Annotated in this window: 57 protein-coding genes and 2 tRNA genes (2 of these 59 cut by a window edge); 26 read left to right on the forward strand and 33 right to left on the reverse strand. The window is 34.0% G+C overall.

Going from position 1 to position 57,671, the window contains the following annotated elements; translation table 11 throughout:
• Window positions 1-2,433: the 3' portion of a DUF5686 family protein gene (locus AC1RRQ_RS16990; RefSeq protein ID WP_493024219.1), read on the forward strand. It extends 63 nt beyond the left edge of the window; the window shows 2,433 of its 2,496 coding nt (coding positions 64-2,496); its start codon lies off the left edge, out of view; the stop codon is at window positions 2,431-2,433.
• A gap of 278 nt (window positions 2,434-2,711) precedes the next feature.
• On the opposite strand, the gene AC1RRQ_RS16995 is transcribed toward AC1RRQ_RS16990, so the two are convergent.
• From AC1RRQ_RS16995 to AC1RRQ_RS17005, 3 genes are all read right to left on the reverse strand, one after another.
• Complete coding sequence (locus tag AC1RRQ_RS16995) at window positions 2,712-4,982, reverse strand: cation:proton antiporter (RefSeq protein ID WP_493024220.1); 2,271 nt, start codon at window positions 4,980-4,982, stop codon at window positions 2,712-2,714.
• A gap of 113 nt (window positions 4,983-5,095) precedes the next feature.
• Window positions 5,096-5,815 carry a LytR/AlgR family response regulator transcription factor gene (locus tag AC1RRQ_RS17000; protein WP_493024221.1) on the reverse strand — a complete coding sequence of 240 codons (720 nt, stop codon included), beginning with the start codon at window positions 5,813-5,815 and terminating at the stop codon, window positions 5,096-5,098.
• On the reverse strand, window positions 5,778-6,539 hold the full coding sequence (locus tag AC1RRQ_RS17005; RefSeq protein WP_493024222.1) for a sensor histidine kinase: 762 nt from the start codon (window positions 6,537-6,539) through the stop codon (window positions 5,778-5,780). The genes AC1RRQ_RS17000 and AC1RRQ_RS17005 overlap by 38 nt, the downstream gene beginning before the upstream one ends.
• A 279-nt stretch (window positions 6,540-6,818) precedes the next feature.
• Between AC1RRQ_RS17005 and AC1RRQ_RS17010 the strand changes: the two genes are divergently transcribed.
• From AC1RRQ_RS17010 to rpoN, 3 genes are all read left to right on the forward strand, one after another.
• Window positions 6,819-9,185 carry an efflux RND transporter permease subunit gene (locus tag AC1RRQ_RS17010; protein ID WP_493024223.1) on the forward strand — a complete coding sequence of 789 codons (2,367 nt, stop codon included), beginning with the start codon at window positions 6,819-6,821 and terminating at the stop codon, window positions 9,183-9,185.
• Window positions 9,186-9,553: 368 nt separating this feature from the next.
• The gene (asnS, locus tag AC1RRQ_RS17015; RefSeq protein ID WP_493024224.1) at window positions 9,554-10,999 is read left to right on the forward strand and encodes an asparagine--tRNA ligase; all 1,446 of its coding nucleotides are present in this window, start codon (window positions 9,554-9,556) and stop codon (window positions 10,997-10,999) included.
• Between the two features lie 128 nt (window positions 11,000-11,127).
• Window positions 11,128-12,588: an RNA polymerase factor sigma-54 gene (rpoN, locus tag AC1RRQ_RS17020; RefSeq protein ID WP_493024225.1), complete on the forward strand. Its 1,461-nt coding sequence runs from the start codon at window positions 11,128-11,130 to the stop codon at window positions 12,586-12,588.
• A 256-nt stretch (window positions 12,589-12,844) separates the two neighbouring features.
• Here rpoN and AC1RRQ_RS17025 read toward each other — a convergent pair whose 3' ends face one another.
• Together AC1RRQ_RS17025 and AC1RRQ_RS17030 are read right to left on the reverse strand one after the other, a co-directional pair.
• On the reverse strand, window positions 12,845-13,282 hold the full coding sequence (locus AC1RRQ_RS17025; protein ID WP_493024226.1) for a DUF8479 domain-containing protein: 438 nt from the start codon (window positions 13,280-13,282) through the stop codon (window positions 12,845-12,847).
• Window positions 13,283-13,311: 29 nt separating this feature from the next.
• A complete protein-coding gene (locus tag AC1RRQ_RS17030; protein ID WP_493024227.1) occupies window positions 13,312-13,902 on the reverse strand; it encodes a thymidine kinase in 591 nt (196 codons plus the stop codon).
• Window positions 13,903-14,137: 235 nt separating this feature from the next.
• Between AC1RRQ_RS17030 and AC1RRQ_RS17035 the strand changes: the two genes are divergently transcribed.
• From AC1RRQ_RS17035 to AC1RRQ_RS17080, 10 genes are all read left to right on the forward strand, one after another.
• Complete coding sequence (locus tag AC1RRQ_RS17035; protein WP_493024228.1) at window positions 14,138-15,166, forward strand: DUF8457 domain-containing protein; 1,029 nt, start codon at window positions 14,138-14,140, stop codon at window positions 15,164-15,166.
• A 134-nt stretch (window positions 15,167-15,300) separates the two neighbouring features.
• Complete coding sequence (gene rsmI / locus AC1RRQ_RS17040) at window positions 15,301-16,017, forward strand: 16S rRNA (cytidine(1402)-2'-O)-methyltransferase (RefSeq protein WP_012022679.1); 717 nt, start codon at window positions 15,301-15,303, stop codon at window positions 16,015-16,017.
• An 87-nt stretch (window positions 16,018-16,104) separates the two neighbouring features.
• Entirely contained in the window at window positions 16,105-16,449 is a 345-nt protein-coding gene (locus AC1RRQ_RS17045) for a HopJ type III effector protein (protein WP_493024229.1), read from the forward strand.
• Window positions 16,450-16,692: 243 nt separating this feature from the next.
• Window positions 16,693-18,393, forward strand: a complete 1,701-nt coding sequence (gene recJ / locus AC1RRQ_RS17050) for a single-stranded-DNA-specific exonuclease RecJ (protein ID WP_493024230.1) — start codon at window positions 16,693-16,695, stop codon at window positions 18,391-18,393.
• The gene (locus AC1RRQ_RS17055) at window positions 18,383-19,663 is read left to right on the forward strand and encodes an MFS transporter (RefSeq protein WP_493024231.1); all 1,281 of its coding nucleotides are present in this window, start codon (window positions 18,383-18,385) and stop codon (window positions 19,661-19,663) included. The genes recJ and AC1RRQ_RS17055 overlap by 11 nt, the downstream gene beginning before the upstream one ends.
• Window positions 19,664-20,245: a hypothetical protein gene (locus AC1RRQ_RS17060; protein WP_493024232.1), complete on the forward strand. Its 582-nt coding sequence runs from the start codon at window positions 19,664-19,666 to the stop codon at window positions 20,243-20,245.
• A 10-nt stretch (window positions 20,246-20,255) separates the two neighbouring features.
• Window positions 20,256-21,170 (forward strand): alpha/beta fold hydrolase, encoded by a 915-nt coding sequence (locus AC1RRQ_RS17065; protein ID WP_493024233.1) that lies wholly within the window; start codon window positions 20,256-20,258, stop codon window positions 21,168-21,170.
• 161 nt (window positions 21,171-21,331) lie between these two features.
• Window positions 21,332-21,688, forward strand: a complete 357-nt coding sequence (locus AC1RRQ_RS17070) for a hypothetical protein (RefSeq protein WP_493024234.1) — start codon at window positions 21,332-21,334, stop codon at window positions 21,686-21,688.
• Between the two features lie 150 nt (window positions 21,689-21,838).
• On the forward strand, window positions 21,839-22,195 hold the full coding sequence (locus tag AC1RRQ_RS17075; protein ID WP_493024235.1) for a hypothetical protein: 357 nt from the start codon (window positions 21,839-21,841) through the stop codon (window positions 22,193-22,195).
• An 83-nt stretch (window positions 22,196-22,278) separates the two neighbouring features.
• Window positions 22,279-23,490 (forward strand): cytochrome c3 family protein, encoded by a 1,212-nt coding sequence (locus tag AC1RRQ_RS17080; protein WP_493024236.1) that lies wholly within the window; start codon window positions 22,279-22,281, stop codon window positions 23,488-23,490.
• On the opposite strand, the gene AC1RRQ_RS17085 is transcribed toward AC1RRQ_RS17080, so the two are convergent.
• The 4 genes from AC1RRQ_RS17085 to AC1RRQ_RS17100 form a co-directional block, all read right to left on the reverse strand.
• Entirely contained in the window at window positions 23,491-24,234 is a 744-nt protein-coding gene (locus tag AC1RRQ_RS17085; RefSeq protein ID WP_493024237.1) for a UDP-2,3-diacylglucosamine diphosphatase, read from the reverse strand.
• Between the two features lie 97 nt (window positions 24,235-24,331).
• Window positions 24,332-24,784: a 6-pyruvoyl trahydropterin synthase family protein gene (locus tag AC1RRQ_RS17090; protein WP_253789347.1), complete on the reverse strand. Its 453-nt coding sequence runs from the start codon at window positions 24,782-24,784 to the stop codon at window positions 24,332-24,334.
• 32 nt (window positions 24,785-24,816) lie between these two features.
• On the reverse strand, window positions 24,817-24,993 hold the full coding sequence (locus AC1RRQ_RS17095; protein ID WP_493024238.1) for a hypothetical protein: 177 nt from the start codon (window positions 24,991-24,993) through the stop codon (window positions 24,817-24,819).
• A gap of 99 nt (window positions 24,994-25,092) precedes the next feature.
• Window positions 25,093-25,857: an enoyl-CoA hydratase/isomerase family protein gene (locus tag AC1RRQ_RS17100; RefSeq protein ID WP_493024239.1), complete on the reverse strand. Its 765-nt coding sequence runs from the start codon at window positions 25,855-25,857 to the stop codon at window positions 25,093-25,095.
• Between the two features lie 190 nt (window positions 25,858-26,047).
• On the opposite strand from AC1RRQ_RS17100, the gene AC1RRQ_RS17105 reads away from it, so the two are divergent.
• From AC1RRQ_RS17105 to AC1RRQ_RS17115, 3 genes are all read left to right on the forward strand, one after another.
• Window positions 26,048-26,121: transfer RNA gene (locus AC1RRQ_RS17105), tRNA-Ala, on the forward strand.
• A 66-nt stretch (window positions 26,122-26,187) separates the two neighbouring features.
• The gene (locus AC1RRQ_RS17110) at window positions 26,188-26,436 is read left to right on the forward strand and encodes a GIY-YIG nuclease family protein (RefSeq protein WP_493024240.1); all 249 of its coding nucleotides are present in this window, start codon (window positions 26,188-26,190) and stop codon (window positions 26,434-26,436) included.
• A 261-nt stretch (window positions 26,437-26,697) separates the two neighbouring features.
• Window positions 26,698-27,201 (forward strand): YfbM family protein, encoded by a 504-nt coding sequence (locus AC1RRQ_RS17115; protein ID WP_493024241.1) that lies wholly within the window; start codon window positions 26,698-26,700, stop codon window positions 27,199-27,201.
• Window positions 27,202-27,292: 91 nt separating this feature from the next.
• On the opposite strand, the gene AC1RRQ_RS17120 is transcribed toward AC1RRQ_RS17115, so the two are convergent.
• Entirely contained in the window at window positions 27,293-27,469 is a 177-nt protein-coding gene (locus AC1RRQ_RS17120) for a hypothetical protein (RefSeq protein WP_493024242.1), read from the reverse strand.
• Window positions 27,470-27,649: 180 nt separating this feature from the next.
• On the opposite strand from AC1RRQ_RS17120, the gene AC1RRQ_RS17125 reads away from it, so the two are divergent.
• From AC1RRQ_RS17125 to tnpA, 4 genes are all read left to right on the forward strand, one after another.
• Window positions 27,650-28,090 carry a hypothetical protein gene (locus AC1RRQ_RS17125; RefSeq protein WP_493024243.1) on the forward strand — a complete coding sequence of 147 codons (441 nt, stop codon included), beginning with the start codon at window positions 27,650-27,652 and terminating at the stop codon, window positions 28,088-28,090.
• A 57-nt stretch (window positions 28,091-28,147) separates the two neighbouring features.
• A complete protein-coding gene (locus AC1RRQ_RS17130) occupies window positions 28,148-29,170 on the forward strand; it encodes an oxidoreductase (RefSeq protein WP_493024244.1) in 1,023 nt (340 codons plus the stop codon).
• Between the two features lie 35 nt (window positions 29,171-29,205).
• Window positions 29,206-29,790: an SMI1/KNR4 family protein gene (locus AC1RRQ_RS17135; protein WP_493024245.1), complete on the forward strand. Its 585-nt coding sequence runs from the start codon at window positions 29,206-29,208 to the stop codon at window positions 29,788-29,790.
• Between the two features lie 117 nt (window positions 29,791-29,907).
• The gene (gene tnpA, locus AC1RRQ_RS17140) at window positions 29,908-30,450 is read left to right on the forward strand and encodes an IS200/IS605 family transposase (protein ID WP_493024246.1); all 543 of its coding nucleotides are present in this window, start codon (window positions 29,908-29,910) and stop codon (window positions 30,448-30,450) included.
• Between the two features lie 185 nt (window positions 30,451-30,635).
• On the opposite strand, the gene AC1RRQ_RS17145 is transcribed toward tnpA, so the two are convergent.
• The 3 genes from AC1RRQ_RS17145 to AC1RRQ_RS17155 are packed head-to-tail and all read right to left on the reverse strand — an operon-like array spanning window position 30,636 to window position 33,476.
• Window positions 30,636-31,592 carry a lipid A deacylase LpxR family protein gene (locus tag AC1RRQ_RS17145; protein ID WP_493024247.1) on the reverse strand — a complete coding sequence of 319 codons (957 nt, stop codon included), beginning with the start codon at window positions 31,590-31,592 and terminating at the stop codon, window positions 30,636-30,638.
• The gene (gene mtgA, locus AC1RRQ_RS17150; protein WP_493024248.1) at window positions 31,582-32,364 is read right to left on the reverse strand and encodes a monofunctional biosynthetic peptidoglycan transglycosylase; all 783 of its coding nucleotides are present in this window, start codon (window positions 32,362-32,364) and stop codon (window positions 31,582-31,584) included. Before mtgA ends, AC1RRQ_RS17145 begins: the two co-directional genes overlap by 11 nt.
• Entirely contained in the window at window positions 32,364-33,476 is a 1,113-nt protein-coding gene (locus tag AC1RRQ_RS17155) for an NAD(P)/FAD-dependent oxidoreductase (protein WP_493024249.1), read from the reverse strand. Before AC1RRQ_RS17155 ends, mtgA begins: the two co-directional genes overlap by 1 nt.
• 343 nt (window positions 33,477-33,819) lie before the next feature.
• Between AC1RRQ_RS17155 and AC1RRQ_RS17160 the strand changes: the two genes are divergently transcribed.
• Both AC1RRQ_RS17160 and AC1RRQ_RS17165 read left to right on the forward strand, forming a co-directional pair.
• Window positions 33,820-35,721 (forward strand): S9 family peptidase, encoded by a 1,902-nt coding sequence (locus tag AC1RRQ_RS17160; RefSeq protein WP_493024250.1) that lies wholly within the window; start codon window positions 33,820-33,822, stop codon window positions 35,719-35,721.
• A 181-nt stretch (window positions 35,722-35,902) separates the two neighbouring features.
• Window positions 35,903-38,344 (forward strand): ATP-binding response regulator, encoded by a 2,442-nt coding sequence (locus tag AC1RRQ_RS17165; protein WP_493024251.1) that lies wholly within the window; start codon window positions 35,903-35,905, stop codon window positions 38,342-38,344.
• On the opposite strand, the gene AC1RRQ_RS17170 is transcribed toward AC1RRQ_RS17165, so the two are convergent.
• The 12 genes from AC1RRQ_RS17170 to pdxA form a co-directional block, all read right to left on the reverse strand.
• A complete protein-coding gene (locus tag AC1RRQ_RS17170; protein ID WP_493024252.1) occupies window positions 38,341-39,696 on the reverse strand; it encodes a sigma-54-dependent transcriptional regulator in 1,356 nt (451 codons plus the stop codon). The two genes, AC1RRQ_RS17165 and AC1RRQ_RS17170, sit on opposite strands and share 4 nt — an antisense overlap.
• Window positions 39,697-39,826: 130 nt before the next feature.
• Window positions 39,827-40,123 carry a PepSY-like domain-containing protein gene (locus tag AC1RRQ_RS17175; RefSeq protein WP_493024253.1) on the reverse strand — a complete coding sequence of 99 codons (297 nt, stop codon included), beginning with the start codon at window positions 40,121-40,123 and terminating at the stop codon, window positions 39,827-39,829.
• A 16-nt stretch (window positions 40,124-40,139) separates the two neighbouring features.
• Entirely contained in the window at window positions 40,140-40,436 is a 297-nt protein-coding gene (locus tag AC1RRQ_RS17180) for a hypothetical protein (protein WP_493024254.1), read from the reverse strand.
• An 18-nt stretch (window positions 40,437-40,454) separates the two neighbouring features.
• Window positions 40,455-40,745 carry a hypothetical protein gene (locus AC1RRQ_RS17185; RefSeq protein WP_493024255.1) on the reverse strand — a complete coding sequence of 97 codons (291 nt, stop codon included), beginning with the start codon at window positions 40,743-40,745 and terminating at the stop codon, window positions 40,455-40,457.
• A gap of 28 nt (window positions 40,746-40,773) precedes the next feature.
• The gene (locus AC1RRQ_RS17190; protein WP_493024256.1) at window positions 40,774-41,070 is read right to left on the reverse strand and encodes a hypothetical protein; all 297 of its coding nucleotides are present in this window, start codon (window positions 41,068-41,070) and stop codon (window positions 40,774-40,776) included.
• A 120-nt stretch (window positions 41,071-41,190) separates the two neighbouring features.
• Window positions 41,191-41,487, reverse strand: coding sequence for a hypothetical protein (locus AC1RRQ_RS17195; RefSeq protein WP_493024257.1), 297 nt, complete (start codon window positions 41,485-41,487; stop codon window positions 41,191-41,193).
• Between the two features lie 317 nt (window positions 41,488-41,804).
• Window positions 41,805-43,154, reverse strand: a complete 1,350-nt coding sequence (gene accC / locus AC1RRQ_RS17200) for an acetyl-CoA carboxylase biotin carboxylase subunit (protein ID WP_493024258.1) — start codon at window positions 43,152-43,154, stop codon at window positions 41,805-41,807.
• A gap of 111 nt (window positions 43,155-43,265) precedes the next feature.
• Window positions 43,266-43,754, reverse strand: a complete 489-nt coding sequence (gene accB, locus AC1RRQ_RS17205) for an acetyl-CoA carboxylase biotin carboxyl carrier protein (protein ID WP_071635425.1) — start codon at window positions 43,752-43,754, stop codon at window positions 43,266-43,268.
• 23 nt (window positions 43,755-43,777) lie between these two features.
• The gene (locus tag AC1RRQ_RS17210; RefSeq protein ID WP_493024259.1) at window positions 43,778-44,776 is read right to left on the reverse strand and encodes a beta-ketoacyl-ACP synthase III; all 999 of its coding nucleotides are present in this window, start codon (window positions 44,774-44,776) and stop codon (window positions 43,778-43,780) included.
• A gap of 172 nt (window positions 44,777-44,948) precedes the next feature.
• Window positions 44,949-45,143: a 50S ribosomal protein L32 gene (gene rpmF, locus AC1RRQ_RS17215; RefSeq protein ID WP_008465217.1), complete on the reverse strand. Its 195-nt coding sequence runs from the start codon at window positions 45,141-45,143 to the stop codon at window positions 44,949-44,951.
• Window positions 45,144-45,152: 9 nt separating this feature from the next.
• Complete coding sequence (locus AC1RRQ_RS17220) at window positions 45,153-45,695, reverse strand: YceD family protein (protein ID WP_493024260.1); 543 nt, start codon at window positions 45,693-45,695, stop codon at window positions 45,153-45,155.
• A 105-nt stretch (window positions 45,696-45,800) separates the two neighbouring features.
• Window positions 45,801-46,850, reverse strand: a complete 1,050-nt coding sequence (gene pdxA / locus AC1RRQ_RS17225; protein WP_493024261.1) for a 4-hydroxythreonine-4-phosphate dehydrogenase PdxA — start codon at window positions 46,848-46,850, stop codon at window positions 45,801-45,803.
• 57 nt (window positions 46,851-46,907) lie between these two features.
• Here pdxA and AC1RRQ_RS17230 point away from each other — a divergent pair, with 57 nt between their 5' ends.
• Window positions 46,908-47,498: a riboflavin synthase gene (locus AC1RRQ_RS17230; protein WP_493024262.1), complete on the forward strand. Its 591-nt coding sequence runs from the start codon at window positions 46,908-46,910 to the stop codon at window positions 47,496-47,498.
• 763 nt (window positions 47,499-48,261) lie between these two features.
• On the forward strand, window positions 48,262-49,251 hold the full coding sequence (dcm, locus tag AC1RRQ_RS17235) for a DNA (cytosine-5-)-methyltransferase (RefSeq protein WP_493024263.1): 990 nt from the start codon (window positions 48,262-48,264) through the stop codon (window positions 49,249-49,251).
• Here dcm and AC1RRQ_RS17240 read toward each other — a convergent pair.
• The 7 genes from AC1RRQ_RS17240 to AC1RRQ_RS17270 form a co-directional block, all read right to left on the reverse strand.
• Window positions 49,235-50,461: a phospholipase D-like domain-containing protein gene (locus AC1RRQ_RS17240; protein WP_493024264.1), complete on the reverse strand. Its 1,227-nt coding sequence runs from the start codon at window positions 50,459-50,461 to the stop codon at window positions 49,235-49,237. The two genes, dcm and AC1RRQ_RS17240, sit on opposite strands and share 17 nt — an antisense overlap.
• Window positions 50,462-50,464: 3 nt before the next feature.
• Window positions 50,465-50,881, reverse strand: a complete 417-nt coding sequence (locus tag AC1RRQ_RS17245) for a very short patch repair endonuclease (protein ID WP_493024265.1) — start codon at window positions 50,879-50,881, stop codon at window positions 50,465-50,467.
• A 42-nt stretch (window positions 50,882-50,923) separates the two neighbouring features.
• Window positions 50,924-51,658, reverse strand: coding sequence for a hypothetical protein (locus AC1RRQ_RS17250; RefSeq protein ID WP_493024266.1), 735 nt, complete (start codon window positions 51,656-51,658; stop codon window positions 50,924-50,926).
• Window positions 51,659-51,781: 123 nt separating this feature from the next.
• Window positions 51,782-51,855, reverse strand: a tRNA-Ile gene (locus AC1RRQ_RS17255).
• A gap of 146 nt (window positions 51,856-52,001) precedes the next feature.
• A complete protein-coding gene (gene mce, locus AC1RRQ_RS17260; protein ID WP_493024267.1) occupies window positions 52,002-52,406 on the reverse strand; it encodes a methylmalonyl-CoA epimerase in 405 nt (134 codons plus the stop codon).
• Window positions 52,407-52,412: 6 nt separating this feature from the next.
• Window positions 52,413-54,776 carry a hypothetical protein gene (locus AC1RRQ_RS17265; RefSeq protein WP_493024268.1) on the reverse strand — a complete coding sequence of 788 codons (2,364 nt, stop codon included), beginning with the start codon at window positions 54,774-54,776 and terminating at the stop codon, window positions 52,413-52,415.
• Window positions 54,736-55,722, reverse strand: a complete 987-nt coding sequence (locus AC1RRQ_RS17270; RefSeq protein WP_493024269.1) for a hypothetical protein — start codon at window positions 55,720-55,722, stop codon at window positions 54,736-54,738. The genes AC1RRQ_RS17265 and AC1RRQ_RS17270 overlap by 41 nt, the downstream gene beginning before the upstream one ends.
• Before the next feature lie 188 nt (window positions 55,723-55,910).
• Here AC1RRQ_RS17270 and AC1RRQ_RS17275 point away from each other — a divergent pair, with 188 nt between their 5' ends.
• Window positions 55,911-57,599, forward strand: a complete 1,689-nt coding sequence (locus AC1RRQ_RS17275; protein WP_493024270.1) for an Ig-like domain-containing domain — start codon at window positions 55,911-55,913, stop codon at window positions 57,597-57,599.
• Here AC1RRQ_RS17275 and AC1RRQ_RS17280 read toward each other — a convergent pair.
• Window positions 57,596-57,671, reverse strand: the 3' portion of a protein-coding gene (locus tag AC1RRQ_RS17280; RefSeq protein WP_493024271.1) for a nitrilase family protein. The gene runs 692 nt beyond the window's last position; only the last 76 of its 768 coding nucleotides appear in the window; its start codon lies off the right edge, out of view; the stop codon is at window positions 57,596-57,598. The genes AC1RRQ_RS17275 and AC1RRQ_RS17280 overlap by 4 nt on opposite strands.

Consider the following 57,671-nt stretch of genomic DNA (forward strand, 5'->3'; position numbering starts at 1 on the left):
AGCGGAATTGTAACTGACTCAAACAACAAACCTCTCCCCTTTGCTACTATTACAACTACAGATAACAGCAATACGATTACCGACGTTGACGGGAAATTCATTTTTAAAACCCTTACTAAATTCGGAAATTTTACGGTTTCGTACATTGGTTTTCAAACTAAAATTATTGCTTTAGCTGAAAATAAAAAGTTTTACTCGGTTTCATTATCTCAAAAAACAGACGATTTAAAAGAAGTTATCGTTTCTAATGAAAATCCGGCTTTGACCATTATTAAAAAAGTCATTGCAAACAAAAACAATAACAATCCGCAGAAAAGGCTGAAAAGTTTTGATTACAAAAGCTACAATAAACTTATTGTTACTGCCAATCCGGATTCGATTGACGGAAGAATAGATTCATCTGCCGTTTATAAAGATTTCGATAAAAAGAAAATCAACATCGATTCCTCTGATTATAAATTCAAAGAAATCATAAGCAAGCAGCATTTGTTTCAAACCGAAAAAGTATCTCAATATCAGTTTGGCAACAATAAATTAAAAGAAACCGTTCTGGGCACCAAAATAGCTGGATTTAAAAACCCTATTTACGAAGTTATTGCTTTCAACTTACAGTCAATTTCTATTTACGACAACAAATACGAGCTTTTTGAAACCAAGTACGAAAACCCCATTTCGAATACTGCACCTTCGACTTATAATTATAAATTATTAGATACGGTAAACATAAAAGGACGTGAAACCTTTATGATTTACTTTAAGAACAAACAAAAAAGAAGAACTTCGGGCTTAGAAGGCGTTTTATATATTGACTCACAAAATTTTGCGATTGCCAAAGCTATAATGCGCATAAAAGGCGTTTTGGATATCAGCGGTATTCATGAATTTGATTACGTGCCAAATGAAAAAGTATGGTTTCAAAGCAATACTACTTTTAAAATCGTAAAAGGAAAAAATGACGATGACATTAAGATTTTAGGCGGCACGATTCAGTTTGACGGAGATGTTGCCGAAGATTATGAGCCGAGAAAAAAAGCGGCTTCGGATTTTACTTATCTGCTTTCTGAAAGCAACAATTTTGATATTCATTACAATACCGATACTCCTATAAAAAACCCATCTCTTTATATCGAAATTAAAGACGATGCAAGCAAAAAACCGGAAGAATTCTGGAATCAGTATCGAAAAGAAATTCTGGATCAAAAAAGCCAGAAAACTTATCAATTACTAGACAGCTTATCCGTAAGCCGAAGGATTGAAAAACGTTTGGGATTTGGACGTAAAATCATCAATGGTTACATTCCTATTGGCCCCATTGATTTAGATTTGAAAAAAATAATCAGTTACAACAATTACGAAGGTTTTCGCTTAGGTCTTGGAGGTATAACCAATGATAAATTTTCTAAAGATTTTAGACTTGAAGGATATACGGCATACGGAACAAAAGACGGTGTTGTTAAATACAATTTAGGCGCCGGCGTTTTATTAGACCAAGATACCAATACCTGGATAAACGGATCATATACAGATGATGTGCGAGAAATTGCAAGTACGCTTTTTGCGGTTGATAAACGTGTTTTTAAAATTTATGATCCAAGGCCAATCAACATTAGTACATTTTACCATTACAACAGCTGGAAAGCGAATGTACAAACGAAGATTATCCCAAAAACCGAAGCTGTTTTAGAATTAGCCAGAACCTATGTGGAGCCAAAATTTGATTATCTTTTTAATTACAACGGACAGTTGTATTCTAATTATATCATGACAACGGCCATGCTTTCGATTGTTTGGGCTCCTTTTAGCGATTTTATGCAAACGCCTACAGGAAGAAATGAGTCGGACAAAAGATTTCCGAGATTTACTTTTCAGTATACTCAGTCTTTGCCAAATGTTTTAGACAACGATTTTAATTTTGGAAAAATAGATTTTAAAACCGAATACGAAAAGAAATACCTAAACGGCCAAAAAACGAGTTTACTTTTACAAGGGGGTTACGCTTTTGGTGATGTTCCGCTTACGCATTTGTACAACACAATGCCTAACAACCTTACCAAAGAAACTGTTATTCAGCGTATTACTTTTGCCGGAAGAAACAGTTTCGAAACCATGTTTTTTAATGAGTTTTTCTCGAGTCAATATATCTTTTTCCAGGTCAAACATGGTTTTAACCGAATCAAAATCCTAAAAAAAGTTCGACCTACCATAGTTTTAGTAAGCAGAATGGCTTGGGGAAATATGGAAAAACCAGAGCAGCATGTTGGCCCATCATACAAAACGTTAGACAAAGGTTTCTTCGAATCGGGAATTGAATTAAATAAAATCTACAAAGGTTTTGGTCTCGGCGGATTCTATCGCTATGGTCCAAATCAGTTATTTAAGTTTGAAGATAATATCGCTGTTAAGATTTCTTATGTAATTGATTTGGGATTATAGTTGAAAGTTAAATTCCAATCTTTGCCGAGCTGCTTGCGGAGATCCTTCCTCCGTCAGGATGACAAGATTGTGTAAATCTTTGTCGATCTACGAGTGTGATCTCTCCTCCGTCGAGATGACAAAAAAGCCAGTAAAGCAATAAAAAAAATCCGTATAAATCTGCGTTTCGCTTTAGCGAATCCGTTTTATCCGCGTGCCATCCTGCGAAATACAAAAAACCCCAAACCTCAATCATTACAATCGAAATTTGGGATTTAAAACTATTGGAATTTAAAAAATTATGGTTTCAAAATCAGGACTGACGGTGTGTTATTCAGCCATGTACTTTGAGATTCAATTAATTTTTTCCAGCTGTCTAAACTTATAATCATTAAATTTTGACCATCTAAGAATTCTTTTTTAATTGTTCTGTCATGCATAATCATAATATGATTTGGGGCAATCTGTTCGATAGATCTAATCGTTTCCTGAATCTCACGGGTATTTTTCACATCGCCGCTGGCATCAAGAACCGTGATCTGTGAACCATTATTGTTGATTAATTTTTTGGCATAATCAATTAAAAAAGCGTCTTCTTTACTAAAAATAGGTATAAAAACCTGATCTACTTCTTCCAGTTCTTTATCGATAAAAATACCAACCGGCATTTTGGCTTTGGTAATAATGTGACGAGTCCTTTCGTCAAAAGGATTATTTTCGAATAAACCTTCTTTTCCGGTAAACTTATCGATTAAACGATCCGGGTTTACAATTCGGGTTGTGAATCCAAGGATTTTTCCAAGTAAAGTTCCGTCAAAAATAGATTGTCCTAAACCAACCAGTAATAAATCATATTCTCCTTGGTTTGCCGAGTCAATAATATCAGTATCAATATCATTCGACACTTTAAATAAACTCACCATATTTTGATTCAAACGCTGTGATTCTTCGATAACCGGAACCAGCATTTTACGTTCATGATCTTTAACATCAAATGAATGTATCTCTGTACTTAAAGACAAATGCATCGCTGTTACAATCGAGTTGTCTCCTTGTTTTTTAACTAAACTGTTGGCAATTCTCAAAAGTTTTTTTCCTCTTTCGGGAGTCGCAAATGAAAGCAGAATTTTGTATTTGCTTTTATTTCCAATTTCCTGAGGAATAGCCGTTATTTTATCTTTAAAAATAAAGCCGATAAAATCTAAAGCCGGACCTGTCATAAAAGTTGTTACCAAAGCCATAATTACCATCATGGTAAAAATTTCTGTAGATAAAACACCAAGGTCATAACCAATATTTAAAACAACAAGTTCCATTAAACCTCTTGTATTCATCAAGGCTCCAATTGCTAAACTGTCTTTCCAGTTCTGGCCTACGAATTTTGCGGCTAAAGCACTTCCAAGGAATTTACCCGCAACAGCAACCGCAATAATTAATCCGGTGATTTTCCATAATTCAGGATCATTAAGCAAACCTATCTGTGTACGCAAACCTGTAAACACAAAGAATAATGGCAATAAAACAATTATAGCAACATCTTCAACTTTCTCAATAAATATGTTTCTGAATTTATTGTTTTCCGGCATAATGGCTCCCGCTAAGAAAGCTCCGAATAAAGCGTGAATTCCAATTAATTCAGCAGCATACGCTGAAACTAAAAGTGTAATAAAGAAAATAGCAACAACAGGTTTGTTTAAACTTTCACGTGTTGAATTTAAATCTCCAACACGTTTTAGGAACGGACGAACGATTTTCAACATAATGATTACATACAAAATCGCTAAACCAATTACATATAAGGAGCTCGTAAATGAACCTGCTTTTACAATTGCAATTACAACGGCCAAAATACACCAAGCCGTAATATCATCAGCAGCGGCACAAGTAATGGCAATAGTACCCAATTTGGTTTTCTGCATACCGCGTTCCTGAACAATTCTGGCCAGAACCGGAAATGCCGTTATGCTCATGGCGATTCCCATAAATAATCCGAAAGAAGAAAATTCGACACCAACTGGCGCAAAAGTATGGTAAATAAAATAGGCTAATGTTAATCCTAAAGCAAACGGAATAACAATACTGGCGTGGCTGATAACAACTGCGTCATGCGCTTTGTTTTTCAGTACTTTTAAATCCAGCTCCATCCCAATAACGAACATGAAAAGGATTAAACCAATCTGACTTAAAAATTGTAAGTTTCCTAAAGATTCTTTTGGAAATAAAGCGGCTGAAAACTCCGGAAAATACATTCCCACTAAAGATGGCCCTAAAACAATACCGGCAATCATTTCTCCAATTACAGATGGCTGTCCTATTTTTCTAAAAAACCATCCAAACAAACGCGCCACCAAAATAATAGTCACGATTTGTGCCAATAAAATAGCTAACGGATGCTGTAAGTTTTCGACCATTGAATGCAGGAAATCATTCCAATGATTGCTTTCGATTTTTTTCTTAACGATATTACGCCCCACTTCAAGAGCAGCGCCTTTTGAAATTACCCAATATATCATAGCGGTAAAACCACCAATAATAGTTACGTAGAATAAAGAGTTTTTAATGTTATTCATAACTCGTTCTTTTAATTTATTGCCGCAAATATCAGAAGTGAGTTTTACGTAGAAAAGCAAATTTCGAGCTAATTTTCAATGTATGTAATAAGTGGGAAAAACTTTGTAATAAGTTATAATTTCACCTTTTTCAAAAACTCAGAACGATAGGTTTCACTTAAAATTAAAGTCGTGTTTTTATTGTTTTCTTCAACGTGATGCAACACAATTTCGTTATGATTAAAGAATTTTATTGCTTTAACAGCAATGATTTCTTTTTTGTTTATTCGGCAGAAATTAGCTTCCGGCAATTCGTTTAAAAGCGTATCAAATTTTACGTTTTTCAAGTTGAGGAAACTTCCATCGGCAAGTAAAACGGTTTTATCCCGGCTGTCGCTTACCGCGGTTTTGATGTATTGAATTTGATTAAAATACAGCAGTGTTTTTCCTTTGTCTGTATTTAACTGAATGAATTTTTTGGCCGCATCCGGTTTTTCGAAACGCTCTAAAGCTTTTGAGATTGCTTTTTGCAAGCGTTCGAGTTTTACTGGTTTTGTGATATAATCTACCGCATCGATATTAAAAGCATCGGCTGCATAATCTTTATAAGCTGTGCAAAAAATCACCATTTTATCGTTGAGCAATTCAGCCAGATGAAGTCCGTCCATTCCGGGCATTTCGATATCTGAAATTAATAAATCAAATTCGAGATCAGGAATATCAGATAAAAGTTTCTGCGGATTATTAAACGTTTTTACGATTTCTACTTCGGGAATTTGTTCGCAAAGCATCTTTAAGTACGTTAATCCCGGAAGCTCATCGTCCAGAAGCAAGCATTTCAGTTTTGTATTCAAGTAAATCTATTTTTAAATGAGCAATATAAACATCGTTTTCTACAAACTTATCAAGTTTGAAATTATTCTTGTAAATAATGCGTAATCGATGTTCTAATGTCGCATGGCCAAAACCGCTGCGTTCTTTTTTTAATACTTTTTTATCTGAGATTTTATTAGAAACCGTCATCGAAAAAGCATTATCACGAAATTCAAAAACAACCGAGATAAAAGCATCGGCACTTTGAAGATCGGCATGTTTAAAAGCATTTTCAATTAAATCTATCGAAATTAAAGGCGCTAATAATGGCTGATCGTACAATTTATCATCTTCATTGATATTGGTTTTGATCTTAAGCTCAAAAAGCGGACTGACTTTAATTTTGTTGATTTCGATTAAATTCAGCGCAAAATTAATTTCTTCTTTTGCGGTTACGAATTTCTTTTTGCTTTCGTATAAAATATAATCCAAGACATTCGCCAGTTTATCAAGCGCAAAATAAGTTTGATAAGCATGCGACTGAATCGAATTTAGAATATTCTTAAACAAATGCGGATTCAGTTTGGACTCCAAATTCTCCAGCTGCAAATCGTTTACTTTTACTTCAAGCGCATAAAAACTTTTTTCAGCATCGTCTTTTGCTTTTTTTGCCTGCATTAATTGATACACCATAAAACAAATGATGACAATTAGAAGCAAAAGAATGGCTAAAAAAATTAAAGTTGTGGTATTGTTTTCCTGCATTGTTTATGTAAAATTTAAAAGTTTTTTTTCGTTCACTGATTTTACAGATGCAGCAAACTTATACTGGTTTTTAATTATCTGCTTAATCTGCATGATATTAATTTCTTTCATCCTAAATTAATTGCAAATATGAGAAAAGCTAACGACTAAACAGCTAAAAGAAAGAAAATTATCACAAACAACACTCCTGTAGATTTGTGTTAACATTAAGTAAAATACAATCGATTGTTTATGATTTTGAGCACTTTTCACTACATTTGCATCCATTTTAAAGATTTTATGAAAAACACAATTCAAGTTGGATTTTGGGAGAAATTAGCCCGAATCATACTTAAGAACAGAATTACAATTCTAGTTATCCTATCTATTTTAACAATTTTCCTTGCTTTGCAATGGAGAAACCTTTCTATGACTTATACTGAAGCTAACTTGCTTCCTAAAGATCATATTGCGAATAAAGAGTATCAAAAATTCCTGGATAAGTTTGGTGAAGAAGGAAATCTGGTTGTTATTGGTTTTAAAGATCCTAAGTTTTTTACTCCTAAAAATTATGCAGCCTGGAATGAATTAATGACAGGTTTAAAAAAATCAAAAGAAGTAGATTTAGTTGTTTCCTTAAATGATTTAAAAAAACTGGAGAAAGATACGGTAAACGAAAAATTTGTTTTAACTCCGTTTATCGACCAAAGCAAAGCGCTTGATCCTGCTTATTTAAAAAGCGTTCAATATGATTTGTTTCATAATTTACCTTTTTACGAAGGACTTTTATTTAATAAAGAAAGCGGCAGTGTTCGTTCGGCTATTTACATCAATAAAGCTTTAGTAAATACCGCTGAAAGAAAAACTTTTATACTTGAAAATTTAGTTCCGAAAATCGATAAATTCGAAAAAACTACAGGAATTGACCTGCGCGTTTCGGGAATGCCATACATTAGAACGATTAATGCCGACAATATGAAAGGCGAAATCGGACTTTTTATCGGCGCGGCTTTATTTACCGTTTCCTTGATTTTCTTTTTCTTTTTCCGTTCGTTCAGAGCCACTTTTATATCAATTTGTATTTTAATTGTCGGCGTAATCTGGTCGTTTGGAACACTTGGATTATTTGGTTATAAAATCACGATTTTAACGGCTATCATTCCGCCTTTAATTATTGTAATTGGTATTACAAACTGTATTTTCCTGATTAATAAATACCAGCAGGAAATTAAACTGCATAACAATCAGGCAAAAGCCTTACAGCGTGTTATTTCAAAAATTGGAGTTTCGACTTTAATGACCAATTTAACAACAGCAATTGGTTTTGCAACGTTTATGATTACCGGAAACGATCTTCTTTTTGAATTTGGTCTGGTAACTTCTATCAACGTTATTTCTGTTTATTTACTGACACTTTTTATTGTGCCAATTGTATATAGTTTTATGGCATTGCCAAAAGAAAAACATTTATACCACTTAACTAAAACTTACATTTCGACTTTACTTAATGTGGTTGAAAATTTAGTTAAAACAAAACGTAAATACGTTTATATCATTTACGGTTTGCTTTTGGTTTTTAGTGTAATTGGGGTTTCTCAAATGAAAGTTTCGGGAAGCTTAATTGGTGAAATGCCAAAAAGTGCTTCTTTCTTTAAAGATATTTTATTCTACGAAAAAGAATTTAATGGAGTTATGCCACTTGAAATTATGATTGACACCAAAAAGAAAAAAGGTGTTATGAAAGCATCAACCATTCGTAAAATGGATGAATTGCAAAATACAATTTCAGAAATACCAGAATTGGCAAAACCGGTTTCGATCGTAAATTTGGTTAAATATTCTAAACAGGCTTTCTACAACGGAAATCCGGAATATTACCAATTACCAACTTCTCAGGAGCAGACTTTTATTTTGAGTTACGCTAAAAATGCGACCAAAAACAGCAAAGAAAATTTAATGAAAGCTTACGTGGATTCGACTGGTCAATACGCCCGAATCACGACTTTTATGAAAGATATTGGAACGGATGAAATGGCAAAAGTGGAGAAAAAATTACATTCTAAAATTGATGAAATTTTCCCAAAAGACCGTTACGAAGTTACCGTTACCGGAAAAGCTTTGGTTTTCCAGAAAGGAACTTCTTATTTAGTCGACAACTTAATTGAGTCATTGATTTTTGCAATTTTAACGATCGCAATTCTGATTTTATATTTATTCCGATCTTTTAAAATGGTAATGGCTTCGGTAATTACGAATATTTTGCCACTTTGTATCACATCTGGATTAATGGGTTATTTTGGAATTCCGTTAAAACCATCGACAATTTTGGTGTTTAGTATTGCCTTCGGAATTTCGGTTGATAATGCGATTCAGTTTATGGCGAAGTACAGACATGACTTGCTTCAAAGCGGCGGAAAAGTAAAGAAATCGGTTTTCAGCGCTTTAAGAGAAACTGGAATCAGTACTTTTTATACATCTGTAGTTTTGATTTTAGGTTTTGCCACTTTTACATTGTCAAGCTTCAGCGGCACTATTGCTCTTGGAGGATTAATTTCTTGTACTCTGGCTTTTGCAATGTTTGCCAACCTGGTTGTACTGCCTTCGCTGGTTTTGACTTTTGAAAAAAAGAAAACGAAGAAAGAGGAATTGGATAATTTGGAGGACTAATGTTTTTTCGCCACGACCCAAGCGATAGCGAACAGGCGAAGCAATTACACGAATTAACACGAATTCTTTTTTATACTCAACGCTAAGTCATTGCGAGGAACGAAGCAAACTCATTTGCAGAATCAAGTCCTGTCATTATTGTCGTGAGGTTGCTTCGTTCCTCGCAATGACAGACTTATTATGAAACCGAATGCCCTAGCCCTGATCGTAGCGGCATCCTTTCTATTTTTTCTTTAAAAATAGAAAGATACAGCGGAGAGCAGGAAACAGCTTCAAAAATTAATTATTATCGTTTATATTTGCAATTCGATATAAAAAACACTGATTTTATTTTAATGTAAAATCAGCAATCTAAATCTAAAATTAAAATGAAACACACAAAGGTTAAAGACTTATTAAACAGTACGACGACGCTACAGGAAGTGAATGCAAAAGGATGGGTGAGAACTTTTAGAAATAATCAGTTCATCGCGCTTAATGACGGTTCTACCATTAATAATATACAATGTGTTGTTGATTTTGAAAATACACCGGAAGAGACTTTAAAAAGAATCACGACCGGAGCTTCGGTTTCTGTATTTGGAACTTTGGTTGAAAGTAAAGGTGCGGGTCAGAAATATGAAATTCAAGTAAACAAAATTGAAATTCTTGGAGATTCTGATGCAGAGAAATTCCCAATGCAGCCTAAAAAACACTCTTTGGAGTTTTTACGTGAAAACGCTCACTTACGTGTACGTACAAATGCTTTTGGAGCTATTATGCGTGTGCGTTCAGTATTATCATTTGCGGTTCACAGCTATTTCCAACAAAAAGGTTTTGTTTACGTAAACACACCAATTATCACCGGAGCTGATGCTGAAGGTGCTGGAGAAATGTTTCAGGTAACTTCATTGCCTTTGGATAATCTTCCAAAAACAGAAGAAGGAAACATTGATTTCAAAAAAGATTTCTTCGGAAAACATACGAACTTAACCGTTTCTGGACAATTAGAAGGAGAAACTTTCGCTATGGCTTTGGGTCAGATTTATACTTTTGGACCAACTTTTAGAGCAGAAAATTCAAATACTTCTCGCCACTTGGCAGAATTCTGGATGATCGAGCCGGAAGTTGCTTTCAACGATCTTGATGACAACATGGATTTGGCTGAAGATTTTATTCAGTACGTAATTAAATATGCTTTAGACAACTGTAAAGATGATTTGGCGTTTTTAGAAGGAAGACTTCTGGAAGAAGAAAAATCAAAACCTCAGGCTGAAAGAAGCGAAATGGCTTTGTTAGAGAAACTGAACTTTGTTTTAGAGAACAATTTCAAACGTGTTTCGTATACAGAAGCAATTGATATTTTAAGAGATTCTACTCCAAATAAAAAGAAGAAATTCCAATACCTTATCACGGAATGGGGTGCTGATTTACAGTCAGAACACGAACGTTATTTAGTTGAAAAACACTTTAAATGTCCGGTAATTTTATACGATTACCCAGCAAACATTAAAGCGTTTTACATGCGTTTAAACGACAATACTGAGCCAGGAAGAGAAACAGTTCGTGCAATGGATATCCTTTTCCCTGGAATTGGAGAAATCGTTGGTGGTTCTGAAAGAGAAGAGCGTTACGATGTTCTTGTTCAGAAAATGGAGACACTTGGAATTGATAAAGAAGAATTATACTGGTATTTAGACACCAGAAGATTTGGATCAGCAACTCACGCAGGTTTCGGTTTAGGATTTGAACGTTTGGTATTGTTTGTAACAGGAATGACAAACATTAGAGACGTAATTCCTTTCCCAAGAACTCCTGGAAGCGCTGAGTTTTAATCTGAGGTTCTAAGGAACTGAGGTACTAAGGTTCTAAGTTTTTAAAATATAAATAATTTAAATCGAATTAATTCGTCAATATAAGATGCTCAGAACCTTAGGAGCTTAGCATCTTAGCACCTTTTTTTATGCTAAAGCAATTTTTAAATTTAAAATTATCCCAAAAATTATCTCCACAGCAAATTCAGCTGATGAAGTTAATTCAATTGCCTACGCAAGCTTTTGAACAGCGTTTATTAGAAGAAATGAACGAAAATCCGGCTCTTGAAGCTGGTAAAGAAGATGAATACGAAGCTGACGAATTCGCTAATGAAGATTACGACGATTATGATGATGCAGAATCTGACAGAATTGAAGCAGACGACATTAACATTGACGAATATCTAAGCGACGACGATACTCCGGATTATAAAACTCAGGTTAACAATTACAGTGAAGACGAAGAACGCGAAACGCCTTTTGCTTCGCCAATCAGCTTTCATCAGGATTTAATCAATCAGCTTAATACTTTTATTTTAAACGATGAAGAACGCGAAATCGCCGAATTCCTTGTTGGAAGTATTGACGATATGGGTTACATCCGCAGAAGTATTCCAGATATTGTAGACGATATGGCTTTTACTCAGGGAATTTATACTGATGAAGCAATGGTCGAAAAAATGATGACTGTTATTCATGAATTGGAGCCTTCGGGAGTTGGAGCGCGCGATTTGCAGGAATGTTTGTTGTTACAATTAAAGCACAAAACACCAACAGAATATGTTGACTTGGCAATTGATATTATCGAAAACCAGTTTGATGCTTTTACAAAGAAACATTACGACAAACTATTACAAAAATACAGCGTTTCGAACGAACAGCTTAAAAAAGCGATTCACGAAATTGAAAGATTAAACCCAAAACCGGGCGGTTCTTTTACAGGAAACAATAAAGTGACAGAAAATGTCGTTCCAGATTTCGCCATCAGAATTGTCGACGGCGAACTAGAATTGACTTTAAACGGACGAAATGCTCCTTCCCTGCATGTTTCTAAAGATTATCAGGAAATGATGCAGACGTATAAAGATTCTCGTGATAAATCATCGGCACAAAAAGATGCAGTTCAGTTTATCAAACAAAAACTGGATTCGGCCAAATGGTTTATCGATGCAATCAGACAGCGTCAGGAGACTCTTTTTGTTACTATGAATGCGATTATGCATTATCAGGAAGAATATTTCTTAGACGGAGACGAAACCAAACTAAAACCAATGATCTTAAAAGATATTGCGGATATGGTTGGTTTAGATATTTCGACCATTTCGCGTGTTGCTAACAGCAAATATGTTGAAACACCATACGGAACAAAATTGATCAAAGAATTTTTCTCTGAAGCCATGAAAAACGATCAGGGTGAAGATGTTTCGACTTTAGAAATCAAAAAAATTCTTCAAAATACCATTGAAGAAGAAGATAAAAAGAAACCGCTTCCAGACGATCAATTGGCCGAAATCTTAAAAGAAAAAGGATATCCAATTGCGAGAAGAACTATTGCAAAATACCGCGAACAACTTGATATTCCGGTTGCAAGAATGAGAAAGAAAATTTAAAATTTCTTTAACCATATAAGAGATATAAGTTCATTTAAAATATCAAAGCCCAATAGATTTAAAATCTATTGGGTTTTGTTTTATAACTATTTTAGAACCTTAGAAGTTTAAATTTTGTCAGGCTGAGCGAAGTCAAAGTCCACTTATGTTACCAAGGCTTCGACTTCGCTCAGCCTGACAATCGTCTTGAAACAACAAACCCGACAATCCCGAGGCTTCGGAACTGTCGGGTTTGCCAACATTGTATTATTTCGAATTATTTATATTGATCCGGTAATATCTTTAAGTCAAACAAAAATGCTTTCTTTTTGTCGCTGTAACTATAGATCAGTGTATAATCATTATCTCTAAAAACCTGAAGTCCCGGATTTCCTTTTGCAGTACTTAAAAGGCTTTTATGAATTTCTTCCTTAATTACGTCAACTTCTGCCGTTTCTTTAGCTACCTTACTCAAGGTTAAATTATACTGAACTACTCTTTCTTCGGGTAAAGTAACGCTGTCTAGGCGAATCCCTTCCTGAATAGGAACCGGACAGGTTTGATTGTATTTTTCGACTAATTCTGTAACTTCGGTATTTACTTCATCTGCTTTTTCAGAAAGAAAAAACTGAAAGAAAACAGCCAGCCCTATGGCAATTACAATTATAACTAATAATAAAATATTCTGTCTTTTTTTACTTTCTTTTTCTGTCATGCTTTTAAAAGTTAAATAGAATTTATAATTTATTTTTCCTGGTTTTTTTTCATTGCTTTAAAGTACGCTGCACGGCTAAGCGGCTCGTATTCTTCGGTTTCGCCAAGCATAACCAATTTATCGTTGTCGGTTTTTCTAAAACTATAATTAGCAAGATTTCCGGTTCTGGTGCAAACGGCGTGAACTTTGGTAACATATTCAGCAGTTGCCATAAGTGCCGGCATTGGTCCAAAAGGATTTCCTTTAAAATCCATATCAAGTCCTGCAACTACCACACGAATTCCCTGATTAGCAAGATCATTACAAACGGTAACAATTTCATCATCAAAAAACTGGGCTTCGTCTATGCCAATAACATCGCAGCCTTGTGCCAAAATTAAAATATTGGCTGCAGCCGGAACTGGCGTTGAGCGAATTTCGTTGGCATCATGAGATACCACCATTTCGTCATGATAGCGGGTATCAATAGCAGGTTTAAAGATTTCGACTCTCTGTTTGGCAAATTGAGCGCGTTTTAATCTGCGGATTAATTCCTCGGTTTTACCCGAAAACATTGATCCACAAATAACTTCAATCCAACCAAATTGTTCTTTGTGATTTACTGTATTTTCGAGAAACATTTTGTATTTTTCTGCCTTTAAAAATGAATAGTTTTTATTACTTTGTACTGGTAATAAATCAACGTAAAAATGTGCTGTTTTACATTTTTCAAAAGTAGAAAATTTTTATCAAATCGGAGATTGGCTGACGCTTATTAACAGAAATAAAAAAATATCAGTCCCATTTCCCTAAGAATAAAGACATTCAGACATCAAATACACTAAAATACCCTTATTCACTATAATTTCAACAGTTATGAAAAAAAAATTGGAAGCCGATTTAATCAGCATTGCACATCGAATTTTGAAGCTTAAAAACAAATCCGATATCAATCAATTGTATCTTGAAACACAGAAATTATATGAGAAACTGGCGATTTTAAAATTTGTTGATGAAAATTTCGACGAAGTAAAACCAACAATCAACCACAGCGAAATAAGCGCTGAGATCGAAACTATCTTTGAAAAAGAAGAAATTCCGGCAGAAATCAAAATTGAAGCTCCTGCTCCAATTGAAGAAATTAAAGCCGAAGAAACTCCTGAACCAGTAATTGTAGAAGAAATAAAGGCGGAAACTCTGGAAGAAATCATTCCTGAAGTAAATATCCCTGAAGAAGCTCCCGAAGAAACGCCTGAACCTGTTGAGGAAATAATCGAAGAACCAATTACGGAACCAGAAGTTGAAACAATTAAAGAAACTGAAAAGGCAGTAGAGCCTAAAAATAATATTGAGGAGTTTTCGTTTACAACCGTAAATGAGTTAAAACCAATTCCTGACTTTATTCCTGCTTTTGAATTAGATCTTGAAGAAGTAAAACAGGAAATAAAAGAAGAAGTTAAAGAAGAGCCTAAAGCAGAAATTAAAGGAACACCAATTCCTATTGCATTTGAAGATTTCGGAATTAATTATGCCGATGCCCAATTTGTAAAAGTAGATAGTTTTGAGGCCGTTTCTCCAGCCACAACTCCTGATTTAAAAGAGAAAAAAATAGTCGAAACAGCGGTTTTAGAAACTTCTAAAGAACCAAAATCAGTTTCTCTAAACGAGAAATTAGCAAAAGGTTTTCATATTGATCTAAATGACCGAATTGCATTTACTAAAAACCTTTTCGGAAACAGTACAGAAGATTACAGCCGTGTTTTAAATCAATTATTAACTTTTGATTCGTATGCAGAAGCGCAAGAATTCATTGAAAACATGGTAAAACCAGATTATAACAATTGGGAAGGAAAAGACGATTACGCAGAACGTTTTCTTGGAATCATCGAGAAAAAATTCTCTTAAAAACACAGATTTACTTCGTCTATTCGCTATCGCTCGAGTCACTGATTCACATGAATCTTACTCGGTGTAATTTTTAGAGAAATTAGAATTTGTGTCAATTAGTGCAATTCGTGTTTAAATTATTAAAATAAAATATGTCAAAATTATATATCGTTCCAACGCCAATTGGCAATCTTGAAGACATGACTTTTAGAGCCATTAGGGTTTTAAAAGAAGTCGATTTGATTTTGGCCGAAGACACTCGAACAAGCGGAAAACTGCTAAAGCATTTTGAAATTGGCACGCACATGCATAGTCATCACATGCACAATGAACACAAAACAACCGAGAATTTAATTGCCCGTTTGAAAGCCGGCGAAACCATCGCTTTAATTTCTGATGCGGGAACTCCGGCCATTTCAGATCCGGGTTTTTTATTGACTCGCGCTTGTGTCGAAAATAAAATTGAAGTAGAATGCCTTCCAGGTGCCACTGCTTTTGTTCCTGCCCTTGTAAACAGCGGACTTCCTAATGACAAATTTGTTTTTGAAGGTTTTCTGCCTGATAAAAAAGGACGTCAGACTAGGTTTTTGGCTTTAGCCGAAGAAACCCGAACCATGATCTTATACGTTTCTCCGCATAAACTCGTTAAAACTTTAGCTGAATTTGTGCAGTATTTTGGAGAAGACAGACAAGTCTGCGTTTCGAGAGAATTATCAAAATTACACGAAGAAAATGTACGCGGAACAGCGAAAGAAGTTCTGGCACATTTTGAAAAAACAGCACCACGCGGTGAAATCGTCGTAGTCGTTGCCGGAAAAACAATAACAAAAGAAGCTAAGAAAAGTAAATTTTCAAAAGACGAAGAATAATTTTCGCCACGAATTTCACGAATTAGCACGAATTAAATTGGTGGAAATTTGTGAAATTCGTGGCAAAAAAAACTAATACACAACAACATGAGCATAAAAGCCTTTTTAGAAAAAGTAAAACAAACTCCAACTCAAATAACATTTCCAGAAACCATTGCCGTAATCGAGGAAAATTACAATTTTACTCCAACTGCTTTTCAAAACGGAACGCAGCATAATGCTGCTGGAGAAAATTCAGGTTCTTGTAAATTATTTTCGTTTGCAAAATTGCAAAACTTAAGCAAAGAAGAAACTTTAGCGTGTTTTGGAGCTTTCTATTTTGAAGAAGTTTTAGGTGATCCAAACGGAACAAATCACCAAAACATTAGAAACTTCATCAATTTAGGCTGGGACGGAATCCAGTTTGAAGGAAATGCTTTAGAAGCGAAGTAATATTTTAGATTTTAGAGTGTAGGTTTTAGATTTCTGAAATCTGCATTCTAAAATTTGAACTTTACAAAGCTTTGTCAAAGTTTGAAACTTTGACAAAGCTAAAACCGAATATATCTCTGCTACAGATTAAAATCCTTTTAATCAATGTAATCTGCAGCAAAAAAATTACCTATCAAGATTAAACGATTTTCGTCCCGATAGCTATCGGGACTAAAATCTAAAATCTAAAATCTAAAATCAATAATGCGCTGGACTTTAAAACCAAAACCTTCTGAAGATAAAATCAAACATTTGGCTCAATCCCTAAATGTAGAAGATTTTGTAGCAACACTTTTAATTCAGCGTGGCATTGAAACTTTTGAAGATGCTAAGAATTTCTTTCGACCATCATTAGAACATCTTCACGATCCGTATTTGATGAAAGATATGGATAAAGCCGTTGCGCGAATAGAACAGGCAATTGAAAATCAAGAGAATATTTTGGTTTTCGGAGATTATGATGTCGACGGAACAACAGCCGTTTCGTTGGTTTCCTCTTATTTAAAATCACATTATCCAAATATTGCCACTTATATTCCGGATCGTTATGATGAAGGTTACGGAATTTCTTTTAAAGGAATTGACTTTGCCGATGATAACGGATTTTCATTAATTATCGCGCTCGATTGTGGCATCAAATCAATTGATCATATCGCTTACGCGAAAGCAAAAAACATTGACTTTATTATCTGCGATCACCACAGACCCGGAGAATTTCTTCCGGATGCAGTTGCCATTTTAGATCCAAAAAGAGAAGACTGCTTTTATCCGTATGATGAGTTATGTGGCTGTGGCGTTGGTTTTAAATTGATTCAGGCTTTGGGTCAGAACCGAAATGAAACCATTCAGGATTTAGTTCCATACCTAGATTTAGTGGCAACGGCAATTGCGGCAGATATTGTTCCGATTACGGGAGAAAATCGTGTTCTCGCTTATTTTGGACTGCAGGTAATTAATAGTGATCCAAGACCGGGAATTAAAGCTTTGGTACATCAGGTAAAAAAGAAAGTGCTGGATATTACCGATGTTGTTTTTATTATTTCTCCCCGAATTAATGCGGCAGGAAGAATAAAGCACGGAAATCATGCTGTTGAATTGTTAACTGAATTTGATTTTGAACAAGCACAGCAATTCGCTTCAGAAATCGAACAATACAATGCAGACCGAAAAGATCTGGACAAAAAAATTACTAAAGAAGCCTTTCAGCAAATTTTAGAAAATCAGGAAGAAGAACGTTTTTCTACCGTTGTTTTTCAGGAAGACTGGCACAAAGGCGTTATCGGGATTGTGGCTTCAAGATTAATTGAAACCTATTATCGTCCGACCTTGGTTTTTACGAAAAGCGGTGACAAATACGCGGCTTCTGCCCGATCTGTAAAAGGATTTGATGTTTACAATGCATTAGATGCCTGCGCAGAACATTTGGAACAATTTGGAGGCCACATGTATGCTGCCGGAATGACTTTAAAAGCCGAAAACTATCAAACTTTTAAAGATGCTTTTGAAAAACAGGTTTCATCCACGATTCTGCCTGAAATGCGAACACCGGAAATAGAAATTGATGCCGAAATTAATTTCTCGGATATCACACCAAAACTCATCCGGATTTTAAAACAATTCGAGCCTTTTGGCCCGCAGAATATGACGCCGGTTTTTATGACTTCGGATATAAAAGATACCGGTTACGCCAAAACTCTGGGTGCAGAAGAAGAACATTTAAGACTTTTTGTAAAACAATCTAACTCTGACGGAATTGCCGCAATTGGCTTTGGACTCGGAAAAAAACTCAATATAGCTCAAAATCAAAATCTGTTTCAACTCGCCTATTCAATTGCCGAAAACGAATGGAATGGAACTATTTCAACACAGCTTATGCTGAAAGACATTAGAACAAATGACAACTAAATCAACCAAACCCGATCCTTATCAGGCACTTCGTTATAGAGAATTCAACGTTTTTTTATTATTGCGTTTTGCCATGGTTTTTGCCTGGTCCATGCAGTTTATTGTAATTGAATGGGAAGTTTACAGCTTAACTAAAAATCCACTTTCGTTAGGAATAATTGGTTTAATGGAAGTTATTCCTGCTGTTGGAATGGCCTTATTTGCCGGACATATTGTAGACCAGAAAGAAAAGAAAGGATTATTGGTAAAATGTATTTTAGGATTCTCGATAATTAGTTTCGGACTATTTTTATTGACTTGGCCAAAAGTTGTTGGCGGCTGGTCATCAAATGTAATTCTGTATTCAATTTACGCTTTAGTCTTTTTTGGCGGATTGGTTCGTGCTTTTATGGGACCAACTATCTTCTCGCTTCTATCCTTAATAATTCCCAAAAAAGTATACCCAAATGCGGCAACCTGGAGCAGTTCGGTTTGGCAGATTGGAGCGGTTATGGGACCAGCGCTTGCAGGATTTTCAATTAATTGGATTGGTGTTCATTGGTCGATGTGTCTCGTTTTCGGATTCTCGATTCTTTCCTTAATTGCCTTATCACAAATCAGTGCAAAACCAATCATAAATCCTAAAATTGGAGAATCAATAAAAGACAGTCTTACAGAAGGTTTGACTTTTGTATTTAAAAATCAGGTTGTTTTGGGCGCATTATCACTTGATATGATTGCGGTACTTTTTGGAGGAGCCGTTGCTTTATTGCCTGTTTTTGCTCAAGACATCTTGAAAGTAGGTTCTGAAGGCTTCGGAATTTTAAGAGCTGCTCCTGCTGTGGGCGCTTTTATTACCATGATTGTTTCAGCTTATGTGCCATTATATAAAAATGCAGGAAAGAAACTTTTAATCGCCATATTTGTTTTTGGATTGTCTATCATTCTATTTGGACTTTCTACTTATTTCTGGCTTTCTGTTTTCGCTTTATTTTTAAGCGGACTTGCCGACGGAATTTCGGTAGTAATCCGACAAACTATTTTACAGCTTAAAACTCCTGATCACATGCGCGGACGTGTTGGTGCCGTAAATTCAATTTTTGTTGGATCTTCTAATGAATTAGGTGCATTTGAAAGTGGTGCAACAGCTAAATTAATGGGAGCTGTAACATCAGTTGTATTTGGCGGAAGCGTTACGCTTTTAACTGTTGTCGTTACAGCATTAAAATCACCTACATTTCGAAATTTAGATCTGCACAGAGATATGGAAGATCATCAGAAATTGGAATAGATGATGAAATTTAAAACGATCTTCCTAAAGGTCCATTTAATATCATTAACTATTCTTTTAATCAATTTCCTGATTAATGCTGTTTTTGAAATCGGTTTGGCTTCGGCTTTATGCTTTGTTATTAAAATTCTATTTTATATTTCAGGAGGAGTTTTATTTTTCTATTATATAAAGCCTTTTAAAAAGACAGCTTTATACTTTTCGATCTATATATTTTCGCCTGTTGTTATTTTCTTCAGCTGGCTGACAGATGGTCTTTTTGGAGCTATTTTATCATCATTCTTTATTTTCTTTTTTAATCCAAATGATGTAAGATTTGAAAACGAGCAGATTCAAATAAAAACCAAATTTGAAGGTTTTATGGGGATGTGCTGCAAATATGAAGTAATTGAAAAAAAGTACTATTTATTTGAAAAGAAGTTAACTGAATTTCAATTTGAAAAAGATCTGTATATCAAACAAAATGAGGTTAAAATCCAAAATACGATTTTACAAATACATCTTCGATTAAAAGAGTATGATGGAGAAAAAGACGGTTATATAACTAACGACACAATCCTTAGCATACCCTTAAAAAAATAAATTAGAATAAATGAAATCACTTTTTGTTACTTTAATCTTCGCTTTCTCTCTTTTTGCAAACGGACAGAAACTTTACATTAAAACTTACGGAAACGAAAAGAATAAGTCCATTATTTTTATTCATGGCGGGCCAAGCGGCAACGCTACTTTATTTGAAGGAACAACAGCACAAAATTTAGCCGATCAGGGTTTTTATGTTATTGCTTACGATCGTAGAGGCGAAGGAAGATCGACTGATCCCAACGCAAAGTTTACGTATGAAGAAGCTTTTCAGGATTTAAATTCTATTTATGCAACATATCATCTGACAAAAGCAGTTTTACTCGGTCATAGTTTTGGCGGTTTAGTTGCGACATTGTACACGAATAAGTATCCGAAAAAAGTCAGCGCTTTGGTTTTGGCTGGTGCTTTATTTTCACAGCAGGAAACTTACGATCATATTTTAAACACGCTGAAGAAAAAATACAGCAGCGATTCTGAGCAGTTAAAAAAAATTGACATAGTAGAAAATCTCAATAAAAACTCTGCTGAATATCGAAAAAAATGTTTTGAACTGGCAGGTGAAAATGGCTTTTTTAAAATGCCAAATCCAACTCCTGCATCTAAAAAACTATATGCTGATTATGAATCTGGCGAATTTTATAAAACCAATATCCGAAACAAAAATGCTCCTTTGTTATTCTATCAAAATGAAAAACAAAACAACATCGACAGTAGACCTTTCTTAAAGAAAATTAAAGCTGCAGGAGTTCCCATTTTTGCGATTTACGGAAAAGAAGACGGCATTTTTTCATCAGCACAAATTACTTCTATTAAAAATCTGGCTGGCGAAAATCATTTCGCTTTTCTGGACAACTGCTCGCATTATTTATTCGTAGATCAACAAAAAGAATTTCTTTCCAGTCTACAATATTGGTTGAAATAGTTTTTATTAAAGAATACCTGCACATCAAAAAGCAAATTTCAAAAACAAAACTAACCAACTCAAAATCAATTATTAATAATGTTTTTTAGCTTTTTTTTATGCTTTTCTTAATCATGTATTAATACAAACAGGTTGTATCTTTGCGGCGTAAAAAAAATGCCATGAAGGACATTGAGCAGATATACCGCAACAATTTTGGAATTTCATTTTATTGGAAAGAGGGCAACGAAATTATATCAGATAAAATACAGCTGCTTTTTAAACAAATGGGGTTTTATTTTTCAATTCAGGAATTAAATGAATTTCACGATTTAATTGAAGACTGCGTAATAGACCATAATGATTATGATACGCGCGGTTTAAAACGTGCCTTTGATAAATTTTTATTGAAAACACCTTATGTCGCAATAGATTTAGAAATATCACCAATTGAATTAAATTCTATAAAAGACTTAGTTGAAGGTTCATTATTTCGACTTAAACTTAATGAATATATTTACGGTCCTGGCATGAACTAAAGTATTTCTGCGTATCCCACAAGACGAATCCCAACTTAAACTGTACTATAACCTATCAGTTAAGAAAAGTTTTTTTTCAAATTTTTATGATTTTTTTATTTAGAATTAATATAAATAATATTTATATTTGTTAGAATAAAAGGATTTACGATGAGAGAAATAGAACAGATATACCATAATAATTTTGGAATTGCCTTTTACTGGAAAAGAAATAACCAAACCATTCTTGATAAAGTACAATTGGTTTTTAAGGAAACAGGCTTTTACTTCAGCGTTTCAGAGCTGAATCAGTTTTGTAATTTAATAGAAGACAGCATAATCGAAAACACATGCTGCGAAGCCTGCGAAATGAAATATTCCTGCCATAAATTTTTATTGAAAACTCCTTGTAATTCAATAGATCTTGCCGTTTCTATGACCGAATTAAAATCGATTAAAGATTTGGTTGAAGGCTCTTTGTTTAAAATTGAACTTGACGAATATATTTATGGAGTAGGCTTAAACTAAGAACTATTCTAAATAAATTAACATCATTTTTTCATTATTGAAATATATTTTGATTGTATTCAAAAAAAAGTATATTTACAACAATGAAAAAAACAGGCATTCTTATTATCCTTGTTGTTTTATCGGTTTTCTTAACAAACTGCAGCAACAAATCTGATGAATATATTGATCCGCGTGGTACCGATTACGCTGGTTCTGAAAGCTGCATTCAATGCCATCAGGTTCAATACAATATGGCTTTGCAAAGTTCTCATTTTAAAGCTACTGCCCCAGCAATTTCAGGAAATGTTTTAGGTGATTTTGACAAAGGCAATCACACTTTTATCTATGACAAAGACACTAAACTGGTCATGGAAAAACGCAATGATAGTCTTTATCAGGTTTTATATAAAAACGGTAAAGAAGTTGAAGCACATCGTTTTGAAATTGTTTTTGGAGCCAAACATGCACAGACTTCTGTTTACTGGCGCGACAACAATACTTACGAATTACCTGTTTCTTATTACAACTCTATCAATAACTGGGCTACAAGCCCGGGATTCCCTGCAGATAAACCTTATTTTAATAGAATGGTGGTTAAGGATTGTTATTCCTGCCACGCCTCAAACGCAAGCAGCAGAAGCGTGAATCAAAGTTCTCAGGAGAGAAACTTTATGTCAATGGATGTTGAAGATATTATCGACAAAAAAACCATTGTTTACGGTATTGACTGCGAACGCTGCCACGGACCTGCAAAAAAACATGCTGACTTTCATTTAAAAAATCCAAATATAAAAGTAGCAAACAGCATTACGAGCTTTAAAACATTAAACAGACAGCAAAAACTGGATGCCTGTGCGCTTTGCCACGCAGGAAATGACGGAATGAAAATCAAATCCCGTTTTGATTTTAAACCCGGAAATAGTTTATCTGAATTTTATCGAGATACACGAAGCATAAATGATACAACCCAATTTGATGTACACGGAAATCAATTTCGCTTAATGGCGCAAAGTAAATGCTTTGTAAACAGCAATAAAATGGATTGTATTACGTGTCATAATCCGCATGAAAATGCGTCTAAAAATATGGCTTCCTATTCTAAAATCTGTATGAGCTGTCATCAAGGTTTAAAACACAATAAGAAAACCTTAAAAATAATGCCGGAAAAATTAATGGCAGATAATTGTGTAGAATGTCACATGCCGAAAAAATTATCGGGAGCAATTAAATTCCAGTTATCTAACAGCAAACAACTTTCAAATTATATTTTAAGAACTCACAGAATTGGGATTTATCCGCAAGACAAAAAATAATTATTTTTCGAATTTCTTAAGTTCAAAAGTTTCACCATCAAAAACCCCGTAAGTAAAATATCCAATCCAATCACCCAAATTGGCATATTTAGAGTCCTCTCCTACCGGAATAATCATAGGTAAATGACGATGACCAAATACAAAGTAATTATAATGTTTGGTCTCGAGTTTACGTTTGGCATACAAAACAAGCCATTCGTTTTCTTCGCCTAAAAACTTAACATCTTCGTCGCCTGAAATCAATTTGTTTTTAACCGATAAATATTGCGCTAAACTTACCCCAACATCTGGATGAAGCCACCGGAAAAGCCATTTTGAAAACGGATTTGTAAATACCTTTTTCATTCTTTTATATCCTTTATCGCCAGGGCCTTTTCCGTCGCCGTGGCCAATTAAAAAGGTTTTTCCGTTAAAAGTAAATTCTTTGTTATCGTGATAAACCGGAATATTCAATTCGGTTTCAAAATAATCATTCATCCAAAGATCATGATTTCCAACAAAAAAATAAATTGGAATACCGCTGTCGCGAATTTCGGCCAGTTTGCCTAAAATACGAACGAAACCTTTTGGAACAACGGTTTTATATTCAAACCAAAAATCAAACAAATCTCCAAGCAAAAAAATAGCTTCTGCATCTTCTTTAACCTCATCTAACCAGGCAACAAATTTCTTTTCGCGAGGCAGACTCAATTCCGGAGTCGGCGCACCAAAATGCTGATCTGAAGCAAAATATACTTTTTTCATTTCGATTTTTAGATTACTAGACTTCTTAGATTTTAGACTTTTGTCTTTCTGAGCGAAGTCGAAAATTTTGGAATTTGGAATTTAAATTATTGGAGTTTTACAAATTATCACTTGCATACCATTCTGCAAACGACGATTCTGTTTCCTGAAGTTTCAATGAGAAAAGAGAAATTCCGGCCGGAAGTCTCGCAATAATTCTTTCAGCAAAATCAACCACCATGTTTTCGCTTGTTGGCTGATAATCTACCAGAATTACGTGATGCCCACGGTTTTTTAATTCATTTGCCAATTCAACATGTGGCGTAGTTTGGTTAAAAACAGTCGCATGGTCGAACTGATCGACGATTTCTTCTTTTACAATTTTTTTTAGGTCAGAAAAGTCAATTACCATTCCGAATTTCACATTCGATCGATCCGTAATTGGCGAACCAATAACCGTTACCGATAATTTATAACTGTGCCCGTGAACGTTTTTGCATTTTCCGTCGTAACCGTACAATGCATGTCCGGTTTCGAAACTAAATTGTTTTGTAATTCTGATATTACTCATCGATTTTTAATTTAAGGTTGCAAATTTACAAATTAATAACCGTTTTTGTCTCTTTTTTTGGCTCTGTTATACATCCAGTACGCAATTCCTATTAAAACTATAAACGGAATGAAAGATCCAATGACAACTCCTATTTGATAACTACTGTCTGGAGCGTTCTTAATTTTCTCTGCAACATCGACATTCTGAAATAATGAAATCATTTTCATTTTATTATTCTTCTAATTGTTATTCTATATTCTGCCACAGATTTCACAGATTAAAAAGATTATTTAAATCCGTTAATCTGTGAAATCTGTGGCAAAAAATTATTTTTTAAACTGAAGTAAAGCATTTCGGCTAAAATCAGATAAAACCAATTTACCCGTAATTGAGGCACGTTCTAAAAGAATAGATTCCCAATGTTCTGTTCCTTCCCAAATAATCTTTTTCATTTCTTTTAAAGCTTCGGGATTGTAGGAACTTAATTTTTGCGCAAAACTTTCAACATCTTTATCCAAATTATCCGCATCGCTTAAAACCGAATAAAGTCCTTTTTGAAAAGCCCAATCTGCCGATTTCCATTCGTGCGCAGCCAAAGTCATCTGCGTCATTGCCGTTTTGCCAATTTTGCGCGAAACCGCCGGTTCGATTACAAAAGGTCCAATCCCAATGGCGAGTTCAGATAATTTCACATCACTTAACAGAGTTGCAAAAACATAATCGCAGGCCGCAATGATTCCTACTCCACCGCCCACGGCTTTTCCCTGAACACGGCCAATAATCAATTTATTGCAATTGCGCATGGCATTTAACAAATGAGCAAAGCCGGAGAAAAACTCGGTTCCTTGTTCTTCATTTTCAACCTGCAAAAGTTCATCAAACGAAGCGCCGGAACAAAAAGCCTTTCTGCCTTCGCTTTTTAATATAATGACCGAAACATTTTCATTTTGGCTTAATTCATTGATTTCAGCTGTAAGCTGGTCTAATAATTGGCGTGGAAAAGAATTACTCGCCGGATGTCCAAACTGCACGGTTGCAATTGTATTTTGAAAAGAAGTCTCTAAAGTCCCCTTTGTATTTTCTAAACTCATAAAAATAGATTTAAATGTAAAGTTACGGTTTTGAAAAATATTTTGCCTGTTACGTCTTGAAATTTGTTTTTTGAAAATTAATTGACTTTATTTGCTATCACTTTGGGGGATTAGCTCATTTGGCTAGAGTATCCCGATGAAAATCGGGAGGGTGACAGTTAGAATCCGGTATTCTCCACAAAGCAAACACGGGGGATTAGCTCATTTGGCTAGAGCGCTTGCCTGGCAGGCAAGAGGTGACCGGTTCGAATCCGGTATTCTCCACTAACATTATACAAAAAATACCCAAACATATCTTTTTATGTTTGGGTATTTTCATTTATAAAAGATATGTTTTACACTTACATTCTATATTCAAAAATACTCAACAAATATTACATTGGTTCTTGCCAAAATATTGAGCAGCGCCTTGAAGATCATTTGAACGGGAGAAGTAAATTTACAAAAGTGGTAAAAGATTGGGAATTAAAACATTCCGAAACTTTTCCTTCCCGAAGTGAAGCCTGCAAAAGGGAATTACAAGTAAAGAAAATGAAAAGTCGAAAATATATTGAAGCTTTGATTGAAACTAAGGGCTAGAGTGTCCCGATGTATCGGAAAGGTGACCGGTTCTCCCGATGTATCGGGACGATATTCTCCACAAAATAAAAAACCCTTGTAAATGTAGTTTTACAAGGGTTTTTCTTTTCCTGAAAAATCAATCTCTTTTTCCTCTTCAAAAAATGTCTTAAAACACTACTAGCAAATCTTATACGGCCAATACAACAAGAATTATCTTCTCAACTTTGCAAAAAATAATAAGCTAATTCTCTTAGCGTATGTTTAACTAAACTTATAATTATGAGTTGTCTTGGTTCACTTTATTCTCTTGACGAAAAAACAGTTTCTATACTTAAAGCTTTTAGATCTGATGAAATTAGACTAAATTATTTACAAGAAGATATCGAAGAAAAATTGATCTGTAATAATCCCGAAAGGTTTGCAGCATTTGATAAATCATGGAATGCCCTTCACAAAAGTTTAACCGAAGGAAAATTTGACTGCACAAACGGAACTTTCCCTTTAAATCATGTTATTATGGGCGGGGAACAAATTTATCATGAAGACGATTATATTATGTCTTTAAAAACACCTGATCAAGTCTCTCAAATTGCCGATGCCGTTGACTCAATTACAAAAGAACAATTGCAAAGCGCCTATTCTAAAATTGAAAGCGAAGATTACGGTTTTAACTTAACAAAAGAAAATTTTGAATATATGTGGACTTGGTTTCAAAATTCATTGCAATTTTGGAAAAAAGCGGCCACAGAAAAAAGACATGTATTATTTACTGCTGATTTATAATTACCAAAGCAATAATCAGTTACTTACACATTCTAAATCCGTATTAATTAACCTTAATGCGGATTTTTTTATTTACCAGCTGTAAACAATCTTACTTCTCATTTGCAGCATCGTCTGCATCAACATCGTCTTTTTCGGATTTTTTAAAATCGTTGTTGAGCAAATTTGTTAGTTTCTTTTTTTCTTTTTGATTTTTTCTAACCGTTAGTACAACCAAAAGAATAACCAGTACGGCTACAATTCCTATTACAGTCCAATTAATATCCATAGTTTTAATTTTAAATAAAAGTAAAAATTAAAAGTATTCATCATATTATCAAAAGGTTAAGCATTACATTTTAAACGAAGGCTTATCTTGATGCAAATATCTCTTTGAAAGATATTTCTTTATTTACAGATTTTCTATTTTTGTACAGCAACGTTAAAAAAATTGATCAAGTTTAAGATAATGCCACAAAAAGGAATTTACATTTTAAAGAAATTCATCGCAATTGCGATCCTAGTTTTAGCCGCAACTTTTATAGAAATCTATTGGTCTATGGGAACTTTTTCTGAGAAAATGTCCAGTGGCTGTCTTGATTGTACTTTTTCTCAAGATATTATTTTTATTTCTTCTTTTACAAGCATTTTCTTTGCAATTGTTTCGTTGCTGCTTTCTTTCATTAAAAACATATATGCAAAAGCTATAATTGAATTTATCATCCTAATCTTAGTTTGGTTTTTCTTTAATTACAGCATTTTTGTGGATCGCGAATCGTCATGGAGCACTTATACTTTTAGCGAAGAACTTCATTATACCTTCTCGCTTTCTATTTTCCCTATTTTAGTTTTATCTATTCCTGTTATATTTTCTATTCATTATATTTCAGGAATAATTAAAATACCATAGAAAGCAGTAAATCGTACAAATACCACTCAAATATCATCTTAAAAAACAAATTTAAAAATGAAACAAATTTTTCTATCTGCCTTTCTGCTATTAATTTTATCCTGCAATAAAAAAGAAAATCTAAAAGCTTCTCAATCAAACGCAGCCGAAAAAGAGGTGACTGAAACCGACACGGTACAAGAAACCCAAGAAGGCCTAAGAAAAGAAAGCATCAATTTATTTACCATTACTCCAAAAGACAGCAGCGATGTTGCTTTTGTTTCTCTATCGGATATTTATCCTGTAAACGACGAAAAAGATACGCTTGCCTTACCAAACATCGAAAAAATAGGAAAATACAATGCTGTGTATTTCACCTTTGATAAAAACTACAGAAAAAGATTTTTGTCTAAAACCAACATATCCGAAACCGATTCTGTTTTTATAATCGATTATGCTAAAAACAAACACGTTTCTTTTGCTGTAAAAAACCTAAAAACCGCTGCGTTCTTAAATGGTTATTCTTCTGAAGAAGATTGGCCTTATCATAATTATGATTTTATGATTGGGTTTGAAATCAGCAAAAAATATTTAAGCGGATTCAGCGAATATTATAGAGATGCTTTAGTATATGTGGGCAAAGAAAATCCGTTTTCTAAAGAACCTTTAAAAGCTATTAACTGGAAAAAAGTTGCCGTAAAAGAATATCCTTCAAAAGCAATGAAAAATCAAGATCGTACTTTGCTAAAAGGCAAAATTACTGGTAATACGTATTTATACAAAACAGACAGCTATCAGTATTTTTTACAAGACTACCTTGAAAGCAATAAAACAATTTATGGTAGACGTCTTTTGGTTGTCGATTCTAAAACGAAAGAGGTTGTAATCGAAAAGCTTTACTGCCAAAGCGAAGGCACCTCTCCTGCTCCATTAAATTATGATGAAGGCGATGATGCGATTAACCAATGGACAGGAAAACTTTTTAAAAATAAACCTCAAGTAATATTTGGTTTCGAATACATGTCTTTCGGCTGCCCGAATATTTCAATTATTGATAAATCTAATGAGGAGATTTTTCTGCAATGCGATAATCGTCATTAATAATCGTTTATAACAATACTAATTCTAACATAACCATGGAACAAATAAAAACCCGCATCGCCGAATGTGAACTTGAATATGATGAAATAAAAGAATCTTCTCTGGCTTCAGATGAAGAAATCCAAGAATTGGCTTCTTATTTTTCTCTGCCTTTACCAGAAGAACTAATACGCTTTTATAAAATTATTGGCGGCATAGAATCTGATGATGTTTTCTGTATTTCTTCTGCTCAAAATCTAACCCGATATATGAAACAAAGAGCCGATTTTACTCATAATTCTACAGGAATTATTGATATGATTATTGCGTATTGGGGAAATGACAGACCAGAACTTATGAAATACAAACTGCTTACTCAGGAAGAAACCGAAAAAATAAACGCAAACTTTCAATGCATCGGCTGGATGACATCAGAAGAAGATGTTGAGGAAAGCAACGAATATGTTATTTTTGATCAAAACGGAAACTTCACAAACGTTTACTGTCATCAGGATGATATTAAAGCAGCCACAGATCAATTACTGGGATTTTTAGAATCTGGTCTTCCTGAAAGAACTCTTAAAAATGTACTTCAGGAATTATTTAAAAGAGCCGAAGGAACTTTAAGCCGATGGGATTAAGTTTTTAAAAAAAATATTAAAAAAGCCATTTCTAAAAAAATAGAAATGGCTTTTTTTTATTTATATTATACCTTATTGTGCCATAAATAAAACTTTGGGGGTTCAAATTCTATATCTATGTGTTCAATATTTGCATTTCAAATTATTATTATCTGCTGCAACTCTTCGCCTAAAAATTCACCAAATACAACTACAAAAGAGAAAAATATGCCTCAATCATTATACAAAGTATATGTGCATCTAGTGTTTAGCACAAAAAAACGTTATCCATTTATTGACAACAATATTAAAGAAAAATTATGGGCTTACCTTGGAGGAATTTGCAAAGGGTTAGAATGCAACCCCATTCAAGTAGGCGGCCATGACGATCATGTTCACATTTTATGTCTTCTGTCAAAAAAAATTACGCAAATGAAATTGGTTGAAGAAGTAAAAAAGCAATCATCAAAATGGGTAAAAACAGTAGATTCTCGCTATGCGAACTTTTACTGGCAGGACGGTTATGGCATTTTTTCTGTTAATCCATCTCAATTAGATATAGTTATAAAGTACATTAAAAACCAAGAGGAACATCATAGAAAAAAGACTTTTAAAAAAGAACTTTTAGCCTTTCTAAACAAATATAATGTCGAGTATGACGAACGTTATCTTTGGGATTAGGCTGTCACCCTTTCAGGGCTGGATTAACTCCCTTCATTCCCATAGCGCGTAACTCCTACTTCTCTATAGTGCGTTGCACTATACTGTTGGTTACGCTCTTTCAGAGCTGTTTTTAGCTTTAGGCTGAAAGCCTAAAAACATCAAAATAGTGCAACGCACTATAGAGAAGCAGGACTAAGTACTAACTATCTAAGCAAAAACCCCATTCTAATCGATCCAAAAAAGTATCCTTTATTAGTATTAATTCCGGGATCGTTTAATTCTCTGCCTCGGTAAAGAAAAGAATACGACATATTGAAATTGTTGTGACGGTATTTTAAACCAAACTCAGCGTTGAAACGAAGCGGTTCTAAATCGAAAGTTACAGGACTGGTATCGTTAAACATACTGCCTTCAATTGTGGCATCATAAAACTGATAGTTAACGCTTGGCATTGCGTAGAAATAAAACTCCCTAATTTCAGGCTGTGCATTGGCATTTACCGAAGCATCGTGAAGATTAGAATCGTAAATAGGCAATAATCTCTTAAAACCAATTCGGGTTAAAAATCCGGCTGAAACTCCCGTAAAAATAGTTCCTAAATTCGCTTCAGACTGCCAATGAAGATCTATAAAATCATTGTGCTTCGATGGAAATAATTTCTTCGAATACATGACATGCGCCTGAACTGCAAAGGCATTATGAAGCTGATTTTCCCAGCCGTATACTTTTTTGTATCCAATAATTTTATGAAAACCTACTTGTGTTTCTTCTCCTAAAGCATTTGGGCCCATAAAACCTAATTGAAAATCAGTTTTTAAAACAGATTCGCTTTCGTAAAAAAAGCTTCTTCCGGCTTCGGCAAAAAGATAACCCGTAAAAGGGCGGTCGTTTTCATCAACCGCCTCTTTATTAATAAACCTCGGATTATAAATATATTGTCCAATTCTAAATTCGGTTATTTTTTTGTTGATTTTCTCGTTATCGTTTTTAGATAAAAACCGATAAAAAATCTCCAAACCATTGGTGTAATACATATCATTTTTTGATGATGTATATAAATCATTGTCGCTTATAACTCCAATTTCTTTTGTTTTTCCTTGTCCAAAAGTTAACGTAACTGTCAATATCAGAAAAGCAAAAAGTGCTTTTTTACTTCTCATCGCCTTTGTAATTGATTTTTCCAACGTAACGCATCTCGCGCACAATTCTTTCTTTTCTTCTGTTAATATAACTTGACGAACCTGTAGCTTTAAATTTTCTAGGATTTGGTAATATCGCCGCAATTCCCGCTGCCTGCATTGGCGTTAAACTCGAAGCATCGCGTCTGTACCAATGTTCTGTAGCGGCATAAGCGCCGTAAACCCCGTCGCCCATTTCTATACTGTTTAAGTACACTTCCATGATACGTTCTTTACCCCAGATAATTTCGATTAAAACGGTAAAATAAGCTTCAAGACCTTTACGGAAATAACTTTTTCCCTGCCATAAAAAAACGTTTTTAGCCGTTTGCTGCGAAATGGTGCTTCCGCCGCGAATTCGGCGACCGCGTTCGTTGCTTTTATATGCTTTTTGAAGTGCTTTAAAATCGAAACCATTATGCGTTAAAAAAGTTCCGTCTTCACTGGCGATAACGGCTTTTTGCAAATTCATTGAAATTTTTTCTATTGGTTCCCAATCGTGGTCAAAGTAAACTTCTTTTCCGTCTAATTTATTTTCGATAGCGCGAATAATCATTAAAGGCGTAAAAGGCACAGGAACATATTTAAAAAATATAACCGACCCGATCGAAAGTCCGAAAAACCACAACAATAGTTTAATAAAAAACCATTTTACTTTTTCTCCAAAAGAACGATTCGATTTCTTTGGCGACGCTTTAGGTTTTGGTTTTGGTTTGTTTGCGGTTGTTTTTGGTGCTGGTTTTTTAACTGCCATTATATTAAATCTGCTAATTCGGTTCCTACTAAACTGCCTATTGCTACTCCCATGCCACCTAAACGCACTCCACAAAACACGTTTTCAGACAATTGAGACACAACTGGACTTTTACTATTTCCGACTCCCATAATGCCGCTCCATCGATGTGCGATCTGGAAATCCTGATTTGGTAAAATTACATTTTTCAGTAAATCTTCCAATCTATTTTGAATAATTTTCGTCTGACCAAATTCAGTTGTCGTTTCGGTTTCAAAATCGAGATTTCGGCCGCCGCCTAATAAAATTCGGTCGCCAATATTTCTGAAATAATAATAACCTCGATCTAAATGAAAAGTCCCTTTTATATCCAGATTTTTAATAGGTTCTGTAATTAAAACCTGCGCTCTTGCCGGCTTTACTGCTCCTTTAGTTAACGTATTTGCAAAACCATTTGTTGCAAAAAGTAATTTCTTAGATTTAAAACTAAAATCGTTGAGCACCACTTCAACATGATTTCCGGCATCGGCATAAGAAGTTACCGTTTGCTGATTTAGAATTAAAATATCGGCCGAAACCGCCTGTTTTAACAATTCCTGCATCATGTTTCCGGTATCGATTTGTGCTTCAAACGGATTAAAAATGAGATAATCCTGAATGTTTCCAAATCCAAATCGGTCGGTTTCTTTAGAGAAAACATCGGCTTTAAAAAGTGGTTTTAAAATTTCATTTACAAAAGGCAGTTTCGAAATGCATTCATTAAATCCAAATTCATCTTCTTTCAAAAATAATTCATAGCCGCCATGAGGTTTAAAATCAATTGCTTGGTCTCCTAATCTTTTTCGAAGCAATTGCAAACCTTTCCAGCGTTTTTCGATAAGTGCGATAACATCTTCTTCTGAATGTGTTTTTAAGTCATCCATAATTTCAGAAAGACTTCCAAAACAGGCAAAACCGGCATTTTTAGTACTGGCACCTTGCGGTAACATGCCGCGTTCGAGAACCAGAATTTTCGCAGCAGGAAATCTTTCGCGTAAGCGCAAAGCTGTATGCAGACCAACAATGCCACTGCCTACAATGGTATAATCAATATCTGTAAACCAGTTTTTTAATTCCCAATAGCTTAGTTCCATCTTTTTTAAATTCCAATTAGTAAAATTCCAAATTCCAATTTAGGAAATAAATTTAAGACTTTGTTTTTGATTTTTAATCGCCACGAATTCACGAATTTTTATTCTCACAGATTATCAAAAAAATAATTCGTGAATTCGTGGCGAATAAAATTTTAAAGATTCCTTTTTTGGATCTCTATACAAATGTCAGGCTGAGCGAAGTCGAAGCCTATTTTGGGTAAAAAGCCCTTCGACTTCGCTCAGGGTGACAAATAATAAACTTTAACAAATTTTGGGATTTGGTTTTTAAATGATTGGAATTTAAATGTTGTATTTTTAGCCCACAAAAAATAGAATTTTTATTATGAAAAAAGTATTATTAACAACCTTAATAATGATGAGTTTAAACGCTATCGGGCAGAATGTTATGTCTCCGGAATTGTTATGGAAACTAGGCAGAGTAACGCCTCTTGGAATTTCTAAAGATGCAAAAAATGTGGTTTTTAAGGTTTCTACGCCTTCTGTAGAAGAAAACAAATCGCATTCTAAATTTTATACGGTTCCTGTAAATGGAGGAAATGCAACCGAAATTAAAGATACGAAAGACATTCTTGCTGATAAAAATGTTTCTCCTGACGGAAAATATTTGGTGTACAACGAAGAAGTAAAAATTGACAAAGTTTTAGGTAAAGATTTCTACCCAAAATTAGATAAATCTGATGCTCAAATTTATGACGGTTTAGATTATCGTCATTGGGATACTTGGAACGAAGGAAAATTTAATCACGTTTTTTATAAGGAAAACAAAGACGGCGCAAAAGGAATCGACATCCTGAAAGGTGAAACTTTCGATTCTCCGCAAAAACCTTTTGGCGGTGACGAAGATTATATCTGGTCACCAGACAGCAAAAGCATTTTTTATGTGTGCAAGAAAAAAGCAGGAACTGCTTATGCGATTTCTACAAACACAGATATTTATGAGTACAATTTAGAGACTCAAAAAACAACTAATAAAACCGAAGGTAATTTAGGTTACGATACGGCACCGCAGTTTTCTCCAACAGGAGTTTTATCTTGGTTACAAATGAAACGTGACGGTTACGAGTCTGACAAAAACGATATTATTGTTGAGTTTAAAGGAATCAAAACGAACCTTACGGCTAACTGGGACGGAACTGTAGATAATTTTATCTGGAGCAAGGACGGAAAAAATGTATTTTTTGTAGCGCCGGTAGATGGTACAAAACAACTTTTTACGGTTAACTTTCCTGGGTTAACAAAAATTGCGATCAACGTTCGTCAGTTAACAAACGGTGATTTTGACGTAAATGATATAGTTGGTTTTTCTGGCGATGATATCATCGTAACAAGAACAGATATGAATCATGCAGGTGAGATTTTCTCTTATAACCTAAAGAAAAATTCTTGGAAACAATTATCAAATGTAAATACAGATACTTATAAATCTTTAACATTAAGCAAAACCGAAAAACGTTACGTTACTACAACTGACGGCAAAAAAATGCTGGTTTGGGTAATTTTACCTCCAAATTTTGATGCTTCTAAAAAATATCCAACTTTATTATTCTGTCAAGGCGGACCTCAAAGTCCTTTAACACAATCGTATTCTTTCCGTTGGAATTTCTCTTTAATGGCAGCAAAAGGTTATGTGGTGGTTGCGCCAAATCGCCGCGGTATGCCAGGACATGGTGTTGAATGGAACGAGCAGATTAGTAAAGACTGGGGCGGACAAGTTATGGACGATTACCTTTCGGCAATTGATGATGTTGCTAAAGAAAGCTATGTTGACAAAAGCCGTTTAGGTTGTGTTGGTGCAAGCTACGGCGGATATTCTGTATTTTATTTAGCTGGAATTCACAAAAACCGTTTCAAAACTTTTATCGCTCATGATGGTGTTTTCAATACGGTTTCTATGTTAGGAACTACTGAGGAAGTTTTCTTTAACAACTGGGATTTTGGCGGTCCTTACTGGGAAAAAGATAATGCTGTAGCGCAAAAAGCATATACTACTTTTAATCCTGCAACTTTGGTTCAGAACTGGAATAAACCAATTTTGATTTTCCAAGGCGGAAAAGATTTCCGTGTGCCGATTGGGCAAGGGCAAGAAGCTTTTCAGGCGGCACAATTAAGAGGAATTAAAAGCCGTTTTGTGTATTTCCCAGACGAAAATCATTGGGTTTTAAAACCGCAAAATGCTCAGGTTTGGCAGGGAGAATTCTTTAAATGGTTAAACGAAACTCTGTAAATCATAAAGTTAAAACAAACTTAACCGCAGTATTATTTATATAATCTGCGGTTATTTTATTTTTAGAGCATTGGAATTATATAAATATTCGGCTTGTTTTTACTTTTCTTAAATAGAAATTTTAAATAAATTGCAAGGAATTCCCAATATTAAAAACTTCCTCAACCCCAGATAAACATTTATGGAGAGCAAAAAAAGTTACACAGCACTCAAAGTTCTATTCAGCTATGTTGCATTACTTGCTTTGGTTGTTACTGTTGGATGGTTTTTATATTCTGAAAATGTCGTTTATAAAAAATTAGAAGATAAAATTGCTTTCGAAAAAACCAAAATCCTTCGAGTAAGTAAATTATTCTCGAATGTATATAAAACCGAAAGTTTAGCCCGAAAAACAATTCAAACCAATTCTGAAAGTGATTTTAAAAGTTATCTTATTGAAACGGATTCTTTAAAATCGAGAATTGATACGCTGAAACAAATCGTTACGACTCAATATCAAAAAACACTTTTGGATAGTGTGACGTATTTACTTTCTGAAAAAACAAAAAACATTCAGCAGTTAAAAACGATAAAAAATAAAGCCGAAGACGAAGTTTCGGTAAATACTGCTATTGACGAAATTACCAAAATGGAGTTTAAGCTTCGAAAACTCGAACTTCAGGATTTTAATAAAAACCCAAATCAATTAGGAAGTTATCAACGAAATGTATTGCAAAAATATGTCGATTATCTCAATCAGAATATTCCGGATGACAGTACCAATACTTTGAGTAAAAAAGCTTCGGATTCTATTTTAGCTAATTCCAAAAAACTGCTGAGCAATGTAAAATTAAAGGCCGAAAAGAAAAAGGAATCGCTGAATTTTGAAGAAAATAAATTACTTAAAAATGAAATCGCTATTTCGGATCAGCTTCGAAAAGTACTTCGAATTATCGAAAGAGAAATCATCATCAATTCAATAAAAAACAATTCCTTAAAAGAAAAATCACTTAAAAAAGTCAACGAGATCGTAACGGCTTCGGCTATTGCAGGTTTAATCTTGACTTTGTTTTTTTCTGTTTTAATTGTAAGCGATTATTCAAAATCGCAGGTATATAAAAAACAGCTTGAGATTGCGAATTTCAAAACCAAGAATTTATTAAAAAGCCGTGAACAATTAATTACAACGGTAAGTCATGATTTAAAAACACCTTTGAGCACTATTGTGGGTTATTCTGAACTTTTGGGCAATTCTGATGTTAATACAAAGCAATCGTATTTCATTAAAAATATTAAAAACTCATCAGAATACATTACGCAGCTGGTTCAGGATTTATTGGATTTCTCGAGAATTGAAGCCGGAAAAATCACGATCGAAAAAGTTCCGTTTTTTCTTCCTGAAATTATAGAAGATACCGCGAAGAACATCCAGACGGTTTACAAACAAAAAAACATTGATTTGATTATTAATGTGGATGAAAAACTGAATACCAGAATTGTGGGAGATCCGTTTCGTTTGAAACAGATTTTGACCAACATTATTGGAAACGCTTATAAGTTTACCGAAGAAGGTTATATCAAAATCAGTTCGTATGTTACGGAAAACGAAAACTTTTTTATTGTTCGAATCGAAGATACCGGAATTGGTATTGAAAAAGGAAATCAGAAATTAGTTTTTGAAGAGTTTGCACAGGCGAATGAGAACATCGAAAAGAAATATGGCGGAACTGGTTTAGGCCTGGCGATCTGCCAGAAAATAATTTCGTTTTTAGGAGGTCGACTAACCTTAGAAAGTACGTTTGGAAAAGGAAGTACGTTTGAAATTAAAATTCCGCTGGTTTTTGATCACAGCGAAATTACGGTTGAAGAAATAAAAAGAAATATCGCCCGAAATACAAAAAAACAGACTTTTATTGTAATCGACGACGATATTAACCTTCTGAATTTAACGAGCGGTGTTTTAAGACAAGAGAAACACGAGGTACTTTCTTTCAGCAGCGCTGTAAAAGCTTTAGAAGCCATCCAGACCACTGATTTTGATTTTGTGATTACTGATATCCAAATGCCGGAAATGGACGGTTTTAAATTCTTAGAAAAGCTTCGCCATTCTAAAAAAGGAATTTATAACAATCAGCCTGTAATTGCCTTAACCGGAAGAACAGATCTCGATTCATCTGTTTATACCAAAGCTGGTTTTACAACTGTGGTTAAAAAACCGTATTCGCCTAAAATTTTACTAGAAACGATTCAGCATATTTTAGATAACGATACACTGCCGGAAGTAGAAATTCACGATAAGGAAGAAACAGCTTCGAACCAATTGTATTCTTTAAATACCTTAAAAGAATTTTTAGGTTACGATGACGATGCTTTAAAAGATGTACTAAAAGCTTTTATAATAAGCAGCAACGAGAATTTAACTTTACTCGAAAAGGCCATTACAGAAAAAAATGTACCTGAGATTAATTCTATCGCACATCGAATCGCGCCTATGTTCAAGCAGATTGAGGCGCGTGACATTGGTACGATATTAAAAACATTGGAACAGAATAATCTTGAAATTTCGGATTTGAAAGATATTTTTAATGCCTTAAAAGCCAAAACAACCAAGCTTTTCTCGGCTTTAGAACAAGAAATTGTTTAGTCGATGTTGTATTGTTTCAGTTTATTGTAAAGCGTTTTTCTGGTAATTTTCAGCAATTTTGCCGCTTCAGATTTATTATTCTGCGTTCTGTTTAAGGCATGAATAATGGCTTCTTTTTCATTTTCAGATAATGAAAAGTTACCGCTTCCGCTGAAACCCTGTTGCTGCTTCTGAACCTGAAAAAACTCAACTGGCAACACATCACTTTCTATAAAGTCGCCCTGAGTTAAAAGTGTGGCACGTTTAACACAGTTTTGCAATTCACGTAAATTTCCCGGCCAATTGTAATTTTGAAAAATTGAAACTACTTCTGGCGAAAATCCAATGACTTCTTTATTCAATTGCTGATTGGCTTTTTCCAGAAAATAATCGGCAAAAAGCATTAAATCTTCGTCACGATCTTTTAATGATGGAGACTGAATCGAGAATTCGTTGATTCTATGGTATAAATCTTCTCTAAAATCACCGTTTTTTACTGCCTCGCGTAAATCTTCGTTTGTGGCGGTAATAATGCGGATATCGACGTTTATTTCTTTATTGCTTCCAACTGGCTTTATTTTTCTTTCCTGAAGTGCACGCAGTAACTGAATTTGATTTTCATAAGAAAGGTTTCCTATTTCATCTAAGAAAAGAGTTCCTCCATTTGCAGCTTCAAAATAGCCCATTTTATCGCTGATCGCTCCGGTGAAAGATCCTTTTAAGTGTCCGAAAAATTCACTTGCTGCCAATTCTTTTGGAATGGCACCGCAATCGACTGCTATAAAATTATTACTTTTTCTATGACTTTGCTGATGAATGCTTTTGGCAATAATTTCTTTTCCTGTTCCGCTTTCGCCGATGATTAAAACCGACATATCTGTTGGACTTACCAATTGAATATGATCCAGCAGTTTTTTTGATGCTACAGAAATTCCTCTTACGAATTCATTTTCGGCAGAAACAGATTTCTTAACTGTTTTCTTTTCTTTTATCGGAGCTTCTTCTTCTGTTTTAGAAACCTGGAGTGCATTTGTAATTACGAGTAAAACTTCATCAGGGTTAAATGGCTTCGAAATATAATCGGCTGCACCATTTTTTATTGCTTTTACCGCTGTATTAACATCAGAATATCCCGTCATTAAAATAACCGGGATTTCAGGATAAGTATTTTTAAATTCAGACATCAGTACAATACCGTCAGAATCAGGCAGACGAAGGTCTGTCAAAATTAAATCGAAAGATTCATTTTTGATAATTGATCTTGCTTCGGCAGCGGAAAAAGCGACAGCTACTTCGTATTTATTTTTAATTAGAAACTTTTCTAATAGTTTACAAAACGAAATATCATCTTCTATTACTAATATCTTTGGCATTTGTTTTTAGGGACTTTTTTTGCTAAAATAACACTATTAAAGTTATAATTTCTTAAAATTATGCGAAAAAAAAAGAGATTGCACGACGCAATCTCTTTTTCACCAAAAACATAAATCTAATTTCACCTAATTATATCTTCAACCAGTTGCCATTGACATCTGAATACACAGTAGCCTTTTGGTCACCAACTGATATTTCTAGTTTGTATTCTTTTTTATCATTAATAAATGCTTTTACCAATTTTGCATTGGGATAAGCCGTTTGCAGAGCAGTTTTTACAGCCGCCGGAACAGCATCTGTTGTAACTTCGGTATATTCTGTTTGTACAGAAATAGATGTTTCTGCTTTATTTGGAGTTATTTCTGCTAATGCAGGAATTGATAAACTTCCTAAAATAATAGCTGCTGAGATGGCTAACTTTTTCATAATGCTCTGTGTTTACTTATTTTTTAATGATATTCCCTGAAGCATCTGTAAAAAAAGTATACTTCTTACCTTCTTTTGAAATTTCAAGTTTGTACTCGTCTTTAGCATTTTTCCATGCTTTTTCCAGTTTAGAACCTACAAACGATTTTTCGATTGTTGATTTTACAGCTGCTGGTACAGCATCTGCACTAACTTCAGTATATCCGTCCTGGATACTAACTGATGCAATTATTGAAGTTGATTCTGATGGAACAGCTGCCTGAATAGACAGACCTCCCAAAATAATTGCTGCTGATAAGATTAATTTTTTCATAATGCTTAGTTTTTATAATTATTTTTTAAGGATGTTACCTGTGGCATCAGTGTATACAACTGATTTTTCACCTCTAACTGTGACTTCAATTTTGTATTCTTTTTTTGAATTCACGAATGCTTTTTCCAATTTCACACCTGGATAAGCTTCATCTAGAGATTTTTTAATCGCAGCTGGAACAGCATCGACTTCTTTATAATCATCTTGGTAGTTAACTGAACTTGTTACCGGGTTGGTTAGTCCCGCATTTTCTGCTTGCATTGACAACCCTCCTAACAGGATAGCTGCCGATAATATTAACTTTTTCATAATAATAGTTTTTTAAGGTTAGTTTAAATTATTTTTTAACCCACGATCCGTCAGCATTAGCATAAAGAGAACCTACTTTGTCCCCTACTGTTACTTCTAGTTTATATTGAGAAGCACTGTTTTTGTATGCTTTGTTAAGAACTGCATCTGGATATGCTTTTTTAAGCGCATCAGTTACTGCTGCTGGTACTTCTGTTAAAGCAACTTCAGCATAATCATCTTGAAATGATACTGTTTTTACGATTGTATTTGAAATTGGAGAAGTTGAAGCAAATGATGTTAAACCTCCCAAAACGATTGCGGCTGATAAAAATAAATTTTTCATGATAGTGATATTTTAATATTGTTAATTTAATTTTAGTATTCTTAATCTGAATTTCCATAAGAACCTAAGTTAGATTGTTTGATACTTTTTAAATCTTTAGACTTTTAGAGCCTTTTTAGATTATTTTTTAATCCAGGTTCCGTCAGCATTAGCAAATAGATTACCTACTTTTTCACCAACTGTTACGTCTAATTTGTATTCTGATTTTTCGTTTTTATAAGCTTTAGTAATTACGGCATCCGGATATGCTTTTTTCAAAGCTTCTACGATAGGTGCTGGTAATTCTTCTAATTTGATTTCAGTATATTCATCTGAAACCGAAATAACTTTTACTATAGAGTTTGTAATTGGAGATGTTGAAGCAAAAGATGTTAAACCTCCTAAAACAATTGCGGCTGATAAGAATAAATTTTTCATAATGTGTATAATTTAATAGTTAATAGTTTGTTTTACACTTTAGATAAAGAAACTATTGTGCCGAAAACCAAACATTACAGGCCAATTCTCTGTTAACCCTTAATTTTAAAGGGATTTTAGAGATTGTGCCAAAAATTTATACCAAAATGAAAATGAGCAAAAGTGTATAAAATGCTTAAACAGTGTGTAAAAAGTATACACAAATTGTGTTTACCTGACAAAAGTAACAAAAATTTCAACTGGCTTTGAGAAACCAGTCCAATATAAAATTACGCTAAAACAAAAAAAGCTGTCGAAATCGACAGCTTTTATATTTATTATTCCTCAATAGGTTTCATTTTGAAAGTATCCATAAATGCAGTTGTATAATCTCCTGCAATATATTTTGGATCATCCATTAATTGTCTGTGGAAAGGAATTGTTGTTTTCACACCCTCGATAACAAATTCGTCAAGAGCTCTTCGCATTTTGCTGATAGCTTCTTCACGAGACTGCGCTGTTGTAATTAACTTAGCAATCATTGAATCGTAATTTGGCGGAATGCTGTAACCAGAGTAAACGTGAGTATCTAAACGAACTCCGTGACCTCCCGGCATATGAAGCGTAGTAATTTTTCCTGGTGAAGGACGAAAATCGTTATAAGGATCTTCGGCATTAATACGACATTCGATAGCGTGTAATTCCGGTAAATAATTTTTTCCTGAAATTGGAATTCCGGCAGCAACCATAATTTGCTCACGAATTAAATCGTAATCAATTACTTGTTCTGTAATTGGGTGCTCAACCTGAATACGTGTATTCATTTCCATGAAATAGAAGTTTCTGTGTTTGTCTACAAGAAATTCTACCGTTCCAGCTCCTTCGTACTTAATGAATTCAGCCGCTTTTACAGCAGCTTCTCCCATTTTAGTACGTAATTCGTCTGTCATGAATGGTGAAGGGGTTTCTTCAGTTAATTTTTGGTGACGACGTTGTACTGAACAGTCTCTTTCAGAAAGGTGACATGCTTTTCCATAAGAATCTCCAACAACCTGAATTTCGATATGACGTGGTTCTTCAATAAGTTTCTCCATGTACATTCCATCATTTCCAAATGCTGCAGCAGCTTCCTGACGTGCGCTTTCCCAAGCTTTTAAAAGCTCATCTTCTTTCCAGATAGCACGCATTCCTTTTCCACCACCACCTGCAGTAGCTTTCATCATAACTGGATAACCAATTTCAGCCGCTGTTTTTTGTGCATGCTCGTAAGATTCTAATAATCCGTCTGAACCTGGTACACATGGTACTCCTGCCGCTTTCATTGTAGCTTTTGCAGAAGCTTTATCTCCCATTCTGTCGATCATTTCAGGAGCCGCACCAATAAATTTGATTCCGTGCTCTTGACAAATTTTTGAGAATTTAGCATTCTCAGAAAGAAAACCGTATCCTGGGTGTATTGCGTCTGCATTTGTAATTTCTGCAGCAGCAATAATATTTGACATTTTTAAATACGATAAGTTACTTGGAGGAGGACCAATACAAACCGCTTCGTCAGCAAATTTAACATGCAAACTTTCTGCATCGGCTGTAGAGTAAACTGCAACAGTTTTAATTCCCATTTCCTTGCACGTACGAATTACACGAAGTGCAATTTCCCCTCTATTCGCAATTAATATTTTTTTAAACATCTTATTTTAATTAGATAATTAGACAATTTGATAATTAGATAATTTTAGATGCCTGACGAACTTTACTCTGCCAAATCAATCTAAAACCTAAAATCTAAAATCTAAATTTATTTATGATGGATCTACTAAGAATAAAGGTTGATCAAATTCTACCGGAGACATATCGTCTACAAGAATTTTCACAATTTTACCTGAAACTTCTGATTCGATTTCGTTGAATAATTTCATTGCTTCAATTACGCAAAGAACATCACCTTTTGCAATAGTGCTTCCAACTTCAGTGAAAACTGGTTTATCTGGAGATGGTTTTCTATAAAATGTTCCAATGATTGGAGATTTTATAGTAACGAATTTAGAATTCTCAGCTGGAGCTTGAGGCTCTGCAGCAACATTTACAACTACTGGAGCAGTTACTTGTGGAGCAGCTGTTTGTGGCAATGCAGCCTGAGCTGGTAATTGCTGTACATAAGTAGTCTCCGTTACGTTTCCTTCTAAAGTTGTTCTGATCGTGATTTTTACATCATCCATTTCTAACTTCACTTCTGCAACACCCGAATTTGCTACAAATTTGATTAGGTTTTGAATTTCTTTTAAATCCATAATGATTCGTTTTTAGTTTTGATTTATTTTTTATCGTAAGCCCATTTTAAGTATATAGATCCCCAAGTGAATCCTCCTCCAAATGCCGCTAAAATAATATTATCTCCTTTTTTGAGCTGTTTCTCAAAATCGTAAAGTACCAAAGGTAGTGTTCCTGAAGTTGTATTACCATATCTTTCGATATTAACTAGTACTTTAGACTCTTCTAGTTCAAGTCTTCCTGCAGTTGCATCGATGATGCGTTTGTTTGCCTGGTGCGGCACTAACCAATCAACATCCTGATTAGTTAAATTATTTCTTTGCAAAATTAATTCGCTGGCATCAGCCATATTGGTTACAGCATATTTAAATACTGTTTTACCATCCTGCATAATATTGTGTTGTCTGTTTTTCACAGTATCTTCTGAAGCCGGGATTAAAGATCCTCCAGCTGGTATTTTAAGAAAATCGCGTCCAACACCATCACTTCTTAAATATTCGTCTTGTAAACCAAGACCTTCGTAATTTGGCTCGAACAAAACTGCTCCTGCTCCATCACCAAAAATAATACAAGTTGCTCTGTCTGTATAATCTACAATTGACGACATTTTATCGGCACCAATTAATAGTACTTTTTTATATCTTCCAGATTGCACATAAGCCGCAGCGGTAGACATTCCGTATAAGAAACTTGAACAAGCTGCCTGCAAATCGTAAGCGAATGCATTTGTGGCTCCAATTTCTGTTGCAACAAAAACTCCTGTAGAAGCTACCAGCATATCTGGTGTTGCTGTTGCCATGATAACCATATCAATTTCTAAAGGATCTATGTTAGCTTTTGCTATTAAGTCCTGTGCTGCTTTTATAGCAAGGTACGATGTTCCTTTATCAGCATCTTTAAGAATTCTTCTTTCTTTAATTCCGGTACGAGTGGTAATCCATTCGTCATTGGTATCTACCATTGTTTCCAACACTTTGTTAGAAAGCACAAAGTCTGGAACGTATCCTCCAACAGCGGTAATTGCGGCTGTGATTGTATTCATTATATTCTATTATTTCCTTTCAAATATTAGTATTTGAAAAATTTTTAAAAGACTCGAAAAGTACAAAAAAAATCAAAACGAATTTGCCTGTATTTTCTTAAAAAACAAAAATTATAACCAACAAAAAAAACTCTCACTATGTGAGAGTTCTAGTATAATTTACAAAAACGTATTAAGCAACCGCTTCAGATTTATCGATAACAACTTGCCCTCTGTAGTACATTTTACCTTCATGCCAGTAAGCTCTGTGGTATAAATGCGCCTCACCTGTAATAGGACATGTAGCGATTTGAGCTACAGTAGCTTTATAATGTGTTCTTCTCTTATCTCTTCTTGTTTTCGAGGTTTTTCTCTTAGGATGTGCCATTTTACTATATTATTTATCCGTTAATAGTTTCTTTAATTTTTCCCAACGCGGGTCAATATCTTCTTCTTGTTTACTCTCTTCCTTTTGTTCTTTTACGCTTAATTCATTCAATTTTGTCAAAGCTTCGGTTTGTAAAGTTCCGTCTTTAACTCCTGGATGAACTCGTTTTAGAGGCACTGAAAGTGCTATCATTTCATAAATGTATTGTGACACATCTAATTCATGTTCTCCATGCGGCAAAATCAACAATTCTTCATTATCATTATTGAATTCCTCTCCAAAGCGAACAATCAGTTTCATTTTCCCTTTTATAGGAAGATCAAAATCTTCGCCTGTTAGATCACAAGGTACATTTACAGTTCCTTTGTGTTTGAATTCTAACTCTAACATGTTGCTTTTCTTATCGAAAACCAAACTCACTTTAATATCTGAACTTTGAAACTCATCGTACTCAAAGTCCTTAAAGAACGTGTTATTTATTTGATACTCAAAATGGTGTTTTCCCAGCTTTAACCCTACGAAAGGAATTAAAAATTCTTTTGTTTTGCTCATTTCAACATCAATTTGTGTAATTCGAATAGAAAACTACATATCCGAATTGGGGTGCAAAGATATAAAATTATTATAAATCTAATAATCTTATTCACCTTTTTTTGTTTATATCTGTTTTTCTTTTATTTTAAGAGGTTTTTCGCTAATCTCCTCATACTGATTACGAGAGCGAAAAATATCCAGCGCAAGGTAAACGGCTTCTTTAAACGAGTTGAAATCTGCCATATCTTTTCCAGCAATATCGTAGCCCGTGCCATGATCCGGCGATGTTCTTACTTTGTTTAAACCCGCAGTATAATTGACTCCTTTACCAAAAGACAAGGTCTTAAAAGGAATTAATCCCTGGTCGTGATAAGTTGCTACAACTGCATCATATTTTTCATATTGTCCGCTTCCAAAAAATCCATCTGCAGAAAATGGTCCAAAAACCATCGTACCGCTGTCAAATATTTTTTTCAAAACGGGTTTCAAGATCAAATCATCTTCTTTTCCAATTACGCCGCCGTCTCCGCAATGCGGATTTAATCCTAAAACTGCAATTTTTGGCTTAACGATGCTAAAATCCTGAATTAAAGATTTTCTGATTGTTTCAATTTTTCGGGTAATTAATTCTTCTGTCAGATGAGATGAAACTTCATTTATAGGCACATGATCTGTTAACAGACCCACTCTTAAATTATCCTGAACCATCATCATCAAGGCATTTCCTTCTAACTCCTGATCTAAATAATCTGTGTGTCCCGGAAATTTAAAATCTTCTGACTGAATATTGTATTTATTGATTGGCGCCGTAACCAGGACATCAATCGAACCTTCTTTTAAAGCTTTAGTCGCTGCAACAAAAGATTTTATAGCATACTCACCAATTTTTTCATCATTAGTACCTAGATTAATATCTACACCTTCTCTCCAAAGATTCAAAACATTCACTTTTCCCGGAATTACCTGATCTAATTTATCTACACCGTGAAACTGAACTGTCGAAGTGAAACTTTTTTTAACAAAAGAAAGTATTTTAGCATTTGCGAAAATAACAGGTGTACACAATTCTAACATTCGAGAATCTTCGAAAGTTTTCAGTATAACTTCGCTTCCAATACCGTTTAAATCTCCTACTGAAATTCCAACAATTATATTTTCTGCTTTTTTATTCATGAGCTCAGCTTATTTATTACTAATTTTGATGTGCAAATTTAGTAAAATAAAACTACAATGTTTACAGGAATTATTGAAACCCTTGGAAGGATTCACGAAATACGAAAAGACAAAAACAACTTACATGTTACAGTCGACTCATCTATCACAAACGAATTAAAAATTGACCAGAGTGTATCGCACAACGGAATATGTCTTACAGTTGTGGCCATAAAAGATTCTTTTTATACCGTTACCGCAATTGAAGAAACTATTTTAAAAACCAATATTGGCGACTGGAAAGCTGATGATATTGTAAATTTAGAAAGAGGAATGAAACTTGGAGACCGTTTGGATGGCCATATTGTTCAGGGTCACGTAGACCAAACCGGAACCTGCGTTAAAATTGAAGAAGCAAACGGAAGCTGGAATTATACTTTTGAATACGATCCAAACCTCAGCAATATTACAATCGAAAAAGGATCAATCACAGTTAACGGAGTAAGCTTAACGGTTGTAAACTCTAAAACAAACGAATTTAGCGTTTCGATTATTCCTTACACTTTTGAAAATACTAATTTTAAAGATTTCAAAGTAGGAAGTAAAATAAATTTAGAATTCGATGTTGTTGGAAAATATATTTCGAGACTTTATTCGATTAACAAATAAGGCTTTTTTTATTTTATTTCGATATATAACTGCTGTACCCAAAATCAATCCGGCAACAATTAAATAAGGGATATCTTCATTTATTGGACCTTCTAAAGGCGCATCTGGACCACCGCCTGGTCCAGGTGGACCACCGCCTGGCTGAGCCATGATACTTGACACATTCAATACTAGAAAAAATACTAAAAAAACAATTCTGTTGATCTTCATAAACTTGGGGCGCTGATAATCAATAATATACAATATTGGCAAATATTTTTTTATAGAAATTTCTCATAAAAAGCACTCTTTCACGGAAATTCTTTGGCAAAAATATACGATTTTTAGAAAAAAACAACTTTATAACTAAAAAGACCTCACAAACTTAATATACGCATTGTGTTATTATTCGGATTTTTTATCAGACTGTTTTACCTCCAAAAATACAGTTCAATATCACACTTGTTTTTTAAAAACTTCATGTAACACCTTATTAAACGGGAAATTGTTAGAGTTTATTATCCAAAATTCTCGTTGAAACAAAATTAAGTTTTATTTTCCAAGGACTTACATTTAAAGAACAATTCTTACAAAATATTTTTTTCATTAAAATCAGTAAATTTTTAAATAAGTCAGAAAGAACTGTAAATTTAAAAATCTAAAAGATTAAAAGATTTTCTTTTTAAATTCTTGAAGCGATCAAGTGTTCGCGAATTAATATATTTGCATAATTAAAATTACAACCTCTTGAGGTCATTCATTAAATCAGGGCAAAAAATAGTAAATGAAAAAAACAGTTGGAAGTTTGTATGCTGGTGTAGGCGGTATATGTTTGGGGTTTGAAAAAGCTGGGTTTAAACTGGAATGGGCAAATGAATTTGACAAAAATGCCTGCATTACCTATAAAAATAATTTTGAGCATAATCTTATTGAAGGAGATGTAATGGCGCTAGACGTTACATCTCTTGAAAAAATAGATATTTTAACTGCCGGATTTCCGTGCCAGCCATTTTCGGTTGCGGGTTATAGAAAAGGTTTTGAGGACAGCAGAGGAAATCATTTCTTTAAAATTTTAGATTTTGTTGATGAAATGCGTCCTAATGTAATTTTTCTTGAAAACGTAAAAAACCTAAAAGGGCACGACAAAGGAAACACTATTAAAGTTATCGAAAACGAAATAAGAAAACGCGGTTATACTTTTGACAGCGCAGTTTTAAACACAAAAGATTTCGGAAACATCCCTCATAATAGAGAAAGAATTTTCATTGTAGCTTTTGATAAAGATTACATTAAAGATGAGAAATTTGAATTTCATTTTCCTGAAAAAGAAGACTTGACCAAATCGATCAAAGATTTAATTACCAAAGAAAAAGTCGACGAGAAGTTTTACTATCACGAAGACAAATACATGTATGATATGCTGAGAGAATCTATCACAAATAAAGATAGAATTTATCAGTTTAGAAGACAATATGTTAGAGAAAATAAATCGAGTGTCTGCCCTACTCTAACCGCCAATATGGGAACCGGAGGTCATAATGTACCGCTTATTACAACCGATTTTGGCTTTAGAAAACTGACTCCAAGAGAATGTTTTAGATTTCAGGGTTTTCCTGATGATTTTAAACTTCCTGCCATTTCAAATTCGCATTTGTACAAACAAGCCGGAAATTCTGTGAGTATGCCTGTTATTCAAAGATTAGCATCAGAGATATACAAGGTTATCGAAAAAGTAGAATCTAAAAAGTCAAAAAAATCTAAAGAAAAAGCTTAAACTGCCCATCTTGATTATCTGCTGCTTTTTCGATAAAAGATTCGTATTCGTCTAATTTTGTAAAATCTATAAAATAGTCGTGATTTGTTGATTTTGTGATTTTCACACTGTCATAACCTATTTTTCTGAGTTTATCATAAGTCAGGATTTCGTTTTCTTTCAACAATAGAACATCACGGAGCATCCAGTCGGCCATTGCTTTGTTTGGATTAGTCATTAACGCTTTGCTCCCATCCTGACAAACTTTTGCCGAAAGAATCGCACCATTTGGAATTCTAAGATTAAAAATCACATCTTTCTCCGGAAAAAAATCAGGAGCGTTCTTTCTAATTTTTGAAGGTATCGAAATATAAACCTCACCCGGATCTCTTTTTCTTCCTCCGGCGTTCCATTGGTTCAGCTGACTCTTAACAGGTACAATGGGTTCTTTTAATTTCTTTTTTGCTTCGGGAGAATATAAGGGCAGAATGACATAATCTACAAACGGAATTAATTCTTCTTCTGTTAATAAACCAATTGCTTTTTGAAGCTGCTTTTCATTTACAAAACCAGTTTCTTTTATACGATTTGGCTGCGACAGATTTAAAAGTACATTTATTGGCTCTTCTAAAATTTCGACCGCAATTTCAACACATTCATCAGGAACGACGAAACGTTTCATTAAAACGCTTTTAGAAAAATTAAAATTATACTCGTTTAAAGCGTCTTTGAACTTTAGCGAGCTTTTGGTTTCTTCCAGGATTTCGATTGATTCTTTATCAATTAAATCATAAGAGGTTTCAAAAACTTTTATCAAAAATTTATCACGGCCAATAATATGATAAACCCTGTTTTGAGTATTGTAAACGCGATCTGCAAATTCGATTCGTTCATTTCTAAAATCAGCCAGTTTGTTAGCTAAATCTAAACCTTTGAGTATTCTTATTTCTGAACTGCGCGAATTAAATTCTGCAACCTTCTCCACTTTAGAACTTCCTGAAAGTACAAAGGTTTTAATTCCAATACCACAACCATTTACAATGGCATCGTATGCCACATCTGCGCGTGCCAGATTATCGGCACCAAAAGCTTTACAAAAAGCATTCTCGGCAACTCTGTATTGAATAAAAGGTTTGTCTGAAGAACTAAACAAATTCGAAAACGCCCCAATAGCTTTTAAAGCACTTGTGTAGTTTTCGATATTTTGATTGGTTTGCGTTTTTAGAAACATTATTTATTTTGAAAGTTCAATTTCTTGTTTAATTTTTTCGATGCAAGATTCTAATTCTTTTTGAATTTCTTTGCTCCAAAACCGTAAAACTTTCCAATTTTTCGAAAGTAAATGCTCGTTGACTTCAATATCACGTTTCATATTCCGTTCGATTTTCGGAATCCAATAGTCGCGATTTGATTTAATTCGGAGTTGCTGTGTTTCCCAATCTTTTCCATGAAAAAATTCGCTGTCGATAAAAATGGCGATTTTATAACTGGCAAAAGTCAAATCTGGTTTTCCAAATACTTTTTTATTGTTTTTTCGATATCGGTAACCTAATTTCCATAAAGCTTTTGCAAGCCTCACTTCATCTTTTGTGGCGGTGCTTTTTATCGCCTGCATATTTTTTCTCCGCTGTTCGGGAGTTAAATTATCCATCTTTCGTTAAGATTAAATTCGTCTTTGAATGATAAATTTAATCTATTTTTCTTTTAAACCAGAATATAAACGAGCTACATTATGCAAATTACCCGATTGAATATAATAGTTTCTTGCATCCATTTTAGTTCTGCCGTTTAACAATGCATTTTTAGGAATTACATATTCATTTTCAATTATATATCGAATTGTTTTTAACGAACCACAACCGGGAATATCATAGAACCAAGAAAATTTTTGAATTTCCTGCCATAAGTTTTCTTTTGTTTCTGAAGTTTCTTTTAAAATAAATTTTATATCAGGTTTAATTCTCACCAAAACAAAATAATCATACGTATCAACAGCGTCAGAATTTCTGAAATTGTGAATGTATCTTCCTTTTGAATCCCAATCTTTAGTTTCTAAAAGAAAAAGATTCGCAAAGAAAGCTGCCGACTTAACGCATATTGATTTTCCGTTTGCTTTTAAATCGGTTTGATCCCATTTCCCTTTTCCGTGAATACTGAAATCCGGAGTTTCTACCTCAACATTCTGAAGTTTCAAATTATCATAAAGTACGATCTCGGCGATTTTTCCCTGAAATGTATTTTGAAAAATCTCCGCATCGGTTCTATCTATTTCACCGCCAGATCTCACAGCTTTATGAAATCCGCCTTCATACACCATTTTATAAGCAAAATCAAAAGCCTGCTTTATACAAGCAAAACTAACTTCATTATTTTCAAAACTCTTTTTTAAAGTGATGAAATAACTATTATCCTTTTGATCTAGCTTCATGATTTTACTTTTGTCATTAAAAGTAAAAATACATTTTTAAATGATAGAATTATATTACAAAATAAAAATCAGGCAATAAAAAAGCCTTTACATTGCTGTAAAGGCTTTCTATTTCTAAATGAGTGGTCCCACCTGGGCTCGAACCAGGGACCACCTGATTATGAGTCAGGTGCTCTAACCAGCTGAGCTATAGGACCGGTTTAGAGGATGCAATATTACTACTATTTTTCATTCACTCCAAATATTTTAGGACTTGATTTGCATTTAATTTCAATTCAAACCCTTTGTTTTAAAAACAAGATTGATTTTCAAGACATTATTTAAAATAAAAAAAGATATTTTTTTACCTGATTTCCTGACAAAGCTCCACCAAAACTCCATTTGTATTCTTCGGATGCAGAAAAACCACCAATTTATTGTCGGCGCCTTTCTTCGGAACTTCATTAATTAACACAAAACCTTCGTTTTTTAAACGTGAAATCTCGGCATGAATATCTTCAACATCAAAAGCGATATGATGAATCCCTTCGCCTTTCTTTTCTAAAAACTTCGCAATTGGACTTTCTGGGTTTGTGGCCATCAAAAGTTCGATTTTGTTTGTTCCCGTTTGAAAGAATGAAGTCAAAACGCCTTCGCTTTCTACCGTTTCTTCTTTATAGGACGGAACACCCAATAATTTTTCGAATAATGCATTGGCATCGTCCATGTTTTTAACTGCAATTCCTATATGCTCTATTTTATTAACCATTTGATTTTATTTTAATTGAGTAACGTAAGTATTAAAATAACCGCATTCTGCAATTACATCCTGATAATATTTAGTATCTGAGTAATCCTTTTGAAGCGTTTTAAATCCGTTCCAGGCAATAAAGTTTACTTTATCATCATTTGCATCCCACCAATATCTTACGCTGTTGTATTTATTGTTATAATATTCGTTTCGTTCGCATTTCGAAATTAAATACACACATTTTGCTTTCTGCTCTTTTGTTGATGCAGCCTGCAAAGCTTTTTGATAATACATTTTTGAAACGCTGCAGTCCGTAATCATCTTTTTCATGGAATCTCTAAACGAATATGGACTTGAACCATAACCTACAATAGAAATTTCATAAAAAGTTCTTCCGTTTCCAAAATGCGAGATATTATAAAATGCATTTCCTAATAACAAACTATTGGTGTAAACATCTTCGTTTTTAGCCAGCTTGTCCTGCATTTCTTTAATCGTCGTTAAGAAATCCATCTGCGTATATTTTCTTTTTTGATAAGCCGTATGATCGCAGTCGTGACAATCTTTTATGCTTCCGTTAAACGGATTTCCTAAAAACTTATAATACTGTACTGAATCTGTCTGTTTTAAAAACTCAATCGCTTCCGGAATTTTGTTTTTAAAAGTTGCCTGAACTGCCTGAAAGTTATTGATATCTTTCAGTTTCAAACTATAAATTCCCGCCCCGATAGTTTCAATTTCGGTTTTATTTGACTTAGCCAAAAATGTTTTTATTCCTTGTAAATTCTTTTCATCATCATAAAAAGCATTTCCATCGTTCCAATAACTGTAACGCGATTCGCCAAAAATCTCGGCTAAAACTAAATTCCCTTTTTCTCTATAAAGTGTAGACAAATAACTTCTGCTCCATGAAGAAGCATTTTGATATCGAAATTCCTCTCCTTTATATGTTTTTGGAAGTTCGTTGTACAGCCAGTTTAAATCGGCCAGGATTGTTTTTTCGTTTTTATCTGTCAGCTTATCAATTTTGTTCAGGTTGTTTACAAAACGAAGCAAACGAAGCTGCATTCCTGCCAATTCTGTTTTAGGAAGCGTTTTTACTGCTTTATCAAAGTTCTTATCTGCATTTGCATAATCTCCTTTTAAAGTCTGTAAATATCCCAGAAACAAATCCCATAAATAAGGTCTATCTGTATTTCCAGCCGCCGAAATTTTAGCAATTAAATCTAATGCCTTTTGGTCGACTTTAACCTGATTTTCTGTTTTGCTTTCTGCAACACTTAGTTTCTTTTTAGGCTTATCGTCTCCGGCATCCTGCTGAAATGAATTATTTATAGACTGCTCAAGTTCATTTACCAATCTTGTGGCGAGATAATTTAAATGCTCGCTTTTTGGATCTAACTCATAAATCTTTTCGATGGCCTGCTTTTCATCTTTATAATATCCGTGAACAGCCCAAAGCGCCGCTTTTTCTTTATTATTTTTTGCCAATGTCAACGCTTTATTCCAGTCGGTTTGGTTTTTTGGATTAAAACAATAAGCCGTTACCACTCTTAATTCTGGACATTTATCAAAAACCTGCGCATACAAATAGTTCGAAACTGCATATTTTTTTTGTTTATGATTGATTCCGGCAACGTACGAAAGTGCGCGGTAATACAAAACGTTTTTAGGAACAGAACTTTCTGTTTTATTAAAAAAGTCAATTGCTTTTTGTTTATCGTTGCTGTAAAAACGAGCTTTCATGGTAAGAAACCAATATCTGTTTTTCAAAAAAGGATCAGACAAAGTATTGTAAACATTCTCGATTGACTGAATCATTTTAGGATCATTGAATGTTTTTGCCACAACAGGCTCGTAACTCCAATAATCTTTATTAATCGAAACCGTTTCTATTTTTTGTGCCAAATACAAAAACTCCACAAAGCTTTTTACTTTTTCATCTTTCAACGGCATTTTTTTGCCCCATTTTACAGATGCTGCGTTGTCTTTTTTATTTTTATAATAGACATGAAGATCTGTAATTTCTTCCTTGTTCTTAATGGTGTTTTTATTATCTGAATAATAATTCAGGTTTTCATCTCCAATCAAGAAATAATTTACCGTTGTTGTATCTATTTTTCCTTTTAGATACCCTGCCCAATCTGATTTTATGTCTTTATTAAAGCGAGAATTATGCTGGGTATCAAAACCAATTCCGTAGAAAATACCTCCAGATAAAAAAAGCGGCGAATACGATTTGTCTGCAAAAGCTTCCGGAGTAAAATTAGAGTTGTACGACCCCATATAATCCCAATCGCCATCTGCGCAAGCATAAATTATTCCATACACAAAAAGGAAAGCTGCACTAAAACCAAGAAACAACTTGCTTAAAAATATTCTTTTCATAATTATTTAAATTGAATTCGTCTAAATCGTAAAATATAATTTCTTTTGGAGACTGCGCTTTATTGTCGTCTAAATCTTCAGCCATTTCTTTTAAATCTTCCGGAGAAATCATCTCTGTTTTAAGCAGATCATTTTCTTCGTAATAAACCCCGTTTTTGTAATTAGATTGTTTTACCCTGAAAAATATTGGACTAATCTGCTCGAAGTTTTTATCTTTTTTAAGTTCGCTTACATTCAATTTCGAACGCAGCCCTAAAACTTTCTGGTTTCTGATGTGAATCGCCCACGAATAAATAGGCAGTGCATAATCAAGATGAAGCGGATATTTCTTTAAACTTTTAAGATATCTTTCTGAGATTTTTCGGCTGTAAATAGAGTTTAACGAATCCGGCGCGATGCTTCCCATATTATAAAACATCAAAACGCCATTATCTACATTTGGAATCTTGGTTTTCTTGAAATATTTTACCTGATGAAGCCTGATTGTTGCCGAAAGTTTTTTCTGCGAAAGCTTTTTAATTTGTTCAATAAATTTAAGATAATTGTCTTTACTATTCAATGTCCAGTCGCAGTCAATTTGAATTTCGGAACCATTAATTTTATTCTTGTTATTGATTTCAGTAATTAAATGAATTGTCTTTTTGGCCAGATCTTCAACGTCCAGACTCTTATCGAGCATTACTTTATTCTGAATAAAAACGACCGGAACAATTTCAAATTCCTGCACGTTTTCATAAAAATGAACAGGACTTATCGGAAATGGCTTTTGCGTTTGAGGGTGAAGTCCGATGTCAAAATAGCGGACATAAAGTTTGCGGACATCGTTATCTTTTAGGGTAATTCTTTCTGTTTCAGAAAACTTCAAATTAGTTTTCCAATAATAAAAAGCAATTATTGGTTTGTCGTTTTTACTGCAGGCAGAAAGCAAAACAAATATTGAAACCAAAAAAATTCTTTTTATCAAAACCAGGGGGATTACATTTGAACTCAAAAGTAAGAAATTATAACGTATTGATTATTTCAAATTCAAAAAAAGAAGAAAATACAAAAGCTGTAAATCCTAATAAATGCCCAAAAAATTTCAATTAAAGCAAATATAATTGTTATTTTGTGCAATCAAATTTAAAAACCGCTATGTTGAAAAGCAAACTGAAATACATTTCATTTTTATTGGTATTACTAATGATGAGCTGCGCCAAAAGAGGCAGCATTACCGGCGGATTAAAAGATACACTGGCACCGGTTTTAGTGTCCAGCACTCCTAAAAATTTGACAACTGATTTTAAAGGAAACGAAATTACTTTGGTTTTTGATGAATACATCAAATTAAAAAACCTTAACAAACAGCTTATTATTTCTCCTCCAATGAAATATGAGCCGGTGATTACACCAACCAATGTCAGCAAATTCATTAACATAAAACTGAGAGATACTTTACAACCAAATACGACTTACAGCTTTAATTTTGGGCAGAGTATCGCCGATAATAATGAAGGAAATGCAATCAATCAGTTTAAGTATATTTTTTCGACTGGACCTTATATCGATTCTCTTAAACTTAGCGGAAAAATTAAAGATTCTTACGCAAAAAAAGTAGACAATTTTGTTTCTGTAATGCTTTATGAGGCAAATGACAAATATAAAGATTCTGTTATCTACAAAGAATTTCCTCGTTACATTACCAATACTTTAGACAGTATGCGAACTTTTGAATTTGAAAATTTAAAAGCCGGAAAATATCTTTTGGTTGCTTTAAAAGACAAAGGAAACAACAATAAATTTAATCCTAAAGATGATAAAATTGGTTTTATCAAACACTTTATAACGGTACCAAACGATACGATTTTTGAATTGGAATTATTTAAAGAAACACTTCCTTTAAAAACATTTAAACCAATACAAGTTTCAGGAAACAGAATACTCCTGCCGTATGAAGGAAAACAGGATTTTAAAACAAACCGACCTGCAATTGTATTAAAACACAATGACGAAAAATTAGAAACTATTATAACGCGTTTCCCTAAAAAAGATTCGCTTCAAGTCTGGTTTAAACCATTAAAAGCTGATTCTTTATCATTAGATGTGACTAAAGATAAGTACGAGAAAAAATTCACCTTTAAATATAAAGACCAGAAAAAAGATACCTTAAATATCAAAGCGGTTCAAAATGGTACTATTAATTTTAGAGATAGATTTACTTTAGAAACCGAAACTCCGCTGGTTAAATTTGATAAAACAAAAATCAAACTGGTCAATAAAGATTCTACAGCGGTTGATTTTACAACAGAATACGACGAGTTCGAACAGAAATTATATGTTGATTTCAAGAAAGAACCTTTGGAAAAATACAACTTTACGTTTTTCCCGGGTGCATTGACTGATTTCTATGAAAAAACCAACGATACTTTATCTTATAAATTATCGACAAAAGAACCGGCTGATTACGGAAATTTAATTCTGAATTTAAAAAACGTAAAACGTTTCCCTATCATTGTTGAAATAACCAATAAAAATGGAGACGAAGTACTTGCAAGCGAATATTCTGAAGGAAAAACCGAAATTGAATTTAATTTAATGGTTCCGGCGCAGTTTACTATACGAGTTATCTACGACGACAACAAAAATAAAAAGTACGATACCGGTAGTTTCCTTCAAAAAAGATATGCCGAAGAAGTGTTTTATTTTCAGCGTGAAATTGATGTACGAACCAACTGGGATGTTAACGAAACCATTGACTTAAGTGTTCCGTATAATCCTGACGTAGAGAAAAAAGAAGACGACAAAAAGAGAAAAGACGACGAGAAAAAACGAAAGGCTTTCTAAATTTTAATTTCGAAAATATCTTTATCGCTTAAAAAATCGAGTTTTTTTCTCGTTTCCAGCATTTCATTTTTA

This window comes from Flavobacterium sp. GW821-FHT12A05 (genome assembly GCF_058807735.1).

What these genes read in the sequence shown, in the direction of transcription:
- AC1RRQ_RS16995 (WP_493024220.1), bottom strand. Translation starts at nt 4,982, where the DNA reads ATGAATAACATTAAAAACTCTTTATTCTACGTAACTATTATTGGTGGT.
- AC1RRQ_RS17005 (WP_493024222.1), bottom strand. Translation starts at nt 6,539, where the DNA reads ATGCAGGAAAACAATACCACAACTTTAATTTTTTTAGCCATTCTTTTG.
- AC1RRQ_RS17010 (WP_493024223.1), top strand. Translation starts at nt 6,819, where the DNA reads ATGAAAAACACAATTCAAGTTGGATTTTGGGAGAAATTAGCCCGAATC.
- asnS (WP_493024224.1), top strand. Translation starts at nt 9,554, where the DNA reads ATGAAACACACAAAGGTTAAAGACTTATTAAACAGTACGACGACGCTA.
- rpoN (WP_493024225.1), top strand. Translation starts at nt 11,128, where the DNA reads ATGCTAAAGCAATTTTTAAATTTAAAATTATCCCAAAAATTATCTCCA.
- AC1RRQ_RS17025 (WP_493024226.1), bottom strand. Translation starts at nt 13,282, where the DNA reads ATGACAGAAAAAGAAAGTAAAAAAAGACAGAATATTTTATTATTAGTT.
- AC1RRQ_RS17030 (WP_493024227.1), bottom strand. Translation starts at nt 13,902, where the DNA reads ATGTTTCTCGAAAATACAGTAAATCACAAAGAACAATTTGGTTGGATT.
- AC1RRQ_RS17035 (WP_493024228.1), top strand. Translation starts at nt 14,138, where the DNA reads ATGAAAAAAAAATTGGAAGCCGATTTAATCAGCATTGCACATCGAATT.
- rsmI (WP_012022679.1), top strand. Translation starts at nt 15,301, where the DNA reads ATGTCAAAATTATATATCGTTCCAACGCCAATTGGCAATCTTGAAGAC.
- AC1RRQ_RS17045 (WP_493024229.1), top strand. Translation starts at nt 16,105, where the DNA reads ATGAGCATAAAAGCCTTTTTAGAAAAAGTAAAACAAACTCCAACTCAA.
- recJ (WP_493024230.1), top strand. Translation starts at nt 16,693, where the DNA reads ATGCGCTGGACTTTAAAACCAAAACCTTCTGAAGATAAAATCAAACAT.
- AC1RRQ_RS17055 (WP_493024231.1), top strand. Translation starts at nt 18,383, where the DNA reads ATGACAACTAAATCAACCAAACCCGATCCTTATCAGGCACTTCGTTAT.
- AC1RRQ_RS17060 (WP_493024232.1), top strand. Translation starts at nt 19,664, where the DNA reads ATGATGAAATTTAAAACGATCTTCCTAAAGGTCCATTTAATATCATTA.
- AC1RRQ_RS17065 (WP_493024233.1), top strand. Translation starts at nt 20,256, where the DNA reads ATGAAATCACTTTTTGTTACTTTAATCTTCGCTTTCTCTCTTTTTGCA.
- AC1RRQ_RS17070 (WP_493024234.1), top strand. Translation starts at nt 21,332, where the DNA reads ATGAAGGACATTGAGCAGATATACCGCAACAATTTTGGAATTTCATTT.
- AC1RRQ_RS17075 (WP_493024235.1), top strand. Translation starts at nt 21,839, where the DNA reads ATGAGAGAAATAGAACAGATATACCATAATAATTTTGGAATTGCCTTT.
- AC1RRQ_RS17080 (WP_493024236.1), top strand. Translation starts at nt 22,279, where the DNA reads ATGAAAAAAACAGGCATTCTTATTATCCTTGTTGTTTTATCGGTTTTC.
- AC1RRQ_RS17085 (WP_493024237.1), bottom strand. Translation starts at nt 24,234, where the DNA reads ATGAAAAAAGTATATTTTGCTTCAGATCAGCATTTTGGTGCGCCGACT.
- AC1RRQ_RS17090 (WP_253789347.1), bottom strand. Translation starts at nt 24,784, where the DNA reads ATGAGTAATATCAGAATTACAAAACAATTTAGTTTCGAAACCGGACAT.
- AC1RRQ_RS17095 (WP_493024238.1), bottom strand. Translation starts at nt 24,993, where the DNA reads ATGAAAATGATTTCATTATTTCAGAATGTCGATGTTGCAGAGAAAATT.
- AC1RRQ_RS17100 (WP_493024239.1), bottom strand. Translation starts at nt 25,857, where the DNA reads ATGAGTTTAGAAAATACAAAGGGGACTTTAGAGACTTCTTTTCAAAAT.
- AC1RRQ_RS17110 (WP_493024240.1), top strand. Translation starts at nt 26,188, where the DNA reads ATGTTTTACACTTACATTCTATATTCAAAAATACTCAACAAATATTAC.
- AC1RRQ_RS17115 (WP_493024241.1), top strand. Translation starts at nt 26,698, where the DNA reads ATGAGTTGTCTTGGTTCACTTTATTCTCTTGACGAAAAAACAGTTTCT.
- AC1RRQ_RS17120 (WP_493024242.1), bottom strand. Translation starts at nt 27,469, where the DNA reads ATGGATATTAATTGGACTGTAATAGGAATTGTAGCCGTACTGGTTATT.
- AC1RRQ_RS17125 (WP_493024243.1), top strand. Translation starts at nt 27,650, where the DNA reads ATGCCACAAAAAGGAATTTACATTTTAAAGAAATTCATCGCAATTGCG.
- AC1RRQ_RS17130 (WP_493024244.1), top strand. Translation starts at nt 28,148, where the DNA reads ATGAAACAAATTTTTCTATCTGCCTTTCTGCTATTAATTTTATCCTGC.
- AC1RRQ_RS17135 (WP_493024245.1), top strand. Translation starts at nt 29,206, where the DNA reads ATGGAACAAATAAAAACCCGCATCGCCGAATGTGAACTTGAATATGAT.
- tnpA (WP_493024246.1), top strand. Translation starts at nt 29,908, where the DNA reads ATGTGTTCAATATTTGCATTTCAAATTATTATTATCTGCTGCAACTCT.
- AC1RRQ_RS17145 (WP_493024247.1), bottom strand. Translation starts at nt 31,592, where the DNA reads ATGAGAAGTAAAAAAGCACTTTTTGCTTTTCTGATATTGACAGTTACG.
- mtgA (WP_493024248.1), bottom strand. Translation starts at nt 32,364, where the DNA reads ATGGCAGTTAAAAAACCAGCACCAAAAACAACCGCAAACAAACCAAAA.
- AC1RRQ_RS17155 (WP_493024249.1), bottom strand. Translation starts at nt 33,476, where the DNA reads ATGGAACTAAGCTATTGGGAATTAAAAAACTGGTTTACAGATATTGAT.
- AC1RRQ_RS17160 (WP_493024250.1), top strand. Translation starts at nt 33,820, where the DNA reads ATGAAAAAAGTATTATTAACAACCTTAATAATGATGAGTTTAAACGCT.
- AC1RRQ_RS17165 (WP_493024251.1), top strand. Translation starts at nt 35,903, where the DNA reads ATGGAGAGCAAAAAAAGTTACACAGCACTCAAAGTTCTATTCAGCTAT.
- AC1RRQ_RS17170 (WP_493024252.1), bottom strand. Translation starts at nt 39,696, where the DNA reads ATGCCAAAGATATTAGTAATAGAAGATGATATTTCGTTTTGTAAACTA.
- AC1RRQ_RS17175 (WP_493024253.1), bottom strand. Translation starts at nt 40,123, where the DNA reads ATGAAAAAGTTAGCCATCTCAGCAGCTATTATTTTAGGAAGTTTATCA.
- AC1RRQ_RS17180 (WP_493024254.1), bottom strand. Translation starts at nt 40,436, where the DNA reads ATGAAAAAATTAATCTTATCAGCAGCAATTATTTTGGGAGGTCTGTCT.
- AC1RRQ_RS17185 (WP_493024255.1), bottom strand. Translation starts at nt 40,745, where the DNA reads ATGAAAAAGTTAATATTATCGGCAGCTATCCTGTTAGGAGGGTTGTCA.
- AC1RRQ_RS17190 (WP_493024256.1), bottom strand. Translation starts at nt 41,070, where the DNA reads ATGAAAAATTTATTTTTATCAGCCGCAATCGTTTTGGGAGGTTTAACA.
- AC1RRQ_RS17195 (WP_493024257.1), bottom strand. Translation starts at nt 41,487, where the DNA reads ATGAAAAATTTATTCTTATCAGCCGCAATTGTTTTAGGAGGTTTAACA.
- accC (WP_493024258.1), bottom strand. Translation starts at nt 43,154, where the DNA reads ATGTTTAAAAAAATATTAATTGCGAATAGAGGGGAAATTGCACTTCGT.
- accB (WP_071635425.1), bottom strand. Translation starts at nt 43,754, where the DNA reads ATGGATTTAAAAGAAATTCAAAACCTAATCAAATTTGTAGCAAATTCG.
- AC1RRQ_RS17210 (WP_493024259.1), bottom strand. Translation starts at nt 44,776, where the DNA reads ATGAATACAATCACAGCCGCAATTACCGCTGTTGGAGGATACGTTCCA.
- rpmF (WP_008465217.1), bottom strand. Translation starts at nt 45,143, where the DNA reads ATGGCACATCCTAAGAGAAAAACCTCGAAAACAAGAAGAGATAAGAGA.
- AC1RRQ_RS17220 (WP_493024260.1), bottom strand. Translation starts at nt 45,695, where the DNA reads ATGAGCAAAACAAAAGAATTTTTAATTCCTTTCGTAGGGTTAAAGCTG.
- pdxA (WP_493024261.1), bottom strand. Translation starts at nt 46,850, where the DNA reads ATGAATAAAAAAGCAGAAAATATAATTGTTGGAATTTCAGTAGGAGAT.
- AC1RRQ_RS17230 (WP_493024262.1), top strand. Translation starts at nt 46,908, where the DNA reads ATGTTTACAGGAATTATTGAAACCCTTGGAAGGATTCACGAAATACGA.
- dcm (WP_493024263.1), top strand. Translation starts at nt 48,262, where the DNA reads ATGAAAAAAACAGTTGGAAGTTTGTATGCTGGTGTAGGCGGTATATGT.
- AC1RRQ_RS17240 (WP_493024264.1), bottom strand. Translation starts at nt 50,461, where the DNA reads ATGTTTCTAAAAACGCAAACCAATCAAAATATCGAAAACTACACAAGT.
- AC1RRQ_RS17245 (WP_493024265.1), bottom strand. Translation starts at nt 50,881, where the DNA reads ATGGATAATTTAACTCCCGAACAGCGGAGAAAAAATATGCAGGCGATA.
- AC1RRQ_RS17250 (WP_493024266.1), bottom strand. Translation starts at nt 51,658, where the DNA reads ATGAAGCTAGATCAAAAGGATAATAGTTATTTCATCACTTTAAAAAAG.
- mce (WP_493024267.1), bottom strand. Translation starts at nt 52,406, where the DNA reads ATGGTTAATAAAATAGAGCATATAGGAATTGCAGTTAAAAACATGGAC.
- AC1RRQ_RS17265 (WP_493024268.1), bottom strand. Translation starts at nt 54,776, where the DNA reads ATGAAAAGAATATTTTTAAGCAAGTTGTTTCTTGGTTTTAGTGCAGCT.
- AC1RRQ_RS17275 (WP_493024270.1), top strand. Translation starts at nt 55,911, where the DNA reads ATGTTGAAAAGCAAACTGAAATACATTTCATTTTTATTGGTATTACTA.